We start from the raw sequence: 56,813 nt of genomic DNA, 5'->3' as shown, positions 1-56,813 counted from the left end.
ATCGGTGCGGCCCGCGTCGGCGAAGGCGGTGGCCGCCTCCCGGCGCTTCTTCGCCTCCTTGGTCAGCACCGCCAGCACCTCGTCGTCGGAGAGCTCACGGGCCTCTTTGCCGGCGACCTCGGCGGTCCGCACGGCGGCCAGGGCCATCCGTAGCGTCGACGTGATCAGCTCGTCCCGGGACTTCATCGCGGCGTGCAGGTCATCGTTAAGGCGGTCTTTCAGCGTTCCCATGGATGGAGAAACTACCCTTGCCATCATGCGTAAGCGCTCCCTTATCTCGGCCACCGCCGCTCTGACCGCGCTGGGCGGCGCCACGTTCGCCTATGCCTCGCTGATCGAGCGCAACATGTTCACGCTCCGGCGCTTCGACGTCCCGGTGCTGGAACCGGACGCGGAACCGCTGCGCATCCTGCACCTGTCAGACCTGCACATGATGCCTGACCAGCGGCGCAAGCAGGACTGGGTGGCCTCGCTCGACGGCACCGACCCCGACCTGGTCGTGGTCACCGGCGACAACATGGCCTCGCCGCACGCGGTGCCCGGCGTCCTGCGCGCCCTGGCGCGCCTGCTGGACCGGCCCGGCGCGTTCGTCTTCGGCTCCAACGACTACCGCGGTCCGGTGTGGAAGAACCCGCTGCAGTACGTGTTGCCCGAGCGGGAGTACGTGCAGGGCGTCGAGCTGCCCGCGGACGACCTGCGTGCCGCCTTCGTCGACGCCGGCTGGGCCGACCTGAACAACGCCCGCTGCGTGGTGAAGGCCGGCGGCCGCTCCATCGAACTGGTCGGCGTCGACGACCCGCACGTCGACCGGGACGACTACCCCTCCGTCCAGGGCCCGATCAGCGCCGGCGCCGACCTGCACCTCGGCGTCACCCACACGCCGGCCTCCCGGGTCCTGGAGCCGATGGCCGCGGACGGCTTCGCCCTGCTGCTAGCCGGCCACACCCACGGCGGTCAGGTCTGCGTCCCCGGCTACGGCGCGCTGACCACCAACTGCGACCTGCCGCACGCCATGGCAAAGGGCCTGCACCGCTGGCCCGGCTCCGACGCCTGGCTGCACGTCTCCGCCGGACTCGGCACCCACCCGACCGCGCCGATCAGGTTCGCCTGCCGCCCGGAGGCCAGCCTGCTTACACTGATCCCGCGCTGACCTGCGGTTTCATGGTTCAGGGATACCGGTTGGCGAGGCTACTAAGGCGTCAGCTAGTATTTCTCTCGCAGCTCGGGGTGTGGCGCAGCTTGGTAGCGCGCTTCGTTCGGGACGAAGAGGCCGTGGGTTCAAATCCCGCCACCCCGACCACGTGGTTGCAGGTCAGGCCCGGTTCGCCGTTCAGGTGATCCGGGCCTGCCGCTTCTCCCCGGCCAGTTCGGGAGAAACTGGGAGAAGATCTTGCGCGATCACTTCTCCTCACCCTTCCGCAGTAGCTCGTCAGGGACCGCCACCGGCGAGCCGTCGGCGAGCTGCCGCCGGGCCTCCAGGGCGGTCTCCCACATCTCGGTCAGGCCCTCCATCAGCGTGTGCCGCATGCCCGCTGTGATGTGCGAGCAGCGCGCCTGCACCGATCCGTCGTCATGCCCCATCTGACTGTCCATCAGCTTCGACGGCGTGGTGTCCGGGCCGCGCCGTTGGCCAGGCCGTGACCCCGGAACGTGTAGGTCCGCCCGTGGCAGGCGCACGGCGTCGGCCGGGTCCGCGTGATGTGCTCGGCCAACAGCGCCGACAGGAACCCGGGTGTGTCCACCGTGCGCCGGGAGCCGTCCTTGGGCGGGCAGCGCTCGAACACGCCCGAGTCCCGAACTCGTCGTCACGGCCGGACAGCAGCCACGCCGCCGAGCCGCCGCGTTCACCGCGATCGACCGCGTCGCCGAGGATCAGATGCAGTCTGGCGTTATCGGACGATGATCAGTGACAGCTCCGGCTAGACGTCGTCAGGTGATGTAGAGGCTAGCCCGGGCGAGTCGCCTCCGAGGCTGAGATCAGGGCCCGCACTTACGAGCCAGCCGATCCAGACGGGCGGTGACCTCGACTAGGCGAGGGTGAATGCGGCGCGGAACCGTTCGAGCGCTTCTTCTGAGTCGCCGGAGGCCCAGGCCTCGAGGCCAACGACGCCGGTGTAGTCGAGCCGGTTGAGGGCGGCCGCGACCGCCGGATAGTTGATCTCGCCGGTGCCCGGCTCGCAGCGACCCGGAACGTCGGCGACCTGAATCTCGCCGATCAGCGGCAGGGCGCGCTCCACGAGCTCGATCAGGTTTCCCTCGCCGACCTGTGCGTGGTAGAGGTCCAGATTCAGCCGTAGGTGCGGGCTGCCGATGGCCTCCACAAGGGCAACGGTGTCCGCTGCGCGGGCAAACGGGGTGCCGGGATGATCGACTGCGGTGTTGAGATTCTCCAGGGTGAACACCCGCCCCGCCCGTTCACCCAGCTCGGCGAGCCGGGTCAGGGTCCGGGCGGCCTGTAACCACATCGCCGGCGTGACCACCTGCGAGGCCACCACCGGCAAGCCCCTGTTATCCAGCCCGGTGCCGTGCACGTTCAGACGCGGAGAGTCCAGCTGCTCGGCCACGCGCAGGGACTGCTCGGCGGTGCGCAACAACTCGTCGGCGCCGGCAGGGTCGGCCAGCGTGCCGCGAATGTAGCCGGTCATCGAGGAAAATCGGGCTCCAGTCTTGGCCAGGGCGTCGATGTCCTTCGTCGTCCAGTCCCAGATCTCAACCTCGAACCCGAGGTCGGCGATGCGCCGCACCCGCTCGTCGAACGGCAGGTCCAGGAACACCATCTCGGCGCACACCGCCAGCCGGAACATGCTCACTTCCCCACCTTCTCGATCCGAACCGGACCACCGGAGCGCACCGACTCGGCGGCAGCCAACGCGATCGCGAGCGCAGCGCGGGCGTCCTCACCGCCCACCGGGGCCGGGGCCTGGGCTCGGAAGGCGTCGACGAACGCCGCCAGCTCCGCCACATAGGCGTCGGCCAGCAACTCCTGGTCGCCGCGGACCGTCTCGGCCAGCCGGCCGGATGCGCCGGAGAAGACCATCCCGGTCCGGCCGGCACCGCCCATCGTGGCCATCCCACCCGAGCCGAACACCTCGCCGCGCACGTCGTAGCCATATGCCGCCTCGAAGCAGGCCTCGGCGACTCCGGTCGCCCGGTTGTCGAAGCGGACCACCACCACCGCGGTGTCCAGGAGACCCCGGTCACGCCACTCCGGCTCGACCAGCGCGTCCGCAGTCGCGTACACCTCTACCGCCTCGGCACCCGGATTGAGAAACCGGAGCGCGTCAAAATCATGGATCAGCGTCTCGTTGAAGATCGTGTCCAGGGGCACCCGAGACGGGTCGAACCCGCCCGGGTCGCGGGTCACCGACCGCAGCAACCTCGGCGTGCCCAGCCGGCCGTCGTCAAGCAACGCGCGGGCAGCGGCCCAATCCGGAGCGAACCTCCGGTTGAACCCGACCTGCAACACCACACCGCTCGCGCGGGCCGCGTCGATGGCCCGGTCGGCGTCGGCCAGGGTCAGCGCCATCGGCTTCTCGCAGAACACTGCCTTGCCCGCGCCCGCCGCCGCGACGACCAACTCGGCGTGGAACCGGGCTGGCGCCGCGATCACCACCGCGTCCACCTCAGCATCGGCGAACACCTCGCCCGCATCGGTGTACGCGCGTGGCACGCCCAGCGCCGCGCCCAGCCGCTCGGCGGCGCCCGGCGCCGGGTCCGCGACGGCCACCAACTGCGCTCCGGGCAGGCGACGACCGACCGTCTCGCCGTGGAACGAGCCCATCCGCCCAGACCCGACCAGGGCCACCCGGACAGGACGGGTTTCAACGCTAGTCATGCCCTTCACCTTGCACGGTGGTCAATCGATGCGCTACCGACAGCTGAGCCGTCTAGCGGCATGTGCCACCCATGTCCTGAGACCAATCTGTCACGGAGGTCATGGGAGAAGATCTTGCGCCCATCCCCCGGAACCACCAACGCAGACCAACGGTGACCAAGACCGCTAGCAGCGCATATAGACGATCGACCACGTCGACCAAAGAGCCGAGCCTCGTTCGGGACGAAGAGGCCGTGGGTTCAAATCCCGCCACCCCGACCACGATGTTGCAGAAAGGCCCGGCTCATCGAGCCGGGCCTTTCGCCGCATTGGTCACGGCGCGGCCTTCAGAGAGCGAGCTGCGGGCCCACCGTGCGGGGGGCCATCTGCTGGGGTACGGCGTACGGGCCGAGCATCGTCTCCACGACCGGGGCGATGGAGGGGCGATCGCCGAGCTGCATGAGCCGGGTGGCGCGGGCGAGGGAACCGGTCTCGCCGTCGCGGAAGCCCTCCCGGTAGCCGCGCTCGTAGCGTTCGCCCCGGCCGAGGGCGCGGCCGAGGGCGAAGCAGGAGGAGCCGGCAAGGGCGAGTAGGAAGAGCATCGCGAAGGGTGTCACAGAACTTTCCTTCCGGGCGCAAGCCGCTAATTACGCGAAACCTACCCCAAACAGACATACTGTGCGGTATTGAGCAGATCAAGTACGCCAACGGGTGACCGCCCGGGGCGCCGTGCCGGCTCGGTCGGCGGCCTGACAAGCTGGGACCTTGTGACTGACTCCGACCTCGCCCGCCAGGTTCGCAGTGTGAGCCGGCTGACCGGCGAATTCACCCTGCGCTCCGGCCGTACCGCGACCGAATACTTCGACAAGTACCAGTTCGAGGCCGACCCGGTTCTCCTCGACAAGCTGGCCGAGCAGCTCGCCGTCCTGATCCCGGAAGGCACCGAGGTCCTCGCCGGACTCGAGATGGGCGGCATCGCCGTGGTCACCGCCCTCGCCCGGCACGCCGGCCTGCCCACCGCCTTCGTCCGCAAGCAGGCCAAGCAGTACGGCACCGCCCGGCTGGCCGAGGGCGCCGAGGTGGCCGGCCGCCGCGTCCTGATCGTCGAGGACGTCGTCACCTCCGGTGGCCAGGTCGTCCTCTCCACGAAGGATCTGCGCAAGCTGGGCGCGCACGTGGACCACGCGGTCTGCGTGATCGACCGGCAGGAGGGCGGCGCGCAGGCCCTGGCGGCCGAGGGCATCACCCTGCGGGCGCTGCTGACCCGCGCCGACCTCGACGCCGTCGCCTGAGCGACCGCGCAGTCTGGCCGCGTGCGGAGTTCGGGTTCGGACTCCGCACGCCGGCCTTCAGGCCGCGGCGGTCTCCTCCAGCACCCAGGCAACATACGCCGGGTTCGCGGCCAGCACGGGGAGGGCGAGCACGCACGGTACGTCGTACGGGTGCTCGGCATTCGCCCGCTCGACGATCCGATCGACAAGCGCGACCCGGGTGTGCAGGGCAACCCGCGCCTCCGGGTCGTCCTGGATCGCGCCGTCCCAGCGATAGATGGAACGGATCGCCGCCACCTGCTGTCCGCACGCGGCCAGCCGGTCGGTGACCAGGCGGCGGGTGAACTCGGCCAGCCACTCCGGATCGGCGGCCGTGATCACGACCTCGCAGATGTCGGTCCCGCTCATGGCGACACCCTAACCGCCTGCGGTGGTGGGTTGGGCCCGGCCACGTGCATGGGCCCGGCGGTCGCGGTGGGGCCCGGAGCGGGCTGCCAGCCGGCGCGGGAGAGCGGGGACGGTCCGGATTGATCGGGACGGCGCTGACCCGTACCGATGAAATCGCGCCTAGCTCTCGCCGCGCTTGCTGATCTCGGCGGCGATCAGCTCGGCGATCTGCACCGTGTTCAACGCCGCGCCCTTGCGCATGTTGTCGCCGGTCACGAAGAGGGAGAGCGCGCGCGGATCGTCCATGGCCCGGCGGATGCGGCCCACCCAGGACGGGTCGGTGCCGACCGCGTCGATCGGCATCGGGAACTCGCCGGCCTCCGGGTCGTCGACCAGGATGACGCCGGGGGCGTTGCGCAGCACCTGGCGTGCGCCGTCGGCGGTGACCTCGGAGGCGAAGACGGCGTGCACGGCGACCGAGTGGCCGGTGACCACCGGAACCCGCACGCAGGTGGCGGCCACCTTGAGCGCCGGAATGCCGAGGATCTTGCGGGACTCGTTGCGGAGTTTCAGCTCCTCGGAGGACCAGCCGAGGTCGGCGAGCTGGCCGGACCAGGGCACCACGTTGAGCGCGAGCGGAGCCGGGAACGGGCCGAGGTCGTCGCCGACCGCCTGGCGTACGTTGCCCGGCCGGGAGCCGAGCAGCCGGTCACCGGCGACCTTGGTGAGCTGGTCGTGCAGGGTGTCGATGCCGTACTGCCCGGCGCCGGACGCCGACTGGTACGAGGCCAGCACCAGTTCGCGCAGCCCGTACTCGTAGTGCAGGGGCGCGACCGCCATGATCATCGCGGCGGTGGTGCAGTTGGCGCTGGAGACGATGCCGCGCGGACGATACCCGGCCACCTCGCGGTTGACCTCGGGCACCACCAGCGGGACCTCGGGGTCCATCCGGAACGCGGACGAGTTGTCCACCACGATCGCGCCGCGGGCGACGGCGACCGGCGCCCACTGGGCGGACACGTCGTCGGGCACGTCGAACATGGCCACGTCGACGCCGTCGAACGCCTCGGCCGTCAGCTCACGCACCACCAGCTGCTCGCCGCGGCAGGTCAGCATCTTGCCGGCCGACCGCGCCGTGGCGATCAGCCGGATCTCGCCCCAGACGTTGCGCCGGGAGGAGAGCAGCTCGAGCATGACCGTCCCGACGGAGCCGGTGGCTCCGACGACGGCGAGCGTGGGCGACGGCATCGGCCGGATTACCGGCCGGTGCCCGCGTAGACGACCGCCTCCTCGTTACCGCCGAGCTCGAACTGATCGTGGACGGCGCGCACCGCCGTGTCCAGGTCGGTGTCCCGGCAGACGACGGAGACCCGGATCTCGGAGGTGGAGATCATCTCGATGTTGACGCCGGCCGCGCCGATGCAGGCGAAGAAGGCCGCGGCGACACCCGGGTGCGAGCGCATGCCCGCGCCGATCAGCGAAACCTTGCCGACGTGGTCGTCGAAGAGCAGGCTCTTGAACTTGATCTGGTCCTTGATCTTGTCGAGCGCGCCCATCGCGTCCGGCCCGTCGGCCTTGGGCAGCGTGAACGAGATGTCGGTGCGCCCGGTGCCCTCGGTGGAGACGTTCTGCACGATCATGTCGATGTCGATGTTGGCCTGGGCGACGGTCTCGAAGATCCGACCGGCGGCACCGGGCTCGTCCGGCACACCCACGATCGTGATCTTGGCTTCGCTGCGGTCGTGCGCGACCCCGGTGATCAGTGCCTGCTCCACGTCGAGGTCCTCCATCGATCCGGTGACGAGCGTGCCTTCTTTGTTCGAGTACGAAGAGCGTACGTGGATCGGCACCCGGAAACGGCGCGCGTACTCCACGCATCGCAACATCAGCACCTTCGCCCCGCCGGCCGCCAGCTCCAGCATCTCTTCGTAGGTGATCTTCTTGATGTGCTTGGCGTTCGGGACGATCCGGGGGTCGGCGGTGAAGACGCCGTCCACGTCGGTGTAGATCTCGCAGACGTCGGCGTGCAACGCCGCGGCGAGCGCGACCGCGGTGGTGTCCGAACCGCCGCGACCGAGGGTGGTGATGTCCTTGGTGTCCTGTGACACGCCCTGGAAGCCGGCGACGATGGCGATCGCGCCCTCGTCCAGCGCGGTCCGCAGGCGGCCGGGAGTGACGTCGATGATCCGGGCCTTGCCGTGCGCCGAGGTGGTGATCACGCCGGCCTGCGAGCCGGTGTAGGACCGGGCCTCGTATCCCAGGTTGTGGATCGCCATGGCGAGCAGCGCCATCGAGATCCGCTCGCCGGCGGTGAGCAGCATGTCCAGCTCGCGGCCGGGCGGCAGCGGGCTCACCTGATTGGCCAGGTCGAGCAGCTCATCGGTGGTGTCACCCATCGCGGAGACGACGACCACGACGTCGTCGCCGGCCTTGCGGGCGGCCACGATGCGCTCCGCCACGCGCTTGATGCGCTCGGCGGTCCCGACCGATGAACCACCGTACTTCTGCACCACAAGAGCCACGGTGAACCAATCCTTGAGGCTAGACAGTCGCAACCACCCTAGCGGCGCCTCCGCTGCTGCTCGACAGGCGATCCCAGAATCCGGCCGCGGCGGGCGCGACACGCCGGAGTCACCAGAGCGCCGCGTCGCGCCGATGGGTGAAGAATGTCGCGGTGCGCCTTTTCGCGTTGACCGCCGCCCTCTTGATCATGGGCCTGGGCGGATGCAGCGCCGACACCCCGGAGGCGGCACCCCCGTCGGCGTCCCCGCAAGCGGAGCCGGCTGCCGACGCCCGCGACGCGCTGGCCGGCCTGGCCGCGCTCGGGCAGGACCTCAAGTACGCCGCTCTCTACACGCTGGACGTCGGCGACGGCGCACCCCGCAACGTCATCGCGACGGTGGCCAAGGACGGCAGCTGGCGGGTCGACATCCCGAACGGCGCGCTCGGCGGCACGACCGGGGTCTCGGTGGTACGCAATGCCAACGGCGTGTACCAGTGCACCCTCTCCACGCCGACCAACCCCGTCGCGTCGGTCTGCGTACGGGTCGCCGACAAGGGCGAGCGGGTGCCCCGCAAGTACGACCCCAAGGTGCAACGCCTCTTCCGGCAGTGGCTCTCGGTCTTCACCGACCGGCAGGCCGCCCTGGCGGTCTCCGCGGTGCAGCCGCTGCCCGGCGCGCAGGGCAGTTGCTACGCGGTCGACTCGGTCTCCGCCTCGCTGGACGCGCCGGTCGACGTCGGCATCTACTGCTACTCCCCGGAGGGTCTGCTGACCGCGGCCCGGGTCGAGTTCGGCGTGCTCAAGCTGGTCAATCAGGTCGACGGTCCGGACACCGTGCCGCTGCCCGGGCCGGAGGTGGCCGGCCAGCCGATGGGAATGAACAGCCCGCCGCCGGTGGTGCCGCCCAGCCTCGCCCCGCCCGCCTGAGTCCCACGATCCGGGCGATTGGTTCGCCACCCAGAAGTCGATCACGTAACGTGTTTGGCGACATGTGGCACGCGTTTCTTCTTCTTCGCTGCCGCGACGAGGCCCCATTCCAGGCCGGCACCTCGTCGCGGAGTTGATGCACGCCGCCTGCTCGTCTTCGTTTCGACAGGAGCAGTCACATGTCCACCAACCCGATTGAGACTCAGCGGCCCAGCTCGATGCCCTTTCAGCGCTACGAGCCGTACCAGAAGCAGTTCAACATCTCGCTGCCCGACCGGCAGTGGCCCACCCGCGTGGTCGAGAAAGCTCCCCGCTGGTGCGCGGTCGACCTGCGCGACGGCAATCAGGCCCTGATCGACCCGATGTCCCCGGAACGCAAGAAGCGCATGTTCATGCTGCTGGTGAAGATGGGCTACAAGGAGATCGAGGTCGGCTTCCCGGCCGCGAGCCAGACCGACTTCGATTTCGTACGCCAGCTGATCGAGCAGGACCTGATCCCGGACGACGTCACGATCCAGGTGCTGGTGCAGTGCCGCGAGCACCTGATCGACCGGACTTTCGAGTCGATCCGCGGCGCCAAGCGGGCCATCGTGCACTTCTACAACTCGACCTCGACGCTGCAGCGGCGTGTGGTGTTCGGCCTGGACAAGGACGGCATCACCGACATCGCCACCACCGGCGCCCGGCTCTGCCAGAAGTACGCCGAGATCCACACCCCGGACACCGAGATCTTCTACGAGTACTCGCCGGAGTCGTATACCGGCACCGAGCTGGAGTACGCGCTGGAGATCTGCTCCGCGGTCATCGACGTGATCGACCCGACCCCGGACCGTCCGCTGATCATCAACCTGCCGGCCACCGTCGAGATGGCCACGCCGAACGTCTACGCCGACTCCATCGAGTGGATGCACCGCAACCTGCCCCGCCGGGACAGCATCGTGCTGAGCCTGCACCCGCACAACGACCGGGGCACCGGGGTGGCCGCCGCCGAGCTGGGCGTGCTGGCCGGCGCCGACCGGATCGAGGGCTGCCTGTTCGGCAACGGCGAGCGGACCGGCAACGTCGACCTGGTCACCCTGGGGCTGAACCTGTTCTCCCAGGGCATCGACCCGCAGGTGGACTTCTCGAACATCGACGAGATCAAGCGCACCGTGGAGTACTGCAACCAGCTGCCGGTGCACGAGCGGCACCCGTACGCGGGCGACCTGGTCTACACCGCGTTCTCCGGCTCGCACCAGGACGCCATCAAGAAGGGCTTCGCCGCGCTGCAGGCCGACGCGGACGCCGCCGGGACGGATATCGACTCCTTCACCTGGGGCGTGCCCTACCTGCCGATCGACCCGAAGGACCTGGGCCGCACCTACGAGGCGGTCATCCGGGTCAACTCGCAGTCCGGCAAGGGCGGCGTGGCGTACATCATGAAGGAGGAGCACAAGCTCGACCTGCCGCGGCGGCTGCAGATCGAGTTCTCCGGCGTGGTGCAGCACCACACCGACGAGGAGGGCGGCGAGGTCAACCCGCAGCAGATGTGGGAGTACTTCGCGGCCGAGTACCTGGTCGAGCACCAGGGCTCCACCGCCTTCAAGGTGGAGAACTACAGCACGGCCACGGTCGACGGGAAGGTCGAGATCGACGTCGAGGTGTTCCACCGCGGCGTGCGGCGGCCGCTGGTCGGCGTCGGTAACGGCCCGATCGCCGCGTTCCTGCAGGCCATCGAGCCGCTGGGGATCAACGCCCGGGTGCTGGACTACTTCGAGCACGCGCTGACCTCCGGCGGCGACGCACAGGCCGCGGCGTACGTCGAGGTCGAGGTCGGCGACCGGACGGTCTGGGGCGTCGGCATCGACGCCAACATCGTGAGCGCGTCGATCAAGGCAGTGACAAGCGCGGTCAACCGCGCGCGCTGAGATTTCACCCGGCCGCGTGCCGCCCGTCACCCCGGGCGGTCACGCGGCCGTGATCTTGGGTACGAGCTGAGCATGCCTACGCTGGGAAACGTGCCCCCTCGATATCTTCCCCTTCCCCTTCTTCTCGCCGCCGCACTGCTCGCCGGCTGTGAAGTGGCCGACGCCGGCCCGGCTCCGGAGTCCACCGATTCCGCGGACGCCGTCGCCACACTGGACACGTTGACCGTGGCCAAGGCCGGCTCTATGCGGGGCTACACCCGCGAGAAGTTCCCGCACTGGCGGGACACCGGCGAGAACTGCGACGTACGGGACACCGTCCTCAAACGCGACGGCGACAAGGTCAAGTTCTCCGGTTGCAACGTGGTCGCCGGCACCTGGGACAGCCTCTACGACGGCAAGGTGCTCAACTCGCCGACCAAGGTCGACATCGACCACATGATCCCGCTCGCGAACGCCTGGCGCTCCGGCGCCTCCTCGTGGAACACCGCGAAGCGAGAGGATTTCGCCAACGACCTGGACCGGCCGCAGCTGATCGCCGTTTCGCAGACCTCCAACCGGGCAAAGGGCGACCAGGACCCGTCCACCTGGAAACCGAGCGCCCGGGCGAGCTGGTGCTCGTACGCCGCGGACTGGATCGAGGTCAAGAGCTACTGGAAGCTGACCATCACCAGTGCGGAGAAGGACGCGCTCACCGACATGCTGGAGACCTGCTGATGGCCGAGGCGAAGAAGAGCAGAACCACCGACATCACGGCGGGACCGGGTGGGGTGATGACCGATGAGGTGGGTGTGGTGACCGGTGAGCTGACGCTGCGCAGCGCGCTCTCCGGCGGCAAGGTCGTCCTGAGCGTCCAGTACAAGGACGCCGAGGAGTGGTACGCGGTGACCGGCGGCCGCGCGCTGCTGAAGGACCCGTCCGGGCTGGAAGCGGTGCACACGATCGCCGTCGCGTTGCTGAACCGCCCCGAGGGTTGACCGTCACCTTTAGACTCCCCGCACACGACGCGCACACGGGGGAGGGATTCGCATGCCCGGATTCGTTCGGCTTGCTCAGGTCGGCGTCGCGCTGCTCACCGCTGCCGGGATCGGCGCGGTCGCCGTTCCCGCGCAGGCGGCGAGCACCGGCATCGCACGCGTCAAGGGCGGTGACGAGGTCCACTACATCGCGGGAAGCAATCTCACCAACAAGGTGGTGGTGACCCGTTCCGGCCGGGTGGTGACGATCGACGACCGGGTTCCGATCCGCGCCGGGGCCGGCTGCAAAGCGGTCAAAGGCGACCGGACCAAGGTCCGGTGCACCGTGCGGAACAAGTCCGTCTCGGGCAAGACCGTCGTTGTCCAGCTCGGCAACAAGAACGACTCGTTCATCAACCGGACCCCCTTCAGCTCGATCGGGTACGGCGGCAGCGGCAGCGACTCGCTCACCGGTGGCCGCGGCGCCGACCACTTCCGCGGCGAGTCCGGCAAGGACAAGCTCGTTGGCGCGGGCGGCCGCGACCTTCTCTACGGCAACGGCGGCGACGACCGGCTCTCCGGCGGCGACGAGCGGGACAGCGTCCACGGCGGCAACGGCAACGACGTCATGACCGGCAACAACGGTCCCGACCTGCTGAACGGCGGGCCCGGCGACGACAATCAGTACGGCGGCGCGGGCGACGACGACTTCTGGACCTGGGGTTCCGGCACCGACGGCGCCGACCTCTACCTCGGTGGCTCTGGCCGGGACAAGATCCAGTACATCGCACGGACCCAGCCCATCCGGGTCGACCTGGACGGCGCCAAGGGCGATGACGGAGCCGCGGGCGAACACGACACCGTCGGCGCCGACATCGAGGACATCCGCGGCGGCTCCGGTGACGACATCCTGGTGGGCAACGGATCCGCCAACCGGCTCGACGGAGTTCTCGGCAACGACCGGATCTTCGGCGGCGACGGTCGCGACCAGCTCCTCGGCGACTCCGGCAACGACTACCTCAGCGGCGAGGACCCGACCGGTGACGTTCCCGACGTGCTGGACGGAAGTATCGGCACCGACGTGTGCCGGGTCTTTCCGGCAGACGTCGCCACCGGCTGCGAGGGCTGACCCACCCGTTTGATCTTCATGGATACGGTCTGAGAGATGCGTATCCGCCTGGTGCCCGTCCTGGCCGTGATCGTCCTGAGCCTGCCGCTCACCGTGACGACCGCTTCGGGCGGGCCCAAGCCGATCCCTCTCCCGATCTCGCTGGCCACCGTCATCCCGGCGCCGGCCGAGGCCGAGACGGAGACCGAGGGCTTCCGGCTCGGACCGGAAACGGTGATCGGTGCCGCCGGCGCGGCCCGGCCGATCGCCGAGCAGCTCGCCGCCGCCCTGCGCCCGGCCACCGGCTACGAGCTGCCGGTACGCTCCGGGGCGGCCGGGATCGATCTGCTGCTCAACAAGGGTGCCGATCAGCGCCTCGGTGACGAGGGCTACGCGCTGACGGTCCGGCCCGGTGGGGTCGAGTTGCGCGCCAACCGGCCCGCCGGGCTCTTCGCCGGGGTGCAGACGCTGCGCCAGCTACTGCCGCCGGAGATCGAGGCGGACTCGGTGCAGCAGCGGGACTGGGTGCTGCCGGGAGGACGGATCGTCGACCGGCCTCGGTACGCGTACCGGGGCGCGATGCTCGACCTGGCCCGGCACTTCCACACGCCGGCCGAGGTCAAGCGGTACATCGACCAGATCAGCCGCTTCAAGATCAACCATCTGCACCTGCACCTCGCCGACGACCAGGGCTGGCGGATCCAGATCGACAGCTGGCCCCGGCTCGCCACGGTGGGCGGGGCCGAGGGCACCGGTGTGCGCGGCATCGGCGGCGGCTACCTCACCAAGGCCGACTACCGCGATCTGGTCCGGTACGCCGCCGAGCGGTTCGTCACGATCGTCCCGGAGATCGACATGCCGGGGCACGTCAACGCGGCCCAGGTCGCGTACCCGGAACTCACCTGCGACGGGGTGGCGCCCCGGCCCCGGATCGACATCCGGGTCGGGTACAGCTCGCTCTGCGCCGGCAAGGAGATCACCTACCGGTTCGCCGAGGACGTGATCCGCGAACTCGCGGAGATGACGCCCGGGCCGTACCTGCACATCGGCGGCGACGAGGCGCACTCCACGCCGCACGCCGACTACCTCGCCTTCCAGGAGCGGGTCCTGCCGCTGGTCCGCAAGCACGGCAAGATCCCGGCCGGCTGGCAGGAGATCGCTCAGGCACCGGCCGCCCGCGACGACGCGGTGGTGCAGTACTGGAACCACGAGGGCGCGACCGCCCCGGTCGTCGCGGCCGCCGGTTCCGGCGCGAAAGTGCTGCTCTCCCCGGCGAACAAGGCCTACCTTGACATGCAGTACGACCTGCTCACTCCGGGCGGGCTGCACTGGGCCGGGACGATCGAGGTACGGACCGCCTACGACTGGGATCCCGGAACGCTGCTTTCCGGCGTACCGGAAGAATCGATCTTGGGGGTTGAGGCGCCGTTGTGGTCGGAGACCTTGCGCGATCTCGCCGACCTCGAGTTCCTGGCGTTTCCGCGCCTGGTGGCGCTCGCCGAGCTGGCGTGGTCGCCGCGGGCGACCCACGACTGGGATTCGTTCCGGATGCGGCTCGGCGCCTACGGTCCACGCTGGACCCGGCAGGGGGTGCGATTCTACAGTTCGCCACAGATCCGCTGGTCCTGACCTGCTTGCATCGTCCGTCTACGATCTGGCCGACTCCCACGTTCCGGAAGGTTGAAGAGATGTCCCGTTTCGTGCGGCTCGGCATCGTCCTACTCGCTGCGACCACCGCGGTGGCCACACTGGCCACGCCCGCCTCCGCGGCCACCACCGGCACGATCAAGGTATTCAGCGGCAGCCAGGTCAAGTTCCAGGCCGGCACCGGCAAGGCCAACAAGGTCGTCATCACCAGGTCGGGCCGGACCGTCACGGTCGACGACCGCTACCGGATCCGCGCCGGTGCGGGCTGCAAGGCGGTCAAGGGCGACACCACGAAGGTCCGCTGCACGGTCGCGGATCTCGCCACCGCCCGCGTGATCATCAACCTGTCCGACGGGAACGATCACCTGACCAACCGCAGCGACCTGCGGATCACTGCGAACGGCGCACAGGGCCGGGACACGCTGAACGGCGGCCCGGCGGGCGAGGCTCTGCTCGGCGGCGCGGGCGTCGACAAGATCTACGGTGGCGCCGGCGACGACCACCTGAACGGGACCACCGAGAACGACTACATCCGGGGCGGCCCGGGCAACGACTCGCTGGTCGGCGGCTTCGGCGAGGACGTTCTTCGCGGCGGCCCGGGCAACGACTCGCTCTCCGGCGGCCGAGGTGACGACGTCGTCTACGGCAACACCGGCAACGACTCGATCAACGGCCGGACCGGCAAGGACAAGCTTTATGGCGGCAGCGGCAACGACCTGATCCAGGGCGATGCGCACAACGATCTGGTTTATGGAAATACCGGTAATGACCGGATTTTCGGTGGCTACGGCGTCGACAAGCTCTACGGTGACGCCGGCAACGACCAGTTGGACGGTTCGATCGACGCCGTCGGCGGGACGCTCTGGGACACCGACCCGGATCGCCTGGACGGCGGCACCGAGGCTGACACCTGCCGGATCGTTCCCGCCGACGACCGCGCGATCAACTGCGAGACGGTCTCCTGACGCGAAACGGCCCCGCGAGTTCACCCGCGGGGCCGTTCTGCTTTCTCAGGCCTTGACGCCGGCCGGCCGGCGGCCGGCCACCTCCTCGTCGCTCGCCACCGGGAAGTGGCAGGCGGTCAGGTGCGAACCCGGGTCGCCGAGGCGCTGCACCAGCGGCGGCTCCTCGGTGGCGCAGATGTCCTGCGCCTTCCAGCAACGGGTCCGGAACCGGCACCCCGACGGCGGGTTGATCGGGCTCGGCACGTCTCCGGTGAGCAGCACGCGCTCGCGCTGCGCGCGATCACGGCGATTCGGGTCAGGCACCGGCACCGCGGACATCAGGGCGACGGTGTACGGGTGACGCGGGTTGCTGTACAGCTCGTCCCGCTCGGCGATCTCCACGATCTTGCCGAGGTACATGACCGCGACCCGGTCGGAGATGTGCTTCACCACGGACAGGTCGTGCGCGATGAAGACATAGGTCAGGTCGAACTCGTTCTGCAGATCCTCGAGCAGGTTCACCACCTGCGCCTGGATCGACACGTCGAGCGCGGAGACCGGCTCGTCCGCCACGATCAACTTCGGGCGCAGGGCGAGCGTACGCGCGATGCCGATGCGCTGCCGCTGACCACCGGAGAACTCGTGCGGGTACCGGTTGTAGTGCTCCGGGTTCAGGCCCACCAGCTTGAGCAGGTCCTGAACGGCCCGCTTCACGCCGTGCTCGGTCTTGACCTTCTGGATCCGGAACGGCGCACCGACGATCGAACCCACCGTGTGCCGCGGGTTCAGCGACGAGAACGGGTCCTGGAAGATCATCTGCATGTCGCGGCGCAGCGGGCGCAACTTGCCCTGGCTGAGGTGCGCGATGTCCTGGCCGGCGTACTGGATCGAACCACCGGTCGGTTCGAGCAGCCGGGTCAGCAGCCGGCCGGTGGTGGACTTGCCACAACCGGACTCGCCCACCAGGCCGAGCGTCTCGCCCTTGAAGACCTCGAAGTCCACGCCGTCGACCGCTCGCACGGCGCCGACCTGACGGCGCAGCAGACCCTTGGTGATCGGGAAGTGCTTCTCCAGTCCCTTGACGGAGAGAAGGGCTTCCTGGCTCATTGGGCCTCCAACTTAGGCTTGACCTCTTCCGCCCAGATGCGCTGCCGCTCCTCGGTGGGCAGGTGGCACCGGACCAGGTGGTTGCTGCCGCCGGCGCGGACCAGCTCGGGCGGCACGGTGGTACCCAGACCACCGGTTTGCGGCTCGTAGGCACAGCGCGGGCTGAAGGCACAACCCTGCGGCAGGTTGATCAGCGAGGGCGGCGAGCCGGGGATCGGCACCAGCCGATCCTGCGTGGGCCGGTCCATGCGCGGCATGGAGCCGAGAAGACCCCAGGTGTACGGGTGTTCCGGGCGCTCGAAGATCGTGGAGGCCGACCCGTACTCGATGCACTTGCCGCCGTACATGACCAGCACGTCGTCGGCGAGCTCGGCCACCACACCCAGGTCGTGGGTGATCACGATCAGAGCCGAGTTGAACTCCGCCTGCAGGTCGTGCATCAGGTCCATGATCTGGGCCTGCACGGTCACGTCCAGCGCCGTGGTGGGCTCGTCCGCGATCAGCAGCTGCGGGTCGTTCACCAGCGCCATCGCGATCATCGCGCGCTGCCGCATACCCCCGGAGAACTGGTGCGGGTAGTCGTCCACCCGGCGATCCGGCTGCGGGATGCCGACCCGGCCGAGCATGTCGATCGCGTGCTTGCGGGCCACCTTCTTGGAGACGTTGTGGTGTACCTGGTACGCCTCGATGATCTGGTGCCCGACCGTGTAGTACGGGTGCATCGCCGACAGCGGGTCCTGGAAGATCATCGCCAGCTTGTTGCCGCGCAGCTTGCGCACGGTTTCCTGACCGGCCGAGACGATCTCGTCACCGTCCAGCCAGATCTCGCCGGAGATCTGCGAGTTCCGCTTGTTGTAGATGCCCATGATGCCGAGGCTGGTGACCGACTTGCCGGAGCCGGACTCGCCGACGATGCCGAGCGTGCGGCCCCGCTCCAGCTTGAAGCTCAGGCCGTCGGCGCTGCGCACCAGACCGTCGTCGGTGGGAAAATGAATCTTGAGGTCCTTGACCTCGAGGAACGCCTGCCCGTCCGGCATCAGCCCAGCCTCACTCTCGGGTCGACGACCGCATAGAGCAGGTCCACGATCAGGTTGGCGATGACCACGAAGAACGCCGCCATCATGGTCACACCCAGCACCTTCGGCAGGTCGTTGTTGGTGATCGCGTCCACCGCGTACTTGCCGAGACCGGGCAGCGAGAACACCTGCTCGGTGAGGACAGCGCCGCCGAGCAGCAGGCCGAAGTCCAGGCCGAAAATGGTCAGGATCGGGGTCAGCGCGGCCCGCAGACCGTGCTTGACGGTCACGTCGCGCTCGGGCAGGCCCTTGGCCCGCGCCGTACGAATGTAGTCCTCACCCATCGTCTCCAGCATGCCGGCGCGGGTCAGTCGCGCGTACTGGGCGGAGAACTGGAGTGCCAGCACGATCCAGGGCAACAACAGGGCGTAGGCCCACGCGCTCGGACTCTCGGTGAAGTCGGTATAGCTACCGCCTGGTGCGGTCCAGCCCAACTTGTAGCTGAACACGAGCAGGCCGATCATGCCGGTGAAGAAGATCGGCAGCGAGACGCCGGCCAGCGAGAAGGTCATCGCGGCGCGATCCAGGAACGAGCCCCGGCGCAGCGCGGAAAGCGTACCGATGGAGAGGCCGAAAATCAGCCAGAGGATCGCAGCACCGATCGCCAGCGACAGGGTCACCGGGATTCGGTCGACCAGGTCCGGCCAGACCGGCGTCTTGGTGATGAAGGAGTAGCCGAAGCAGGGGGCCGGGCAGTGCTCGACGGTCGCGCCGAGGTCATAGTCGGCGCCGAAGAAGATGCCCTTCACCCAGCGGCCGTACTGCAACCAGATCGGGTCGTAGAAGCCCAGCTTTTCCGCGATGAGGTGGACCGTCTCGGGCGTCGCGGCCCGGCCCACGTATCGGGTGGCCAGCGTCTCCGGGGTGGACCCGACCAGGCGCGGAACCAGGTAGAAGATCGAGAAAGTGGCGGCGCTGATGATGAAGAGCAGCACGACGGCCGCGAAGAGACGCCTGATGATGTATGTGATCACAGAGTCCGGCTGGGGCGGCCGGCCCGGGTTGCTCCGGACCGGCCGCCTGCTGCCTTCACCTACCTATCGAAGGTGTCGTGATGGTGGGGATGGTTACGCGACGCCCAGCGAGAGGTAGTCGTACATGTTGTACGCCTCGCTGACGAAGACGTTGGAGAGCGTCTTCGGCCGGATGATCAGGCTCTTCGCGACGATGCCCGGGAGGATCACAGCTTCCTCCATGACCCGCTTGTCGATCGGGGACCACTGGGCGTCACGCTTCGCCTGGTCGGTCTCGGCGATCGCGGTGTCCAGCATCTTGTCGACCTCGGGGATCCGGACACTGGTGTTGGACGAGCCACCAGTCTCCCGGATGACCCGGCTGTCGACGATCTGCGACAGGAAGCCGAAGCCGTCGTTCCAGTCCGCGCCCCAGCCGTTGAGGGCCAGGCCGAGCTTGTTGCTCTTCACGAACGGCGGGTTGCCGGCGTACTGGGAGAAGTAGTCACCCTGAGGGAACGGCTTCAGCGTCAGCTTGATGCCGACCCGGGCCAGCGACTGCTGCAGAGCCTCAGCAGTCGCCTTCTCCTTCGGACGCTCGGCGCGGTACGAGATGTTGGTCTCGAAGCCGTTCGGCTGACCACAGGCGGTCAGGTGCTCCTTGGCCTTCGCCACGTCACCGGTGCCGTCCGCGGACGGGTACAGGTCGAACTTCTGGTAGCCCGGGATCATCGGGGGCAGGATCGTGGTGGCGATGTCACCACCGGCGAGCGGGCCGCCATACGCGGTCTGGTAGCCGACCTTGTCCGCGGCGTACTGAACGGCCTTGCGGCAGTCGATGTTGTCCAGCGGCGCCACGGTCGGGTTGACCGACGTGTACCAGAGGCGCGGCAGGAGCGGGTTGTCGGTCTGCGCCTTCAGGTTCGGGTCGCCGACGACGCGGCCCAGGGCGGCCGGCTGCACACCGGTGCCCGTGATGTCGACGTCCAGGTCGCCCGAGAGCAACCGGTTGTCGATGTCGTCCGCGTTGACGTTGAGCTGCACGTCGTACGCGTCCGGCAGCGCCTTGCGGTTGGGGTCGGTCGCCGGGTCCCACTGCTCGTTACGGACCAGCTTGAAGTTCTTGCCCAGGTTGTTGGTCTCGAACTTGTACGGGCCCGTGGCGATCACGTGCTCCTTGTACTTCGCACCGGTGTCCTTGGCCTCCGGAACCGGAACCGTCTGCGGCAGCGCCGCCAGGTAGTCGAAACCACCGAACGCCGTCTTCAGGTGGAAGACGATCGTCTGGTCGTCCGGCGTGCTGATCGCCTGGTCGGTGTTGACGCCCTTGGACTTGTACGGGCCCTTGTAGCCCTCCGGCAGGTCGAGGAAGCCCTCGAAGTACGCCGGACCGTTCGGGAACGTCTGCTTGTCGGTGGAGCGGAGCACCGCGTACTTCACGTCCTTCGACGTGACCGGGGTGCCGTCCTCGAACTTGACGCCCTGACGGATCTTGTACGTCCAGGTCTTACCGCCGTCGCTCGGCGTACCCATGCCCTCGGCCAGGTCCGGCGTGAGGGTGTTGCCCTCGGCGCCCGGGGTCGGCTTGAACATCAGCAGGCTGCGGCCGTAGGTGCGGAGGAAGTTCCACGAGTAGCCGTAGTAGGTCTCGCCCGGGTCGAGCGAGTCCCAGTCACCGGCGTTGGCCAACCGGATGGTGCCACCCTTCTTGTCCGAGGGGTTGAACACCTTGGACAGAGCGGCGTTGAATTCCGGCTTGGCGCCGGAGCTGTTGGAGTCGGCATCGTCGCTTCCACCGCACGCGGCGGCGGAGAACAACAGCGCGAGAGCGGCCGTACCGGCCACCAGCGCTCTTGACTTGCGAATCACTTGTAGCAACCTCCCTGGTGGAACGGTCCGGGTCCGAACCGCACGGCTGGTGGGAAAGCATCCGGCGCCATGTCAGCGCCGCCCCTTGGGATCGAGCGCGTCACGCAGACCGTCGCCGAAGAGGTTGAACGCGAGCACGGTGATGAAGATCGCCATGCCCGGGAAGAACATGAAGTGCCAGATCGTGTAGAAGCGCGACGCGTCCGAGAGCATGCCACCCCAGCTCGCCGTGGGCGGCCGGATACCGACGCCGAGGAACGACAGCGCGGCCTCGAACAGGATGTTCGTCGGGATCAGCAGGGTGGCGTAGATCAGGATCGGCGCCACCAGGTTGGGCAGCATCTCCTTGAAGATCACGTACGGCCCGCGGGCTCCGAGGCTCCGCGCGGCGTCGATGAACTCCCGCTCCCGCAGCGACAGCGTCTGGCCGCGGACGATACGCCCGATGTACGGCCAGCTGAAGAAGCCGATGATGAAGATCAGCAACCCGATCCGCAGGGAGTCGCCAGAGAGCCCGAACGCCGTGTCCGGGATGACGCCGGCCAGCGCGATCGAGAAGACCAGCAGCGGGAACGCCAGAAAGACGTCCATCGCCCGGCTGATCAGCGAGTCGACCCAGCCGCCGAAGTAGCCGGCGATCACGCCCAGCGTGGCACCGATGGACACGGAGAGCAGGGTCGCCAGGAAGGCGATCAGCAGGGAGATCCGGGCGCCGTAGACGACGCGACTGAAGATGTCCCGGCCGTTCTGCGGCTCGACACCGAACAGGTGATCACCGCTGATGCCGGTGCCGCCCTTGGGCGCCAGCGTGCTCGTGTCGATCAGGTTCTGGTGGAACTGGTTCGGCGGCGCCCCGAACGCACCGACGATCACCGGCGCGAAGATCGCGACGAGGATCAGGAAGATGACGACGGCGCCGCCGGCCATCGCCACGCGGTCACGCTTGAGTCGGGTCCACGCGATACGGCCGAGGGAACGACCCTCGATCGCCTTACCGGGAACAGGGCCTTCAGCCGGATCCGGAGCTACCGGAGCTTGGTCCGAGACCGTGCCAGGTCCAACGACCATGAACTGTCCGGTCCTCTCCCGGCCGCCGCGCGACGGGAGTCAAAGCCACCGACGCGGGGTACACGGAAACCCCTAACCGGAGACGATGGCCCACGCAGCGAACGGCAACCGATCGGTTGTCGCATGCCTCGAGTGCCGACCCTCATGGCCCCGGCCGAGATCGGGCCGACGCACGAGGGACTCGACGACGGGTGTGGCCGCCATCGAGAGGAACATTCACCTAGCGCAGTGCCCCGGGTCAAGCTCACCGACCGCACACGAGGCGTTCCGTGTCTCCCTCGTGATGTCACCGTGACCTAGACGCCGAACAAACGGAAAGTACCGCGTAGACGGCCCGGAAGCAGCTATTCCGGGCCAACCAGCGTGCGTGCCGTTACGGCAGTGTTACGAGTTGTTAAATCAGATCGCCCGACGGCCCTCAAAAGCCCTACCGAGTGTGATCTCATCCGCATACTCAAGGTCACCGCCGACCGGAAGGCCGCTCGCCAGCCGGGTCACCGCGATACCCATCGGCTTCACGAGCAGCCCCAGGTAGGTGGCGGTGGCCTCACCCTCGGTGTTCGGGTCGGTGGCCAGAATCAACTCCTTGACCTCGCCGGTCCCGAGACGGATCAGCAGCTCCCGGATCCGCAGATTGTCCGGGCCGATGCCCTCCAGCGGATTGATCGCCCCGCCGAGCACGTGGTACCGCCCGCGGAACTCGCCGGTCCGCTCGATCGCGACGACGTCCTTCGGCTCCTCCACCACGCAGAGCACCTCGTTGGTGCGGCGGGTGTCCCGGCAGACCCGGCACTGCTCCGACTCGGCCACGTTGAAACAGGTCGTGCAGAAACGCACCAGCTCCTTCACCTTGCGCAGCGCGGTGGCGAGCCGGTTCACGTCCGCCGGATCGGCGGAGAGGACATGAAAAGCGATGCGCTGAGCCGACTTGGGGCCCACGCCCGGAAGCCGGCCCAGCTCATCGATCAGGTCCTGGATGGCACCTTCGTACACGGATCAGAACCCCGGCAGGGAGAAGCCGCCGGTGGCCGGACCCATCTTCGACTCGGCCAGCTCCCGCTGCGCCTCGGCGGCATTGTGGATCGCCGCGAGCACCAGGTCCTCGAGCGTCTCGACGTCATCGGCGTCGACGGCCTTCGGGTCGATCTTCACAGACTTGAACTCGCCCAGACCGGTGATCGTCACGGTGACCAGGCCGCCGCCGGCGGTGCCGGTCAGCTCGGCCTCGGCCAGCTCGGCCTGCGCCTGGGCGACCTGCTGCTGCATCTTCTGCGCCTGCTTCATGATCTGCTGCATGTTCGGCTGTGCACCGGGGCGCATGGCACCGCTCCTCAACTCATCGTTTCCATAACCACCATCGATGGCACGCGGCGGTCGAAAGTTACCGCCGCCAGCGTAGCTGTCACGCTCCCCTTGCCCACGGACACGCCGCCGGACACCCGTCCGCGCGCCGCCAGCGGCCACACGCAGGCCGGGCGGGCGCACGCCGCAGCCCGCACGCGGTCGCAGTAGCTAGCCGGCGCCGCACAGGAACCCGGCGGAGGCCGTCAAGCGCACCCCGGCCGCCTACGGGCTGCGGCCCACACAGACCGGCAGCAAACCACTGCCGCACATCAGCCAGACCGAGGCCGCGAAGCGCACACCAGCCCGCCTACACTGCAGCCCTGCACGGCCCGGCAGCCAGCCACTGCTACATCACCACGGCCTTAGGCCGTCAAGCGCATGCCCGCCCGCGCCGAAACCGTCGAGCGCATACCAGCGCGCTGCGACTGCAAGCCCACACAGCCGGCAGCAAGCCACCGCCACACCGCAGCCCAGCGCTCAGCCCCAGGCCGGGGCTGCCGGGCCGAGCAGGCGGCTAGACGAACACGGCGAGCTACCGCGCCTCCTCGCCGACCACCGGGTGCAGTGAGTCGACAAGCTGCGCGGCCGGCCGGAAAGGATCAGATTTCGCCGATCTTCTCCGCGCCGAACGCCTCGCGGAGCAGTTGCATGGCGTGTTCCTCTCCGCTCTGACGTGCGGTCTTCTCGTCGATCACGTCGTCGGTCGGCTCGTCGCCCGGGTCGAAACCTTCGTAGGCGCTCCCACCGCGGGCCGGTGGACCGTCGTACTCCGGGTCGTAGGGCGCCTCCCCGATCGGCGTCCCGTCGGACCAGGTGGAACCGCTGTCGCCGCCCGTGCCGGCGACGGCCGGTGCCGGCTTCGCTGCCGCCGGGCCTCGATTCGCCGCGCTGGCCGCTGCGGCGCGCGCGGCGGCGAGCCCAGTGCTGGGAGCCGCATTTCCGGTACGCGCGGCCGCTCGCGCTGCCTCCTGAGGTGACCGTGCCGCAGCACCGGCCGGTGCACCGCCGCTCACCGGCGACACAGAGACCGCGGCACCACCGGTCGGCGAACCACCACCGCCCGGACCAGCAGCGGCACCACCGGCCGAGCCAGCCGGGCCAGCAGGGCGGGCACCGGTCGAGCCGGCCGGGCCAGCCGGACCGCCACCGACCGAACCGGCCGGACCAGCCGAACCCGATCCGGCCGCCGGTCGCGGAGCCGGAGACCCGGCGCCGCTCTCGAACGGCCGACCGGCCGGCTCCGCCGCGGCAGCCACACCACCAGGCCGCGCTGGCTCGGGCCAGCCCGATCCGTCATCCGGAACCGAGCTCTCCGAATCGCGCCGCCCACCCGGACGGGCAGGCTCAGGCCAGTCATACTCCGAACTCGTCTCCGAGTCGTCGGATCGCCGCGCCTCAGACCCACCAGAGTCCGCCCCAGACCGCGAAGCCTCGGGCCGGCCAGAGCCGGCACTCTCCCCCGACCCGCCGAGCCGCGAAGCGGCAGGCCCACCAGAGCCGGCACTCTCCCCCGCGCCACCGGGCCGCGAAGCCGCAGACCCACCAGGAACGGCGCCAGACCGCGAAGCCTCAGGCCGGCCAGAGCCGGCACTCTCCGCCGAGCCGCCGAGCCGCGAAGCCGCAGACCCGCCAGAGCCGGCACCTTCCTTCGGGCCGGGCTGCAAAGCTGCAGGCTGGCTCGAGCCGGCACTCGCCTCGGAAGGACCGCGGCCGCCCGGGCGAGCAGGCTCGGGCCACGACTCGCCAACCTCAGCGCGCGCGGCACCGCCCCGGTCGCCGGGCGGAGCCGGCTCACGCCGATCACCGGCGGAGGCCGGGCCGCCGGGCCGGACGGGCTCCGGCCATTCCGTGTCGCCGTCAGCCGAAGCCTCGTGCTTTCCCGTGGCCGGGCTGGGGACATCGCCACCAGCCGGCTGGTCTGCGGGCCGGGCCGGCTCCGGCCAGTCGTCGTCGGAGTCGGCGGCCTGGGCACGCTGGGGCCGTGAGGGGCGTGACTCGGTCCGTCCCGTGTTCCGCTCCGGTGCCGAGGCCGAGGTGACCGGCGGGACCGTGCGGGCGGAGGGAGCGCGCCGACCGGACGGCTCGTCGCGGCCGCCGGTGGGGGACGCGCCACGCGGTCCGGCGCTGCGGGCCGGAGCAGCGGCCGGGGCCTCGCCGACCTCGCACCGGATCCGCCACTCCCCGCCGAGTGTCCGGCCGAACTCCGCGGCGATCGCCTTCGTGTACGTCAGGAACCGCTCGGCGTAGGTCGGCGTCGGAGCGGCGAACACGACGACGTCGCCGTCGACCTCGCGCACGCCGATGCCGGCGGTCTGCATCGCCCGGACCTTGTCCTGTCGCTGGCCGAGTGCCTGCCATGCCGCGCGGACCTGCTCCAGACGCTCGTCCACCCGCGGCTGAGCCGTTTCGGCCGCCTCCGGCGGCTCCTCGTCCCAGGGTGGCGGCTCGTCGTCGTAGTAGCCGGTGTCGGCAGCCTCGGCCGGGGGCGGTGACTGCCGGGAGCCGTCAGCGACCTGATTCCAGTCGGGCTCACCCTGCGTGTCGGGCGAGGAAGAAGCCTCGCCCGGCACGGCCGGGGAGGCAGCAGCCCCTGCGGCAGACGAAGTCGCCGAAGGAGCGCCAGCCACAACGGGCGCGGCCGGCGACGGGGCGGCAGGCTCAGGAGCAGCCACAACTGGCGAGGCCGGCGAGGAAGCGCCAGCCTCGGACGCAGCCGGTACCGAAGCGACAGCCTCCGGACCGGGAGCAGCCGGCGACACCGGCGCAGCTGACCGAGCAGGAGCACCGGACGCCCGGCGGGCTGCCGCAGCCGCAGCACGTGCGGCGGCAAGGCCGGCACCACCGGCGGCCATCGACCCGCTCCCGCCCGTGGCCATCAGCGCATCGTCACCACCCGCGGCCGACGCCGGCACACCGCTGGACGCCTCCACCTCCGGAGCGGCGGCGGGCGCGTACTCAACACCAGCCGGAGGGGTGACCCCGCGCTCCAAGCGCTCCAGGCGCTGGAGCAGCGCCCCGGTCGAATCCTCGGCCCCGGGCAGCAACATGCGCGCGGTGATCAGCTCCAGCAGGAGCCGGGGCGCGGTCGTGCCGCGCATCTCGACCAGGCCGTTGTGCACGATGTCCGCGCAGCGCGAGAGGGTCGCCGGGCCGAGCCGGGCGGCCTGGCCGGCCATCGCCTCCAGCTGGTCGGCGGGGCCGTCGATCAGGCCTTTCGACACCGCGTCCGGCACCTGCTGAAGGATGATCAGGTCGCGCAGGCGTTCCAGCAGGTCGGAGGCGAAGCGGCGGGCGTCGTGGCCGGCCTCGGCGACGCGGTCGATCGTCGCGTACGCCGCAGCGCCGTCGCCGTCGGCCAGGGCGCCACACATCTCGTCGATCAGCGCCACGTCGGTGACGCCGAGCAGGGCCACCGCGCGGGAGTAGCTGACCCCGTCCGGACCGGCGCCGGCGATCAACTGGTCGAGGACCGAGAGGGTGTCCCGGGCGCTGCCGCCGCCGGCCCGCACCACCAGCGGGAAGACCGCCGGGTCGACCTGGACGCCCTCCGCCTCGGTGAGCGTCTGAAGGTACGGCCGGAGAGTCGCCGGCGGGATGAGCCGGAACGGGTAGTGGTGGGTCCGCGAGCGGATGGTGCCGAGGACCTTGTCCGGCTCGGTGGTGGCGAAGATGAACTTGACGAAGTCCGGCGGCTCCTCGACGAGCTTGAGCAGCGCGTTGAAGCCGGCCGACGAGACCATGTGCGCCTCGTCGATCACATAGATCTTGTAGCGGCTGTTGGCCGGCGCGAAGAACGCCTTCTCCCGGAGCTCACGGGCGTCGTCGACGCCACCGTGGCTGGCCGCGTCGATCTCGATGACGTCGATCGAGCCGGCGCCGTCGTTGGCCAGCGACTTGCAGGAGCCACAGACGCCGCACGGGTCCGGTGTGGGCCCCTGCTCACAGTTGAGCGAGCGGGCCAGGATGCGGGCGCTGGAGGTCTTGCCACAGCCCCGTGGGCCGGAGAAGAGGTACGCATGGTTCAACCGCCCGCTGCGCAGCGCCTGCGACAGCGGCTCGGTGACATGCTCCTGACCGATGACCTCTGCGAAGGTTCGAGGCCGGTACTTCCGATAGAGGGCGAGCGCCACTCCTGCCACCTCCTGACGACCGCGCCATTCTCCGTCGAGGGTCTGACAAGAACAAAACGACGTGCCCCGGAAGTGCTGTGCCACAGAACGCAAGGACCCCCCGTGCACCCGCCAGAGCCCGCTTATCCTTGCTGCCTTCCGGCCCTGGGGAGGTTCACGAGATACACGCCGCACGAGGGGCTGCCCTGAAGCCTACCCAATGGGTCATCAGCCACGCGGCACCCCCCTTGCGTACGACGTTCCACGCACCTGTCGTATCCTGGCGCACGGAGGATTCGCCTAGAGGCCTAGGGCGCACGCTTGGAAAGCGTGTTGGGTTAACACCCTCACGAGTTCGAATCTCGTATCCTCCGCCAGCCTGAGCAGGGCAGACGTGGAAGGCCGGACCAGATGGTCCGGCCTTCGCTCGTCCGGCGTCTCAGTTCTCGTCTCGCTTGTTCGACGGTCGGCCCGGCTCCGTCCGACTGTGCCGGCGCTCGCTCCGGCGCGACCTGTGGCGTGCGCAGCGTTGATGATCGCAGCAAGGTTCCGCGAGCGTGGCCTTCCAGCCGTCGCCGCGCGCTCCTGAACGCCCAGGACCACGAGCACGGTCCCGCCGTACGCTTCGGTTGAGCGGGCAGCCGGTCGGCGAGGTGAAGACCGAACAGACTAAGGACGCACGCATGAGAGCAGAGCCTTAGTTGCTCGCTAACTTTCCCGACCGCCGTCGTTCTGCTTCTTCTTGCGCAGGCGATCCTCCCGCTCCGCGTCCTCTTTCATGGCACGGAGCAGAGACGCACGTTGCTGGTGCCTGTACGTCGTCGATATCAGGCTGAACGAGCGGCGCCTCGACGCAGAGGATGGGGTCCCGCCTCGGGCACCCCGCGCCGGGTCTCGTATTCTCGGCCTTGAAAACAGTGCAGACGAGGGTCGGCGCCCGATCGGTGCCGGCCCTCGTCGTCTGTCCGCTCACAGCTGTGCGGCGGCTATCGCGTCGTCCACCTCCGGGAAGATCGCGAAGTAGCGCCCCAGCCCCACCGTCTCCATCAGCTGGGCGAGGAACGGATTCGCGCCGGCGAAGCTCAGCCACCCGCCCCGGGCCGCGATCACCTGCTTGCTGGTGATGAACGCGCTCAACCCCACCGAGTCGCAGAACTTGAGCTCGGTGAGGTCCACGACGATCCGCGGCACCGGGCGCTCCATCAGGTCGGCGAGCGTGGCGTGCAGCTGACTCGCGGTGTCGGCGTCGAGTTCGCCGCACAGTTGGAGGACTGCGACGTCGGATCGGTGATCGGTAACTCTGGCCTGCATGGTGATCGCTTCCTGCCCGTCCGCTGGGCGTTCAGGCTAGATCAGCATCGCCCTCGCACATCGGACAGAGCGTGCGTCGCAAAACGGATGCACAGCACGAACGAGCCGGATCCCTGGTGGGATCCGGCTCGTTGTAAGGCTGGCCGAGACAGCCAAGCATTTGCGGCGCAGCCTGGGGGGAAGGCTCCTGGCGCGATCTACAGTTCGCGCCACCGCCAGCGTGGACCACGCCACGCGTCGGCCAGGATCATTGCGGAAGCCCGGCCGGGGCACTGCTGCACTTTCGACTTCCCCTCGGGGCCGCCCATCTGGGCCTCGACCTCCCAGGTTTCGCCGTCAGTGCGGACGTAGACGTCACGTCGCTGAAGTCGGACGTCCCCATTCCACCAGTGTCGCTCAACTCTCACGTGTCAAATCTAGGACAGACATCGAAGAATCTGGGTGGGGCGATTCTGTGAAAGTTTCTCGCCGCCCGGTCGGAACCGCATTGTCTGATCCGGTGTATTTGGCCCGCGTGACTTGCGCTACACCCCATGTCTTTGGGCGGTCCATGATTCACTACATTCCGTAGCCACGTGCTCTGACGTGCGAAGAAACACGGCTGTTACAAGATGCACGCTGATCATGGAGAACAACCGAACGGACGAGCCGCCGATCCGACACGCGGCCCCCCTCATCCGAGGGCACACAGCGTGACGCATGAGGCTGGAGAACACAAGGGGGAAAACGGGAGTGCGGCCGGTCGCGAGGGCGGACACAAAACAGCCCGGCGGCTCGCAGCGAGCCACCGGGCGTTTGCCCTGCTTATTGGCGGTGGCGGCGGGATTTGAACCCGCGGAGGGCTTGCACCCTCACACGCTTTCGAGGCGTGCTCCTTAGGCCACTCGGACACACCACCGGGAAGTACGTTACCGGACTCCTCCAAGCCTGCTCCGCCGGGTCACCCATAACCTCGCGGGAGGCTCCTGACCTGGCAAGATCTGCGACATGAACGAGCGAGACGGAGAGCTGGCATGAGCGTGCACATCGGCGGCAAGCCGGGCGACATCGCCGAGCGGGTGCTGCTGCCCGGCGACCCGATGCGGGCGAAGTGGATCGCCGAGACGTTCCTGGAGGACGCGGTCTGCTACACCCAGGTCCGCGGGATGCTGGGCTTCACCGGCACCTGGAAGGGCGAGCGGGTCTCGGTGCAGGGCTCCGGCATGGGTATGCCGTCGGCCTCGATCTACACCCACGAACTGATCAACGAGTACGGCGTGCAGTCGGTCATCCGGATCGGCTCCTGCGGTGCCCTGGCGATGGACCTGAACCTGGGCGACGTGATCGCCGCGATCGGCTCGGCCACCGACTCCAACATGAACCGGACCCGCTTCGACGGCCTGGTCGACTACGCCCCGGTCGCCGACTTCGGCCTGCTGCGCACCGCGGTCGAGACCGCTGAGGCGCAGGGCGTACCGATGCGGGTCGGCCCGATCCTGGCGGCCGACGCCTTCTACACCGACCGCCCGGACCTCTACGACGCGCTGGCCGACTACGGCGTCCTGGCGGTCGAGATGGAGTCCGCCGCGATCTACACGATCGCCGCCCGCTACCGCGCCAAGGCGCTGACCATCCTCACCGTCAGCGATCACATCAAGCGCGGCGAGGCGATGGATTCGGCGCAACGTGAGCAGGGCTTCAGCAACATGGTGCGGATCGGCCTGGACACGGCGATCGCTTAGACCGTTTCCGGGGTACGCGTGACGAAAGTCCCCGCACCACCCGGCGACCGGGTGCCACGCCAGGCCGTGGCGCCCGCGCCGGGCTGATGCGCCGGTCAGGCAAGACCTTCAGCGGAAGAAGTCACGCATGAGGGCGGCGCATTCGGGTTCCAGGACGCCGCCGTACACCTCGGGCCGGTGGTTGAGCCGCCGGTCCCGGACCACGTCCCAGAGCGAGCCCACCGCCCCGGTCTTCGGCTCCCAGGCACCGAAGACCACGGTCGCGATCCGCGCGAGCACCAGGGCGCCGGCACACATGGTGCACGGCTCCAGCGTCACCACCAGGGTGCAGCCGTCCAGGCGCCAGGTGCCGAGCTTGGCCGCGGCTTTGCGGAGCGCGAGCACCTCGGCGTGGGCCGTCGGATCGCCGAGCAGTTCCCGCTCGTTGCCGGCGGCCGCCAGTTCGGCGCCGTCCGGACCGAGCAGGACCGCGCCGACCGGTACGTCCTCCGGCGAGGCGGATGCGACGGCGATCGCCCGCCGCATCCATTCCTCATGCCGCTGGCGACGGTTCACGCCTCGCGCAACTCCTCCATCTCGTCACCGCAGCCGATCCGCTGGCAGATCTCGGCGGTGACGTCGGAGGGCAGCATGCCCTCCATGCCGCAGAGCGTGAGCAGCCGCTGCGAGGGCACGCCCAGGTCGTTGAGGAGCTCCGCGTCGCCGATCGGGTCCGCGTCCGGCTCCGGCGCCGGTGAGTCCTCGTCGTCCGGGGCGGCCAGGTCGTCCAGCCCGAGAGCCGGGGTCTCCACCTCGCCGAGCAGTACCGACCCGATCCGCGACTCCTCCGCGAACGCCGAGTCCGATGCGAAGACCCGCAGGTCCTCGCCCTCGTCGAGGCGCAGGATCGCGAGGTACTCGTCGTCACTCTCGACGAACAGCAGCGCGAGGTCGCTGTCCGGCTCCGCATCCCGGAGCGCGTCCACCACCTCGTCGATGTCGGCCAGGCCCGAAAGGTCAAGCTCCGACGCCGTCCATCCGTTCTTACCCCGGGCGACAGCGGCAGCGAAAATCGACACGATTCCCCCAACGCGACTTTTATCTCTCAGCGCCTGACGGTAGCGGGTACAGCGGCGGGCGCGCTGCGCCACGCCTTTAACAACGCCGTTGCTTCGGTTTTCCGCCGTGGAGCCGGCCGGCCGGGTCAGTTGACCGGACGGCGCCGGGTGGCGATCAGCTCACGCAGCCGTATGCCGCGGAGTCGCTGCGTCGGGTCGGACTCGCGCGCCGATTTCGCATGGGCGAGAGCCGCCAGCAACTCCAGACGACGACGGCAGCGATCCGGATCGAGCCGTTGTGGCGAGGGGGCCATGGTGCCGAGAGTGCCGAGCCGTACGACGTTCGTCAAGGGTCGATGGCCACTTCGGCAGACCCACTGCCGAGGGCGACGGAAACGGCACGCCAAGTGTCCGCTCAGGCTGGTCAAAGTCGGACAAGTACGGCTCGCTCCGCAGGCCTGTTCACCACAGCGGGAAGTCGTAGGTACCGATCCACCGGGCGGCCACGAAGCCCATCGCGATCGACAGCCCCACACCGCTCGCCACCGCGACGCCGACCGCCACGCCCCGGTCGCCGAGCACGGCGAGCAGCAGTGCCACCAGCCAGGCGCTGACCGCGGCGACGATCGTCCACCACGTGTACGACACCAGGTCCCGGCCCAGGCCGCCGAAGAGGGCGAACCAGACGGTGGTGGCGGCCAGGCCGCTGACCACCGGGAGCGCCGACACCGGATGCGGTTCCCGGTAGACCGGGCGTGGCGGGAAGGGCGAGGACAGCGGCGGCTGCTCGGCCCGCTGCGGCGGAAGGTATCCGGGCGGCGGCGGTGCGGCCGCCGGCCACGGGGCCGGCCGGTCAGCCATCTCGGATCTCCCCTCCGTGGTTGCCTCTGCATGCAGCGTAGCCATTGCGCCGCCGGTGCAGGTCTGCGGTGATCTTTCGCTTCTGTCAGGATGGCGCGGTGCGCCTACTCCGTACCCTCTCGGGTTTGACGATCGCGGCGGCCTGCCTGGCCGGCTGCGGTTCCGCCGGCGGGTCGGGCTCGCCAACCGCGACACCGCAGTTCGTGCAGCCGTCGTCGCCCGCGGCCACCGAGCCCCAGGTCACCGAGTCAGCGCCACCCCCGGCCGCGGCCGCCAAGGCCGCGACACCCCCGCCCGCTGCGAAGAAGAGCAGCGTGCCGAAACAGACCGTGGTGAAGTACGTCTTCCCGGTCGACGCCTCGAACGTGGACTTCCACACCACCCACGGCAAGTACCCGGCGACCGACCTCTTCGCCGACTGCGGTGAGCGGTTCGTCGCCACCACCAGCGGCGTGGTGCTCGAGGTCAGCCTCAAGGACGCGTATGTGAAGGGCCGCCCGGACGGGCCGCTCAACGGCGGCCTGTCGGTGTCGCTGCTCGGCGACGACGGCGTGCGCTACTACGGCTCGCACCTGAGCGAGGTGCGGGCCGGCATCGAGGCCGGCGTCCGCGTCGAAGCCGGTCAGCTGCTCGGCGAGGTGGGCAAGACGGGCAACGCGAACAACGTCTGTCATCTGCACTACGGCATATCCCCGCTGTGCGCGGAGACCGGCGACTGGAAGGTGCGGCGCGGCGTGATCTGGCCGGCCAAGTACCTGAAGTCGTGGCGTGACGGCGGGCAGAAGAGCCCGGTGTCCGAGGTGGCCGCCTGGGAGAAGGAGAACGACTGCAACCCATGAAGACAGCGGTCATCGGATTAGGGCTGATCGGCGGGTCCCTGCTGCGCGCGCTCGCGGCGGAGGGACACGACCTCACCGGGTTCGACGCCGACCCGGCGACCCGGGAACTGGCACGGGCCGGCGGGTACCGGGTCGCCGACTCGGTGGCCGAGGCGATCCAGGACGTGGAGGTGACGGCTTTGGCCGTACCCCTCCCGGTTTTGCCGAAAGTGCTTGCCGAGCTGGCCGGACATGACGGCCTGGTGACCGATGTGACCTCGGTGAAGGGTCCCGTCAGGGACCTGATGGTGGCGCACGGAGTGCGGCGGTTCGTCGGCGGCCATCCGATGGCCGGCAAGGAGATCTCCGGGTTCGCGGCGGCCGACCCGGACCTCTTCGCCGGATGCGCGTGGGTCCTCTGCCTGGAGCCGCACGACACCGACCTCGATGACTGGATGACGCTGGCCCGGCTGTTCACCGCGATGGGCTCCCGGGTGGTGCCGGTGACCGCTTCCGAGCACGACACCGCGGTCGCGCGGATCAGCCACGTCCCGCATCTGTTCGCCGCCACCCTGGCCCGCCAGCTCGCCGGAGATCCGCTGGCCGGAGCCCTCGCGGCGGGCTCGTTCCGGGATGGCACCCGGGTGGCCGGCACCCGCGCCGAGATGATCGCGGCGATGTGCGGCGGCAACGCGGAAGCGGTGCGCACCGAGCTGCGTTCGCTGATCGGCTTCCTCGGTGAGCTGGACGCCCTGCTGGCCTCGGACGACCCGGTGGGCGCGGTGATTCCGCCGCTGCACGCCGCCGGTGAGCTGCGGCGATCCTGGCCGCCGGCACCCGGCGAGCCGGAGAAGATGCGGGTTTCGATCCCGGCGCTGCTGGAGCTGGGCCGGGCCGGTGGATGGGTGACATCGGTGGATCACGACGAAGTTGTCGTATTGCGGCCACAAGGTGACCGCAAGCCCGCCTAACGTGGACGGTGACGGAGAAAGCCCACCGAAGGAGCCCCCGATGCCCGGTCAGGTCGGTCCGATCGCCAACGAGCAGGACGGTCTGCTCGCCTACCTCGCCCAGATGCGGTACGTGCTCAGGCTGACCGCCTACGGGCTCACCGACGAGCAGGTGCGGGCCACGCCGAGCGCCAGTTCGCTGAGCGTCGGCGGGCTGATCAAGCACGTCGCCGCGACCGAGGAGAGCTGGATGACGATCGTCCGGGGCGAGTCGCAGCCGATCGACTACCAGGCGTACGAGAACAACTTCCGGCTGGTCGACGGGGAGACCATCGACGACGTGTTCAAGCGGTACGACCGGATCGCCGAGGCGACCGAGCGGACCGTCGTGGACATCGCGGATCTCGACCATCCGGTGCCGATCGACCACTCGGTGCCGTGGAACCCGGCCGACCGGGACTTCTGGTCGCTGCGGTGGGTGTTGCTGCACCTGATCCAGGAGACCGCCCGGCATTCCGGGCACGCCGACATCGTCCGGGAGTCGGTGGACGGTGCCACGGCGTACCCGTTGATGGCCGCTGCCGAGGGCTGGCCCGAAACCGGCTGGCTCAAGCCCTGGAAGCCTGCGGTTTAAGGGCGCTCGCCCTGGTCGACGCGGATCACGCGGCGGTCGGTGACGATCGCGGTGACCAGGTCGTGCGGGGTGATGTCGAAGGCCGGGTTCACCGCGTCGCTCCAGGCGGTGACCTCGGCCGCGCCCCGGTCCTCGATCTCCACGTGCGCGCCTGACGGGGTGTCGACGTCGACTGTGGACTCGGGTGCGACTACCACGAACGGGATGCCGGCCCGGTGCGCGCCGAGGGCGTGCGAGTAGCTGCCCACCTTGTTGATCACGTCGCCGTTGGCGCAGATCCGGTCGGCGCCCAGGATCACCGCGTCCACCTCGCCCCGGGCCATCAGGAACGGCCCGGCCGAGTCGACCGCCACCCGATGCTCGATGCCCCAGCGGGTCAGTTCCCAGGAGGTGAGCCGGGCGCCCTGCAACAGCGGCCGGGTCTCACTCGCGATCACCCCGGCCAGCCGCTCCCGGCGGTGCAGCTCGCCGACCACGCCCAGCGCGGTACCGACGGTCACCGCGGCCAGGCCACCGGTGTTGCAGTGGGTGAGCAGCCGGGGCCGGGCGCCGCACAGTTCCGTGATCAGGTCGGCGCCGCGGAACGCCATCGCCTTCGACGCCGCGATCTCCTCGTCCCGGATCGCGTACGCCTCCGACAGCACCGCCTCCGGGCCGAGCGGAAGCCGCGCCGCGGCACGCCGCGCGCCGCGGGCCAGGTTGACCGCCGTCGGGCGAGCCTCCTCGATCTTGCGGATCGCCACCCCGAGCGCCGCCGGATCGTCGGCGTGCACCCGGGCCGCGAGAGCCACCCCGAAGGCACCCGCCACACCGAGCGCCGGAGCGCCGCGCACCGCCAGCGACTGAATCGCCGCGATCAGCTCCCCCACCGTGTGCAGCCGCAGAACCCGCAGCTCACCCGGGAGCGCCGTCTGATCGATGATCTCGACGGCGCCGTCCACCCAGTCGATCGTGCGCATTTATCGTGTCGCCCGTTCATTGATCTGCTTGAGGATCGACTCCAACGTATCCCGGCTCTTGCCGATGCTGTCGCTGGACCAGCGCTCCTTGAGCGTCACCTGGGATCCGTCGTGCAGGCGCAGCTCCGCGTTGATCGGCACCGCCTTGAGGATCCGGGCGGTGGCCACCTCCTCGTACGGCACGAAGCGGTAGTGGTGCGCCAGCGTCGCCGGGTCGTTCGCGGAGAGCAGCTCACCGATCCGCTTCTCGCCCTTGTCGGTGTCCTTCGGCGCCGGCACGAAGACCAGACCGCGGTCCAGCAGGATCACGTCGTTCTCCTGGTCGTCGACGCGGACGTTGGGCAGCGCCCCGATCACGTCCGAACCGCTCGCGCCGGCCTTGGCCTCGACCACCTTCGCCGCCTGGACATGGATGCCGAGGTGGGCCAGCCAGGCCCGAGCCTGGTCCAGGGTCTCCGGTGCGACCGCCAGCTTGGCGATCTCGGTGTAGTCGACCGGCTCGCCGTACGCGTCGACGAGGCGGGCCGGCTCCGACCAGGAGTGTCGCCAGAAGGCCACACCGGAGCGCACCGCGGCGAGGCTGATCAAGTCGCCCATCGGGTCGGCGAACGCCTGCGCGGCCTCGTACCGGTTGGCGTCCGGGTAGAACTCGGCGGCCAGCTCGCCCAGCCGGCCCGCGGCGACCAGCTGGAAGATCTCGGCCAGGCCGGCCTCCTCGACACCGAGACGCCGGGCCGCCGAACGGAAGATCCGATCGGCCTTGCGCTGCTGCACCGCGATGAGCGAGGCGGCGGTGAAGTCCGCCCACGGCAGCACGGTACGAGACCCGAAGTTCACCACCTGCCGTTGCAGCTCCAGGCCCGCGCCGTCGAGCTGGGGCAGCAGCATCGAGGCCGGCCGCCAGTCCGCCGGGTGCGGCACCGGGGGCAGGGCGCGCATCGCCGCGATCCGGTCACCGGTCGCCGGGTGGGTGTCCCAGCGCGAGGTCTCCTCGTCCGGCTCCTCCTGGCGCAGCGCGGCCAGTTCGGCGGTACGGGCGGTGTAGAGCTCACGGAAGCCACCGAAGACGTCGTCCGGCGCGTAGCCGATCTCCCAGCCGTACGAGATGTAGCGTCCGAAGTAGAAGTTCCAGGCGGCGTCGACGACCGGGAGCTCGCGCATCGCGCTGACCGCCGCCTCAACGCCGGCCACGCGTACCGAGACCTGGTCGGCCTCGAACTCCTGCCGCCGGGTGACGGCGTTGCTGACCAGCAGGTAGAGATAGCCGTAGCCCTTGAAGACCCAGCCGAACACGTTCCACTTGCCGACCCGGCTGAGCGTCTCGTGCATGGCCACCCGTCCCCGGTACGCGACCGCGGAGAGCCGGGTGTGCGAACCCGAGTAGTGACCCAGCTCGTGCGCGATCACCGAGCGCATCTGGTCGATGGTGAAGGTCTGCAGCAGCGGCATCCCGAGGTACAGCCGGCGGGTGCCGCCGACCAGGCCGAGGAGCTTGGTGTCCTCGCTCACCGCGGCGTTGACCTCGGGAACCAGACGGATCTCGTCGGGGGCGCGGGTGCCGGCGGCGACGGCCATCTCGCGTACTGTCTGCCAGAGGTGTGGCGCCTGCGCCGGCGCCAGGAGCAGGCCTTCCGGCTCGCTCGGCCGGGCCCGGATGGCCCGCCACAGTCCGGCGACGACCGCGCCGACGGCGACGATCAGCACCCAGCTCAGCTTGGCCGCACCGGCACCGTTCATATGGGTCCAGATCTCGAAGATCAGCCAGCCGACAACCGCCAGCTGAAGCAGACCGAGAACGTAGAAGCCGACCAGCATGGCGACCGATATCGCCGCGCGAAGGGCGGTTGACATGAGGGTTTCCTCCCCGTGATCCGCCCATCCTCCTGGGCGACCGCCGGAAGATACCGACTTCGATATGGGCGCGGCAAGAACGTTCGCAGGTCCTAGGCTGATCGCATGTCATCCCGTGACCCGGTCGCCGACCTGCGACGTATCGCGTTTCTGCTGGAGCGGGCGAACGAGGCGACGTACCGGGTACGGGCGTTCCGGTCGGCGGCGTCGACCGTCGCGAAGACACCGCACGACGAACTGGTCGCCCGGGCCGAGGCCGGCACGCTGGCGAAGCTTCCCGGGGTCGGCGACGTGACCGCGCGGTGTGTCACCGAGTCGCTGGCCGGCGAGGAGCCGGTCTACCTGCGCCGGCTGGGCACCACCGAGGGCACCGACCTGCCGGCCGCGGCCGCCGCTCTCCGGGCCGCCCTGCGCGGCGACTGTCACGTGCACTCCGACTGGTCGGACGGCGGCTCACCGATCGAGGAGATGGCTCTGGCCGCGGCCGACCTGGGCCACGAGTACTTCGCGCTGACCGATCACTCGCCCCGCCTCACGGTGGCCCGGGGGCTCACCGCGGCCCGGCTGCGCAAACAACTCGATCATGTCGCCAAGCTGAACGAGGCGCTGCCGGACGGCTTCCGCATCCTCACCGGCATCGAGGTGGACATCCTGGACGACGGCTCGCTCGACCAGGAGGACGAGCTGCTGGCCCGGCTCGACGTGGTGGTCGGCTCGGTGCACAGCAAGCTGCGTGACGAGTCGGCACGGATGACCCGGCGGATGGTGACCGCGCTGGCCAACCCGCACCTGGACATCCTCGGGCACATGACCGGGCGGAAGGTCTCCGCGGCCGGTGAGGGGGACGCGGCGCACTCCCGGGCGCGTACCCGCCCGCCCAGCACGTTCGACCTGGACAAGGTGCTGGAGGCGTGCCTGGAGCACGGCAAGGCCATCGAGATCAACTCGCGGCCGGACCGGCTCGACCCGCCGAAGCGGATGCTCACCGTCGCGGTGGAGGCCGGGTGCCTGTTCAGCATCGACACCGACGCGCACGCGCCGGGTCAGCTGGACTGGCTCGACTTCGGGTGCGGGCGGGCGGCGCTCTGCGGCGTACCGGCGGATCGGGTGGTCAACACCTGGCCGGTCGATCGCCTGGTCGAGTGGACCCGCTCGCACGCCGCCGTCACGTAGGGTCGGCGAGGTGGGACAAATTGACGAACTCGCCAACCGATACGTCGACGAGTGGGCCGAGCTCAACCCGACCGGTGCGACCGCCGTCGGCATCTCCGGCTACGACGACAAGACCGACGACCTCTCGCCGGAGGGCTTCGCGGCCCAGGCCGAGCTGCTTCGCCGCACCATCAACGACCTCGATGTGATCGATCCCGAGCACGGGTCCGAGCAGGTCGCCAAGGAGGCCATGCTGGAGCGGCTCGGCCTGGAGCTGGCCCGGTACGACGCGGGCTACGCCGCCACCGACGTCAGCGTGATCTCCAGTGGTCTGCACGGGCTGCGCATGGTCTTCGACGTCATGCCCACCGAAGGCGACGAGGCGGTCGCCAACATCGCGGCCCGGCTGAACGCCTTCCCGGCCGCCCTGGAGCAGTACCGCCGGACCCTGCTGGAGGGCGCCGGCTCAGGCCTGATCAGCGCCCGCACGCAGCTGCTGGCCGTGGCCGAGCAGTGTGACGCCTGGACCGACCCCAGCCGCGACAACTTCTTCGGGTCTCTCGCCGAGCGGCTGGACGCCTCCGGTGCGCTCGCCGCCGACCTGCGCCGGGGCGCGGCCGCGGCGACCGAGGCCACCCGGGACTTCGGCACCTTCCTCCGCGCGGAGCTGGCCCCGCGCGGCCGGGAGAAGGAGGCCGCCGGTCTGGAGCGGTACACCCTCGCCTCGCAGTACTTCCTCGGCGCGAAGGTGGACCTGACGGAGACGTACCTCTGGGGTTTCGAGGAGCTGGACCGGCTGGAGCGCGAGATGCGCGCGGTCTCCGCCGTCATCGCCGGCCCGGGCGCGACCGTGGACCAGGCCGTGGCGGCTCTGGACGCCGACCCGGCCCGCAACATCGGTGGCAAGGAGGCGTTCCGGGACTGGATGCAGGCGCTCTCCGACCGGGCGATCAGCGAGCTGAACGGCACCCACTTCGACATCGAGCCGCCCGCGCAGAAGCTCGAGTGCTGCCTCACCCCGACCAGCGACGGCGGTATCTACTACACCGGCCCGAGCGAGGACTTTTCCCGGCCCGGCCGGATGTGGTGGGCGGTTCCGGAGGGGCAGGACACCTTCTCCACCTGGCGCGAGGTCACGACCGTCTACCACGAGGGTGTTCCCGGACATCACCTCCAGGTCAGCCAGACCCTGCTGCGAGCCGACTCGCTCAACCGGTGGCAGCGGCTGCTCTGCTGGTGCTCCGGGCACGGCGAGGGCTGGGCGCTGTACGCGGAACGCCTGATGGACGAGCTCGGCTATCTGACCGACCCCGGTGACCGGCTCGGCATGCTGGACGGCCAGGCACTCCGTGCGGCCCGGGTGATCGTCGACATCGGCATGCACCTGGAGCTGGAGATCCCGCGGGACAACCCGTTCGGTTTCCACCCGGGTGCCCGGTGGACACCGGAACTGGGCTGGGAGTTCCTGCGGGCGCACACCCGGATGGCGGAGGAGGTGCTCCGGTTCGAGTGGAAGCGGTACCTGGGATGGCCGGGGCAGGCTCCGTCGTACAAGGTCGGGGAGCGGATCTGGCTGCAGGCCCGCGACGAGGCAAAGCAGCGTAAAGGCAGTGATTTCGACCTCAAGTCTTTCCACCGGGACGCCCTCAACCTGGGCTCCCTGGGGCTCGATCCGCTCCGAAAAGCACTGGCCAGGATTTAAGTCATTAGGCCTCTCCGTACCGAAAACGGGACGGAGAGGCCTTTCTTTTTGTGTTCGCACGGCCACCCTACGTGAAGTCGTCTCACTATGCAGCCACAACATCACATTGCGTAATGGCGAGCCCGGCCAGATGTAACAAATCCGAAGTAGAACTCATATTCACGTGTCGCCTGCGGTGCGGATACGATCCACGCGGCGCTCGTCACTTAGTTCCGACCCCCCGCGTGGACTGGGCCTTCATCGCACCGGACCCAGTTCACACGGCAGTACAGCCGAGTCGGCAGTGCCGCGTATCCCCCGATCAGCCGAGACAACTCTGACCCTTGGAAAGGGGTTTTCTGAGGATTTCTCGGATAGATTGACCCGGATCGGTGCGCCCGCACGGCTACTGTGCGTAGCCCCCCAAATGGCCCATCGCGTGTGCATGGCGGAGGACGAAAGCAATGTCAGTCTCGGTGAACAGCCGGCGAACCCGTTTACGTTCTGCCCTCGCGGTGGTGCTGACGGTGCTCGTCGTGCTGCCGACCGCAGCCCTGTTCCTGCGTGTCCTGGATGACACCTCGGAACAGCGGAACGACACGAACCTCGAGAAGCAGGGCGTCGAGTACCTCTCTGCACTCGGCGGACTGATCACCTCGCTGGCCGAGTCCCAGTCGTCCGCTCTGCAGGGCGTCTTCGCGGAGCCGGCCGCACTGACCGCCGCCGTCGCGCGCGTGCAGGGTGTCGACGAGCGCCTGGGCGAGGACCTCGAGACCAGCGAGCGCTGGTCCGGGTTGAAGGAGAAGATCGGCCGCCTGCCAGGCGTCACCGGTGACTCCTCGACCATCTACGAGGCGCACGTCGAGGTCTCGGACCTGGCCCTCGAGCTCTACGGGGCGGTCCGGGAGAACTCCACGCTGAACCGTGACGCGGAGAGCGACATCTGGTTCCTCCAGGAGGCCGTCGCGGTCAACATGCCGGAAGCGGTGACCCGGGTGAGCCGGATGGGCGACATGGCGAACATGGTCGCCGGCGCCAAGGCCAAGCAGAGGCCGCCGCTGCTGATCCAGTTCGGCCACGAGGTCCTCGCTGTTCAGGAGGCCGCCAGCGAGCTCACCGACAACCTGCAGGAAGCCGCTAACGACACCACCAGCGGGACCCTGAGCGGCAACCTGGTGAGCAACCTGGACCGGTTCCGCCGAGGTATCGAGGCTGCCAACCGTGGCGCCAACTTCGGCGGCGCGCCGGACGTCTCGGCCATGGTGACCGCCCAGAGCACCTTGACGACCGCGCTGAACGCGCTGTCCGGCGTCGTGCTCCAGGAGATGAACACTCTGCTCGACGACCGGATCGACTCGCTCAACTACCGCCGGATCGAGGCGTGGGGGCTGCTCGGTGTGGCGGTCGCCCTGATCCTGGTGGCGACGTGGTGGACCCGGACCCGAGCCCGCGAGGCGCGCGAATCACTCGGCGACAGCGGCGACTCCGCTCGCGAGGTGTCGGTCCGTGGCGACAGCACCGGTCCAGGCTCCGGCGGCGCCTACGGCGGCAGCCCGTACGACCCGGTTCCGAACTACGGCGGCGCGCCGAACTACGGCGACAGCGCTACGCGGCGGGAGCGTTCCGGTGCTCTTCGGTAAGTTCCGCATCCTGGGCAAGCTCGCCCTGCTGGTGCTCGTGCCACTGCTCGGCGTCGTGGGCCTGAGCGTGCCGGTCATCTTCGAGCGCATCGACGCGGCCCGCGTCGCCCAGGACACCTCCGACACCGTTCAGATGGCCACCCAGGTCAGCTCGGCCCTGATCGAACTTCAGGAGGAACGGCTGCTCTCGGTCGGCTTCCTCCTGGGTCTGGTGGAGCGGCCCGACCTGGTCGTGCAGAGCGCCGAGGCCGCCGACGCGGTGGCGAACCTGGCCGACCCGGACAACGACGTGCCCGACGAACTGCGGCGAGCCATCGCCCGGTCCGCCACCCTGAACAGCACCCGGCAGAACGTCCTGAACGGGACGATCCAGCCGGTCCAGGTGGTCACCGAGTTCACCAACGTGGTCACGCCGCTGATCGACGGTCTCGGCCTCTCGGTGAGCGCCGACCTGACCACCGGTGTCGGCCGCCAGGTGTACGCACTCGACCGCGCCATGCGCTCCGACGACCTGATCAGCCAGGCCACCTGTTACCTGGCCACCGCGGTGGTCGCCCGGTCCCAGCCGGCGAACGCGGCGCTGCTGCTGAGCCTGTTCAACGCGACGTTCAGCCAGATCCAGTCGATCATTACGACGTCCGAGGTGTACTTCACCGACGACCAGTACCGGCTCTACATCAACACCCAGGACGCGTTCGTGTTCCGGGTGGGCCCGAACTTCCAGACCGCGCTGGCGTCGAACCCGATCGCGGCGCTGAACGACCTCAACATCAGGACGCTCTTCCCGTCCCTGGAGTCGGTGACGATCCTCGGTAGCTTCGTCGAGAAGCGCGTGGCCAAGGACGTGGACAACACGGTCGCCGACAACCGGGAGAGCGCGCTGCGCCAGGCGTTCCTCATCGGTGGCGGCTCGTTCCTGCTGCTGATCCTGGTGATCACGCTCAGCATCTTCATGGCCCGCGCGGTCGCCCGGCCGCTGCGCCGTCTGACCGTCTCGGCCGACCGCATCGCCCGTGCCGCCGAGGCCGAGCTCGAGCGCGTGGCCGACGACGAGCAGGAAGCGGCGGTACGCCCGATCCGGCTCGACCCGGTCGACGTCGAGGCCCAGGACGAGATCGGTGACCTGGCCCGCGCGTTCGACCGCGTGCAGACCACCGCCGCCCGGCTGGTGGAACGGCAGGTGCTCGGCCGCCGTAACGTCGCCCAGATGTTCGGCCACGTCGGCCGGCGTACGCAGAACCTGGTCGGCCGCCAGCTGTCCCTGATCGACAGCCTGGAGCGCCGGGAGACCGACAGCGACCGCCTCCGCGAGCTCTACCGTCTGGACCACATGTCCAGCCGTCTGCGCCGGAACGCGTCCGCGCTGGTCGTGCTCTCCGGTGGCGCCGGTGCGAACGAGCACATGGCACCGCTGCCGCTCTCCGACGTCGTACGTCTCGCCCTGGGTGAGATCGAGGACTACACCCGTGTCGAGGTCGACGTGCCGGAGGACATCGTCGTGGTGCCGGCCGTCCTGGCCGACCTGACGCTGCTCCTCGCCGAGCTGCTGGAGAACGCCACGTCGTTCTCCCCGCCGCACACGAACGTCACCGTCAGCGCCGACGAACTGCGCGGCGGCGCCCGCCTGGCGATCATCGACCACGGCCTGGGTCTCGCACCCGAGCGGCTGGCCGAGGAGAACGCCCGGCTGACCCGCCGTGAGCGTCTGGACCTGGCCCCCACCGAGGTGCTCGGTCTCTTCGTGGTCGGCCGGCTCGCACGCCGGCACGGCATCGAGGTGACCCTCACCGACACCCCGGATGGCGGTCTGACGGCCTGGATCGACCTGAACCCGTCGCACCTCATCGCCCGGGTGGAGAACCTGGCGGTGGCACCTGCGCCGGGCTTCCCCCCGGCCATGCCGGCCGCCGCCGTCCCGGCGCCGTCCGCCCCGCCGCAGATCCAGGCTCCGGAGCACGCCTACTCCGGCGCGCTGCGCAGCAACACCACCGAGGTCGCGATCGCCAGTGCGGCGATCCGCTCGGTGCCGGGCAGCCAGCAGCCGTTCGACCCGAACGTGCTGAACCGGGCCACCCAGACGCTGGAGTCCAGCCACTCCTGGAACGCGTTCGGCGGATCGGGCGCTCCGGTGCCCGGTGAGGCGCCGGCCGCGGACCCGTACGCCGGTCAGCCGGTCTACGACGCCGAGCCGGTCTACTCGCCGGGACCGGCGTACCAGGAGCCGGCCGCGCCGATCTACCCGCAGGAGCCGGTGGTCGCCTACGACATGGGCACCCCGGTCGCCGGCCGGGTTCCGGCCGCGCTGCCGGAGCTGCCGTCCGCCCCGTCGGCCGGCTCGAGCTGGAACAACGAGCCGGTCCAGGCCGCCTGGAACACCCCGGCGTCAGCCGTTGCGCCGGAGGCGGCGCAGATCCCGCAGCAGCGCACCGGCGACAACTACGGCGGCTATTCGCCGGAGGCGGCCGCCCCCGCGGCGCCGCAGCGTGGCAACGCGGCTCCGTTGCGCCGCCGGGTGCCGGGCAGCCAGCTGCCGGCCGAGAGCGGCAAGCAGCAGCACGCCGCCGCGCCCTCGCAGGATGACGCGCTCGCCGCTCGGGCCGCTTTCGACGCCTTCGAGGCCGGCGTCAGCCGCGCCCAGTGGGACGCCTCGGACACCAGCGTGTCCATGCCCGCCCCGGTCACCCCGCCGGACTGGAGCACCCCGGCGCAGCCGCCGGCTCCGGCTCCGGCTCCGGCACAAGCGGAGTGGAACACTCCCGCCCCGGTGCAGGCCGAGTGGAACACTCCCGCACCGGTGCAGGCCGAGTGGAGCACTCCCGCACCGGCACAGGCGGAGTGGAACGCCACCCCGCAGTGGAGCACCCCGGCCCCGGAAGCGGCACCGCCCGCTCCTCCGGCGTCGTCCGGCGGCTCCCCGCTGACTCGTCGCGTACCCGGAGCGACCCTCCCGCGCGACGAACCGCACCGCCCGACTCCACCGCCGGCCCCGGCCCAGCTGGACCCGGAAGCCGCACGAGCCCTGATGGATCAGTTCGAGTACGGAGTCGCACTCGCCCTGAATGAAAGTCAGCCACAACACGAGGGACAACCGCGATGACTTCCCCATACCCCACCGCGCAAAGTCAGCTCAGCGCCGAAGCCAAGACCTTCAACTGGCTGCTGGACTCGTTCACCTCCGGTACAGCGGGCGTGATCGAAGCCATTGCGGTGTCCTCCGACGGTCTCCTGATGGCCATGTCGGCGATCAAGGACAGGCCGAACGCCGAGCGCCTCGCGGCAGTCGTGTCCGGTCTGACCAGCCTCTCCGGCGGCGCCGCCAGCTGGTACCGGCTGGGCGCGCTGAACCGGGTCATCATCGACATGGCTGACGGTTACCTGCTGGTGACCGCCATCAGCGCCGGCTCGGTCCTCGGCGTCATCGCCGACCGGTCCGCCAACCTCGGCACCCTGGCGTACGAGATGACGCTCTTCGCCACCCGCGCCGGCGGCGCCCTGAGCCCGCGCCTGATCGCCGAGTTGAAGAACGCCGTCCAGCAATGACCTACCCGGACCCCGACGAACCGGTGCCTCCGGCGCGCCCCGGAGTCCGGCCCTTCCTGCAATCCGGTCCGCAGCACTCGACCGGCGGCTACACCCCCACCGGGGAACACCCGCCGGTCGAGCAGTCGACCAACAGTCTGCGCCCGTTCGTCATCACGTCCGGGCGAACCGATGGAGGAGACCCCGACATCGGTATGGAAACTCAGGTGACGGTGGTGCCTGGCGCACCACCGTCGCGGTTGTCTCCGGAAACCAGGGCGATCGTGTCTCTCTGCGAGGAGAGCCCGATCTCGGTGGCTGAGATCTCCGCTCGGTTGCGCCTTCATCTGGGCGTCTGCCGAATCCTCGTCGGTGACCTTCGGGCCGCCGGCCAACTGGACGTCCACGTGCTGGACAACGACACACCTGACCCCGAGACCATCATGCGAGTGATCCGTGGACTTCGATCCATCAGCTAACCGCGTCGTCGGCACCGCGCGGGTATCGGGCAGCGCGCCCAAGAAGGCGCCGGTCCCGGTAAAGATCATCGTGGCCGGCGGCTTCGGCGTCGGTAAGACCACGACGGTCGGCGCCATCTCCGAGATCGCGCCGCTGACCACCGAGGCCGAGATGACGTCGGAGTCCGTGGGCATCGACGATCCCGGTCAGGCGACCATGAAGACCGGCACGACCGTGGCGATGGACTTCGGTGTTCTGACCATCGACCAGACGCTGAAGCTCTACATCTTCGGCACGCCGGGCCAGACCCGGTTCGCCTTCATGTGGGACGACCTGGTCAAGGGCGCTCTGGGTGCACTCGTCGTGGTGGACACCAACCGGATCGACGACTGTTACCCGGCGGTCGACTACTTCGAGCGGGCCGGTCTCCCGTTCGTCGTCGGCATCAACACCTTCAACGGGCAGCTGAGCTACAGCCTCGACGAGGTGCGCTGGGCGCTCGCGGTCCGGGAGGACGTTCCGGTCATCTCCTTCGACGCCCGTTTCCGCGGGTCCGTACGGGACGCGTTGCTCGTGGTGCTGGACCAGGCACTCGACAAGGCGATCCGAATGAAGTCGTCGTAGGTGTCGGGCGGTTCACCCGGTCACAGTTCCCAAACCGGCCCGGCTGAGGGCACAGTGGGAGTACCGGGCGACCGCGTGAGAAGAGGACGGTGACGTGCGAGGCGGATTGGACGACGCGCTCGACAAGCTCGCCCGACGGGACGAGCTGAGGCGCCGCGCCGCCGGCGATTCCCCCGGCACCCCGCCGGCGGTGACGGAACTGGTCGAGGCGATCGCGGGAGTGATCTCCCGCCACCCGAACCTGAACGTCACGGTCGGCGTCGAAGGCGCCGGCGATCCCACGTTGCTTCATTTCGTTTTCGCCGACGGCGTGGTGCAGGTGAGCGCCGACCACACGGTCGCGGCGCGTGCCGCCGAGGCGCCGAAGCACGCCGACTTCGAGATCGAGGTCGAGGAGGAGCCGCCGCCGGCTCCGGCCTACCCGTCCGGGAGCCACGACGACCAGGACCGGTTCGGTCCCACCGACTTCGGGTACGCGGAGCCGCCGACCGCCGAGCGCCCGTTCGTCTCGTCCGCCCCACCGGTCTCCCCGGCGTACGCTCCGGCCGGTCACGGCTATCCGGAGGCGCCTTACGGCCGTCAACCGGGCGAGACCACCAGAGACGATCTCGCGGCCCGGATGCGCCAGGCCAACGGCGCGACCCAGGAGCAACCCGGCGTCGATCCCGCGCGTCCCGCACCGCATCCCTTCGCGGCGACGCCGCCGCCTTCAGTGCCACCCCACAATCCGCATCCGTACGCGGCCGCGCCGCCACCGCAGTCGCCGCATCCGTACGCCGCCCCACCACCACCGGTGCCGCCGGCACACACCGCGCCCGGGCCGTTCGCCGTACCGCAGCCGGGTCCGGCGCCGCAGTCCCCGCCACCGGCCCAGCCCGCCGAGCCGCAGTCCGGCTTTCCCGAGCCGTTCGCGCAGCCGATCCCGCTCCAGGTGGAACGCCCGGAGGAGACCGAGATGGCCGCTCGCCGCCTGGCCGCGCTGCTCCGCGACGATCCGACGCTGCTCGACGATCCGCCCGCATAGCGGAGCCGGATCACCATCGCTGGAAAGGCCGCCCGCCTGCCGGGCGGCCTTTTTGCGTCACTGACCGACTACAGAGCGTATACATCCCCATGTCGCCGGTTTCATGGTGCGATAATCACTCTACGCAATCGGTCAACCTCAGAGAGATATCTCCGCCGATCATCCCCAATCGGGCAAAACGCGCCCGGTTTCGCCAGCTCAGCGAAGTCTGAGATGTCTGGGTTCGACCGATCGGCCAGGATCCTTCATCATTCCGCTCACGGCTCTTGAGTCACCCTCGGTAGTTCCTTAATGTCCTATTACGTCCGAGCAAGGCCCACCTCGCTCGACGGATATCACGAACAGTTACTAGGGCTAGGGAGGACTTCGGGTGACGGCATCGGAAAGCTGGTTCTTCGCGATCGCCGGATACGCGGTCCTGCTGGCCTGGCCGATCTCCACGCTCCTCCTGGTGTGGTTCGCGGTCCGCTACGTCGGCACGCACCGCGCCTCGGTCGTCAACAAGGCGGTGGCCGGCGGCGACGCCCGTCCCCAGCACTTCTGGATCATCGTTCCGGCCCTCAACGAAGAGGCCGTCGTCGCCAACACGGTGAACGCGGCGCTGCGGCTCCGCGGACCGGCCGGCACGCTCGCCCGGGTCATCGTGGTGGACGACGGCTCCGACGACCGCACCCCCGAGGTGCTCGCCGCGATCGACCACCCCCGGCTGCACGTGATGCGCCGGGAGCTGCCGGAGGCACGGCAGGGCAAGGGCGAGGCCCTGAACGCCGCCTACCGCTACATCGCCGAGCGGAGCGCCGAGGCCGGGAGCAGCCCGGAGCGGGTGGTGCTCGGCATCATCGACGGCGATGGGCAGGGCAGCGAGAACATCCTCACCGAAGTCTCCCGCCTGATGCGCAACTCCAAGGTCGGCGCGGTCCAGGTGCAGGTCCGGATCCGTAACCGCAACAAGCTCCTCGGCGCGGTGCAGGACCTGGAGTTCGGTGCCATCGTGGACGCCTGCCAGAACATGCGGGACGCCCTGGACACCGTCGGGCTCGGCGGGAACGGCCAGTTCAGCCGCCTCTCCACGCTGCTGGCACTCGGTACGGCACCGTGGTCCAGCTGCCTGGTCGAGGACCTGGAACTGGGCCTGCGGATGCACCTCGGCGGCGTCGCCATCCGGTACACCTCCCGCGCCTCGGTCACCCAGCAGGCGGTGGTCGACATCCGCCGGCTCACCCGGCAGCGGACCCGGTGGGCGCAGGGCAACATGCAGTGCGCCCGGTACCTCGGCCGGCTCTTCTCCTCCCCGCGGATCGCCCGGACCGCCCTGGTGGAGATGCTGCACTACCTGCTCTCGCCGTGGGCGAACGCGATGGTCACCGTTCTGGTGGTCGCGATGGCGGCGGCCGGGGCGACCGGCCTCCTGGTCGGACATCCGGTGCCGTTCCTGCCGACCTGGGCCGCCCTGGCCGAGAGCAGCGTCGTCTGGATCGTGGTCACCACGTTCCCCGGCCTGCTCTGGGCGCTGGTGCACAAACACAAGCGCGGCGACGAAGGCATGCCCCGCATGTTGATCGCGGCTCTCGCGTACCCCGCATTTTTGATCTTGGGTTTGACCGCCACCTTCCGCGCGCTGGGCCGCCAGGCCAGCGGACGCCAAGCCTGGGCCAAGACCGAGCGGCTCGTCGAAGAACCGCTGGCCATCGCCGCCTGATCCCGCAGGCGAATCCCCACCCTCCCCCCGAACAGAATGCTCCCCCGTGTCTGTGCGCGAAGTTCACCTGATCGGCGGCACCCGCCCCGAAGCCGTCAAGCTCGCCCCGGTCGCCCTCGCCATGCGCGAGGCCGGCCTGGTCAAGCCGATCCTGCTGGCCAGCGGCCAGCACCCGGCCATGGTCACCCAGGCGCTCGCCGCCTTCGACCTCGAGCCGGACATCACTCTCCAGGTCGAGCGGAGTTCCGGCAGCCAGGCCGAGCTGCTCACCGCGATGATCCGTGAGCTGGACGAGCTGTGGTCGGTACGCACCCCGGCCGCCGTGATCGTGCAGGGCGACACCACCACCAGCCTGGCCGGCGCGCTCGCCGCTTTCTGGCGCCGCATCCCGGTCGTCCACCTGGAGGCCGGGCTGCGCTCCGGTGACCTGGAGTCGCCGTTCCCGGAGGAGGGCAACCGCCGCCTGGTCGCCCAGATCGCCTCGCTGCACCTGGCGCCGACGCCGCTGGCCGCGATGAACCTGCTGGACGAGAAGATCAACCCCGCCGACGTGCTGATCACCGGCAACACCGTGGTCGACGCGACCCTGGCGGTGGCCGGCCGGAAGCTGCCGTTCGAGAACACTCTCCTTGCCGCTCGGGACGAACACAAAAACAGCACCGGCCGGCTGGTCCTGGTCACCGCCCATCGGCGGGAATCGTGGGGCGAGCCGCTGGACCGGATTCTCGCCGCGGTCAAGGACCTGATCGCGCGTTACCCGGACATCGAGGTGGTGCTGCCGAGTCACCCCAACCCGGCGGTCCGTGCGCAGGTCGACGCCGCGCTGGCCGGGGTCGAGCGGGTGACCGTCACCGAGCCGCTGCCCTACCCGGACCTGGCCCGGCTGCTCTCCGAGGCGTACCTGGTGCTCACCGACTCGGGCGGCATCCAGGAGGAGGCGCCGTCGTTCAAGGTGCCGGCCCTGGTGCTGCGCGACGTCACCGAACGGGTCGAGTCGCTGCACGCCGGCTGCGCCAAGCTGGTCGGCTCGGACACCGAGACGATCGTCATGGAGGCCTCGGCACTGCTGGACAGCCGGGTCCGCCGGGACGCGATGACCGCCGGCGGTAACCCGTACGGCGACGGTCTCGCCGCCCGCCGGACCGCCCAGGCCACCGCCGCACTGCTCGGCCTCGCCCGGTTCCCCGACGCCATGCCCGTCAGCCAGAACACCGCCCTCACGTCTGGAGCCGTTGCCTGATGCGTACCGCGAAGATCTCCCGCCGCGCCCTGCTCGCCGCCGGCGCCTCGGCCGCCGCGGTGACGGCCGTGGGCCTGACCACCGTCGAGGCGGACGCCGCGAGCAACACCAGGCCGAAGGTGAAGACCGGCAAGGCCGCGCCCGGCGGCGGCACCGCGAAGACCCTCGTCCTGTACGACACCACCAGCGAGTACGGCTGGCTGGGCGAGGTCTACGCCGCGCAGACCGCCAACCTGGCCTCGCACTTCGGCTCGTGGACCGCCGCGCCGGTCGCCGGCTACAAGGCCGGTGACCTGAACGCGTACACCGCGGTCATCTACCTCGGCTCCACCTACGACGAGCCGCTGCCGGCCGCGTTCCTGACCGACGTGCTGGCCACCACCAAGCCGGTGACCTGGGTCTACAACAACATCTGGCAGCTGGCCGCAAAGCCGGGATTCGCGGCGAAGTACGGGTTCGCCAGCGGCACCTTCGACCTGGCCGAGGTGGCCGAGGTGGGTTACAAGGGCCGCAAGCTGACCCGCAGCGCCGACAACAAGGCCGGCATCATGAACCTGCCGATCAGCGACACCGCCAAGGTCCGCACGCTGGCCACCGCGGTACGCGCGGACGGCACCACATTCGGTTGGGCGGTGAAGTCCGGCAACCTCACCTACGTCGGCGAGATCCCGTTCTCCTACGTCGGCCACGACGACCGCTACCTGGTATTCGCCGACCTGCTCTTCGACTCCCTCGGCAGCAAGGCGCCGGAGCGGCACCGCGCCCTGATCCGTCTCGAGGACGTCGGACCGGACGCCGACCCGGCCGACCTCCGTGCCATCGCCGACTACCTGTACTCGCAGAAGGTGCCGTTCAGCGTCGCCGTCTACCCGCGCTTCCGTAACCCGAAGGGCGGCGAGGACTACACCCTCGCCAAGCGGCCCGAGGTGGTGGCCGCGCTGAAGTACATGAAGTCCAAGGGCGGCACGCTGATCATGCACGGCTACACCCACCAGTACGGCACGGTGGCCAACCCCTACGACGGGGTGAGCGCGAACGACTTCGAGTTCTACGCCGCGCACGTCAACGAGAAGGACTACGTGATCTACGACGGTCCGGTCGCCGGCGACTCGGTCGCCTGGGCCACCGGCCGGATGATCGCCTCGGGCGCGGTCTTCGTGGCCACCGGCCTGGGCGCCCCGAAGATCTTCGAGTTCCCGCACTACGCGGCGAGCCCCGCGGACTACCAGGCGGCGCACACCCTGTTCGGCAAGCGATACGACCGTGGCCTCTACTTCCCGGGCGTGCTGACCGGCGCCAAGTACGACTACTCCCGCCAGTTCGGGCAGTTCTTCCCGTACACGGTGCGGGACGTGTACGGCTCGGTGGTGGTCCCGGAGAACATCGGCAACGTCGAGCCGGAGGCGTTCAACAACCACCCGGTCCGGCTCCCCGCCGACCTGATCGCCTCGGCCGAGCGGAACCTGGTGGTCCGCGACGGCGTGGCCAGCTGCTTCTACCACCCGTACCTCGGTACGGAGCACCTGAAGGAGCTCGTCACCGGGATCAAGAAGGTCGGCTACACATTCGTGAGCGCCGACTCGATGCTCAACGGCTGACGGGATCAATCGTGGATGTAGTGGATTTCTGGGTCCGATCCTGGACCACGGACGACCTGCCCGCGGCCCGGCGGCTGCTCACCCCGGACGTCGAGACGGAGTGGAATTTCGACGCTCCGGTCGACGACGAAGAGCTGCTGCAGGTGCTGCACCGGGTCGCCGCCTTCGCGGACGGCGTCAGCGTGGTGTCGCGTACGGATGCGGTCGACGGGGCCGCGCTGATCTACGACCTGGACGGCCCGTTCGGCACGGCCCGCCTGGTCGAGTTCCTCGGCGTCGAGGATCACAAGATCACCGAGGTACGGCACGTGTACGACGTGACCGCGATCGACCGCTACTTTCCCGGCCTTTACGCGAATTAAGGCCTGTCGCTGTCCGCAATCCTGGGTAGCGTGCCGGACATGGCCTATGGATTCCAGATCGCTGTCGATGCCACCGAACCGCACACGCTCGCCGACTGGTGGGCGGAGACCCTCGGCTGGCGGGTGGAGCCGCAGGACGAGGGCTTCATCAAGGAGATGATCGCCAAGGGGTTCGCGACCGAGGCGGAGACCATCCGGCACAATGGCGCGCTGGTGTGGAAAGCCGGTGCGGCGATCCGCCACCCGGACGATCTACCCGGTGCACCGCGGGTCTTGTTCCAGCAGGTACCCGAGGCGAAGACGGTGAAGAACCGGATGCACCTGGACGTCCGGGTCGGCGACGAGGACCAGGGCGCCGTGCGCGATCGGTTGATCGCGCGCGGCGCCACCTTCCTGTGGGACGGCCGTCAGGGCCCGCACACCTGGCTGACCATGGCCGACCCGGAGAACAACGAGTTCTGCATCAGCTGACCGGCGCCGGCAGTGCCCGGTCCAGCAGGGCGAAGAGCGCCTCCCAGTGCCGCTGCTCGCCGGCCGGGTGGTACATGGCCGTGTCCGACATGGTGAAACCGTGCGGGGCGCCCTCGTACAACTCCGAGGTGTAGGTGACGCCGGCCGCGTCGAGAGCCGCCTCCAGGGCCTTGATCTGGTCCGGCGTCATCGAGCCGTCGTTGTCGGCATGTCCGAAGTAGACCTCGCCGGTGAGCGCGCCGACGCGCAGGTGCGGGCTGTCCGGCGCGTCGGTGACCACCCCACCGGCGTGGAAACTGGCGAGCAGGGCGATCCGTTCCGGCTGCGCGGTCGCCGCGATCAGCGCGTTTCGCCCGCCCATGCAGTATCCGAACAGACCGGCCCGCCCCGGGGCGACCCCCTCCTGGGCGTCGAGGAAGTCCAGGTACGCGGCGGTGTCAGCGGCGACACCGGCGGCCAGTGCCGGCATCATCGCCGCCAGCCGCCGGAACGCCGCGGAGCGCCGCTCGGCGTCCTGCAACTCGGCCGGGTCGACCAGCGGACTGCGGGCATCGCGGTAGAACAGGTTCGGTACCAGGACGGCGTATCCGCGCTCGGCAATCCGGTCGGCCATCTCACGGATTCTCGGCCGCAGACCGAAGACATCCATGAACATCAGCAGGCCGGGGAACGTTCCGGGTCCGTCCGGCTTGACGAAGTACGCGTCCGCGTCGCCGTCCGCAGCCGGGACGTCGATCTCGATCCGCTGCATTCCCGCACCTCCTGTGCCCTGGGGAAAGATCGAGGGGACCGTAACATCAGGGGATTGGATCTCCGCCGGAAAGTCGTATCCTGTGGCGCATGGCCACCCGGCTGCGCGCAGATGCCCGCCGAAACCGAGCCGCCCTGCTCGACGCCGCTCGCGAAGTCTTCGCGGAGCAGGGGCTGGACGCGTCGCTGGACGAGATCGCCCGCCGGGCCGGGGTCGGCAATGCCACCCTCTACCGCCGCTTCCCCAGCCGGCGGCACCTGATCGCCGAGGTCTTCGCCAGTCACATGACCTCCGCGGTACGCCTCGCCGAGCAGGCCCTGGAGCATCCGGACCCGTGGGCGGCCTTCGTCGGCTACCTGACCCGGGTCTGCGAGTTGCAGGCGACCGACCGGGGACTCGCCGAGTTGCTGGTGACCACCGCCTTCGACGACGACGAACGGCTGGCGGCGTTGCGTACCACCGCGCAGCAGCGGGCCGTGGACGTGCTCGCCCGGGCGCAGCGGGCCGGCCGGCTCCGCTCCGACTTCACCCGGCACGACCTGGCGCTGCTGATGATGGCGAACGCCGGGGTGGCACAGCACTCGGCCGACCCGCGGGCGTGGCGCCGGCAGCTGGTCCTCGTGCTGGGCGGCCTGGCCACCCGCTGACCGCGCGCGTTCTCGCGAGGCCCGATCAGGAGAAGCCGCGGCCCGCTTCGGCGAGCGCGTCGCGCACCAGGTCGCGGTAGGTCGTCTCGGTGTGGTGCTCGAGCCAGACGTTCAACGCGACGCGCAGGGTACTCAGGAACACCGCGGCGATCAGCTGGGTGCGTACGCCCAAGGGGTCGGCGCGACCCACGCGGACCGCGACCTCCGCGGCCAGCTCACGCTCCATCGCGGCGAAGGTCTGCGCCTGCGCCGCCGCCAGCGAGGGATGGCGGCGCACCAGCCGGCTCTGCGCCGCCCACTCCGCGTCCAGATCGCCGAGCTCGCCGTAGAACTCCTCGGCGGCCGCGCTGAGCGCGGCCCAGGCCGGCTCTTCGGCCGGCCGCGCCCGGACCTTGTCGAGCAGCAGCCGGGTACGGACGAGGTGGCCGTGGAAGAGCGCCTCCTCCTTGTTCGCGAAGTAGTTCGAGAAGGTACGCCGGGAGACGCCCGCCTCGTCCGCGATGGCCTCGACCGTGATCCGGTCCGGGCCGTGCTCGAGCGCGAGCCGCAGAGCCGCCTCGTGCAGGGCCTGCCGGGTGGCCGCCTTCTTCCGCTCGCGGAGGCCCGGCTCGGTGGTCGGCACGCTCATGGCCTGAGCCTACCGGCGTGTGACTCAGTTCCCAATGCGCAAACTTGCGCAGTGGGCAAGTTGCGCGGATAGTTGTATGCGTCAAGCATTTCGGGGAGGCGGGTCATGCGCGACGACACTCTGGTGCAGGCCATGCACGAGGTCCTCAAAGCGGTTCGCATGCTCAAGCAGCGGCACATGACGACCGTTCCGGTCGGTGCCCTCGGCGTCCTGGCCGCCATCCGCAATCACGAGCGGGCCGGCCCCTGCCACATGAAGGACCTGGCCGCCGAGCACGCGCTCGACCCGTCCACGATCAGCCGGGCCGTCGCCGCCCTGGGCCGCGCGGGCCTGGTCGCTCGCACCGCGGACCCGTCCGACGGACGAGCCAGCACCCTGCACCTCACCGACCACGGTCACGCGGTGCTCGAAGGTGCCCAGGAGCAGTACGAACAGCGGCTGACCACCGCGCTACGGGACTGGAGTCCGCAGGAGATCGCCGACCTCACCGCGGCCCTGCGCCGCTTCGCCCACGACTTGATCAACTCTTCCACTCTGGAGGCCGCGCAATGAGCGCAGCAACCGTCACACGCGCCGAGCACGGCCAGATGACGCACCGCGAGATCCTGGAGGCCCTCTCCGGACTCCTGCTCGTGCTCTTCGTCGCCATGGCGAGCTCCACCATCGTCTCCACCGCCCTGCCGAAGATCATCGGCGATCTGCACGGCAGCCAGACGCAGTACACCTGGGTGGTCACGGCGACCCTGCTCACGGCCACCGCCACCACCCCGATCTGGGGCAAGCTCTCCGACCTTTACAGCAAGAAACTGCTGGTCCAGCTCTCCATCGTGCTCTTCGTGATCGGTTCGCTGGCGGCCGGCTTCACGCAGACCACCGAGCAGCTGATCGCCGCTCGCGCGTTCCAGGGCATCGGCATGGGCGGGGTGCAGGCGCTGGTCCAGGTGGCCATCGCCGCGATGATCCCGCCGCGGGAGCGCGGCCGGTACAACGGCTACCTGGGTGGCGTGCTCGCCCTCTCCACCGTCGCCGGACCCCTGCTCGGCGGCCTGATCGTCGACACGTCCTGGCTGGGCTGGCGCTGGTGCTTCTTCATCGGCGCTCCGTTCGCGGTGATCGCCCTGGCGGTGCTCCAGAAGACGCTGCACCTGCCGGTGATCCGCCGTGACAACGTGAAGGTCGACTACGTCGGTGCCACGCTGATCGCGGCCGGTGTCAGCGTGATCCTGATCTGGATCTCCTTCGTCGACGACGCGTTCGCCTGGCTCTCCTGGCAGACCTTCGCCATGGTCGGCGGCGGCGTGCTCCTGCTGGCGCTGGCCACCTGGGTGGAGTCGCGGGTCGCCGAGCCGGTGGTGCCACTGCCGATCATCCGCGAGCGCACCACCGCCCTGGCGATCATCGGCAGCCTCGCGGTCGGCATGGCGATGTTCGGCGGCGCGGTCTTCCTGGGGCAGTACTTCCAGATCGGTCGCGGCTACAGCCCGACCGAGGCCGGCCTGCTGATGATCCCGATGATGTTCGGCATCCTGATCTCCTCCACGATCGCCGGCAGGATGATCACCAAGAGCGGACGGATCAAGCCGTACGTGGTGACCGGCACGATCGTCCTGGTCGCCGGCTTCGCCGGGCTCTCGGTCCTGGACCACGACACCCCGCTCTGGTACATCGGCACGGCGATGGCCGTGGTCGGCGTCGGCGTCGGCCTCTCCATGCAGAACCTGGTGCTCGCGGTGCAGAACACCGTGGCACTCAAGGACATCGGCGCGGCCAGCTCGACGGTGGCCTTCTTCCGGTCGCTCGGTGGCACCATCGGCGTCTCGATCCTCGGCGCGGTCCTCGCCCGGCGGGTCTCCGACTCGATCACTTCGCAGCTCACCGCGATGGGAGTGCCGGCGGGCAGCGGCAGCAGTGGCAGCACGCTGGACCTGAGCGGCATGCCGGAGGCGATCCAGCACGTCGTCCGGGCGGCGTACGGCGACGCCACCGGCCACATCTTCCTGATCTCCATGGGCGTCGCGGTGATCGGCGTGATCGCCGCGATCGCGATGAAGCCGAGCAAGCTGCGGACCACCGTCGACCTGCCCGCGGAGAAGGAACCAGCGTTCGCCGACTAGAGCCTTGCCCCTCCTCCACGCGGCGCCCCGGGCCGGGGGGGTGCCGGGCCGCCCCCCAATGGGCGGTCGACCACA

Annotated in this window: 55 protein-coding genes, 3 tRNA genes and 1 other RNA gene (1 of these 59 cut by a window edge); 31 read left to right on the top strand and 28 right to left on the bottom strand. The window is 69.5% G+C overall.

What is annotated here, in order from left to right; translation table 11 throughout:
• A protein-coding gene (locus tag I4J89_RS05565) for a GatB/YqeY domain-containing protein (RefSeq protein ID WP_196412705.1) crosses the window boundary here: on the bottom strand, nt 1-231 show its 5' portion. Its footprint begins 222 nt before the window's first position; 231 of the gene's 453 nt are visible here — the first part of the coding sequence; the start codon lies at nt 229-231; its stop codon lies off the left edge, out of view.
• 25 nt (nt 232-256) lie between these two features.
• Between I4J89_RS05565 and I4J89_RS05560 the strand changes: the two genes are divergently transcribed.
• Both I4J89_RS05560 and I4J89_RS05555 read left to right on the top strand, forming a co-directional pair.
• The gene (locus I4J89_RS05560) at nt 257-1,150 is read left to right on the top strand and encodes a metallophosphoesterase (protein WP_196412704.1); all 894 of its coding nucleotides are present in this window, start codon (nt 257-259) and stop codon (nt 1,148-1,150) included.
• 73 nt (nt 1,151-1,223) lie between these two features.
• Nucleotides 1,224-1,300 (top strand) — tRNA-Pro (locus tag I4J89_RS05555).
• Between the two features lie 98 nt (nt 1,301-1,398).
• Here I4J89_RS05555 and I4J89_RS05550 read toward each other — a convergent pair.
• The 5 genes from I4J89_RS05550 to I4J89_RS05530 all read right to left on the bottom strand — a co-directional run bounded on the left by I4J89_RS05550 (nt 1,399) and on the right by I4J89_RS05530 (nt 4,431).
• Nucleotides 1,399-1,581 (bottom strand): hypothetical protein, encoded by a 183-nt coding sequence (locus I4J89_RS05550; RefSeq protein WP_196412703.1) that lies wholly within the window; start codon nt 1,579-1,581, stop codon nt 1,399-1,401.
• Nucleotides 1,582-1,592: 11 nt separating this feature from the next.
• Nucleotides 1,593-1,784 carry a hypothetical protein gene (locus tag I4J89_RS05545; RefSeq protein WP_196412702.1) on the bottom strand — a complete coding sequence of 64 codons (192 nt, stop codon included), beginning with the start codon at nt 1,782-1,784 and terminating at the stop codon, nt 1,593-1,595.
• A 243-nt stretch (nt 1,785-2,027) separates the two neighbouring features.
• Nucleotides 2,028-2,804 (bottom strand): TIM barrel protein, encoded by a 777-nt coding sequence (locus I4J89_RS05540; RefSeq protein ID WP_230858453.1) that lies wholly within the window; start codon nt 2,802-2,804, stop codon nt 2,028-2,030.
• Nucleotides 2,805-2,806: 2 nt separating this feature from the next.
• The gene (locus I4J89_RS05535) at nt 2,807-3,835 is read right to left on the bottom strand and encodes a Gfo/Idh/MocA family oxidoreductase (RefSeq protein ID WP_196412700.1); all 1,029 of its coding nucleotides are present in this window, start codon (nt 3,833-3,835) and stop codon (nt 2,807-2,809) included.
• A gap of 326 nt (nt 3,836-4,161) precedes the next feature.
• Nucleotides 4,162-4,431, bottom strand: coding sequence for a hypothetical protein (locus I4J89_RS05530; RefSeq protein WP_196412699.1), 270 nt, complete (start codon nt 4,429-4,431; stop codon nt 4,162-4,164).
• A 150-nt stretch (nt 4,432-4,581) separates the two neighbouring features.
• On the opposite strand from I4J89_RS05530, the gene pyrE reads away from it, so the two are divergent.
• Nucleotides 4,582-5,106, top strand: a complete 525-nt coding sequence (pyrE, locus tag I4J89_RS05525; RefSeq protein ID WP_196412698.1) for an orotate phosphoribosyltransferase — start codon at nt 4,582-4,584, stop codon at nt 5,104-5,106.
• 57 nt (nt 5,107-5,163) lie between these two features.
• On the opposite strand, the gene cutA is transcribed toward pyrE, so the two are convergent.
• The 3 genes from cutA to I4J89_RS05510 all read right to left on the bottom strand — a co-directional run bounded on the left by cutA (nt 5,164) and on the right by I4J89_RS05510 (nt 7,994).
• On the bottom strand, nt 5,164-5,493 hold the full coding sequence (gene cutA, locus I4J89_RS05520) for a divalent-cation tolerance protein CutA (RefSeq protein ID WP_196412697.1): 330 nt from the start codon (nt 5,491-5,493) through the stop codon (nt 5,164-5,166).
• A gap of 159 nt (nt 5,494-5,652) precedes the next feature.
• Nucleotides 5,653-6,720: an aspartate-semialdehyde dehydrogenase gene (locus I4J89_RS05515; RefSeq protein WP_196412696.1), complete on the bottom strand. Its 1,068-nt coding sequence runs from the start codon at nt 6,718-6,720 to the stop codon at nt 5,653-5,655.
• A gap of 8 nt (nt 6,721-6,728) precedes the next feature.
• A complete protein-coding gene (locus tag I4J89_RS05510; RefSeq protein ID WP_196412695.1) occupies nt 6,729-7,994 on the bottom strand; it encodes an aspartate kinase in 1,266 nt (421 codons plus the stop codon).
• Nucleotides 7,995-8,146: 152 nt separating this feature from the next.
• On the opposite strand from I4J89_RS05510, the gene I4J89_RS05505 reads away from it, so the two are divergent.
• From I4J89_RS05505 to I4J89_RS05475, 7 genes are all read left to right on the top strand, one after another.
• Nucleotides 8,147-8,902, top strand: coding sequence for a hypothetical protein (locus I4J89_RS05505; protein WP_309238198.1), 756 nt, complete (start codon nt 8,147-8,149; stop codon nt 8,900-8,902).
• A 179-nt stretch (nt 8,903-9,081) separates the two neighbouring features.
• On the top strand, nt 9,082-10,809 hold the full coding sequence (gene leuA, locus I4J89_RS05500) for a 2-isopropylmalate synthase (protein ID WP_196412694.1): 1,728 nt from the start codon (nt 9,082-9,084) through the stop codon (nt 10,807-10,809).
• A 72-nt stretch (nt 10,810-10,881) separates the two neighbouring features.
• Nucleotides 10,882-11,523, top strand: coding sequence for an HNH endonuclease family protein (locus tag I4J89_RS05495; RefSeq protein ID WP_196412693.1), 642 nt, complete (start codon nt 10,882-10,884; stop codon nt 11,521-11,523).
• Nucleotides 11,418-11,783 (top strand): hypothetical protein, encoded by a 366-nt coding sequence (locus I4J89_RS05490; protein ID WP_230858448.1) that lies wholly within the window; start codon nt 11,418-11,420, stop codon nt 11,781-11,783. Before I4J89_RS05495 ends, I4J89_RS05490 begins: the two co-directional genes overlap by 106 nt.
• A gap of 52 nt (nt 11,784-11,835) precedes the next feature.
• On the top strand, nt 11,836-12,891 hold the full coding sequence (locus tag I4J89_RS05485; RefSeq protein ID WP_196412691.1) for a calcium-binding protein: 1,056 nt from the start codon (nt 11,836-11,838) through the stop codon (nt 12,889-12,891).
• Nucleotides 12,892-12,927: 36 nt separating this feature from the next.
• Nucleotides 12,928-14,499 (top strand): beta-N-acetylhexosaminidase, encoded by a 1,572-nt coding sequence (locus tag I4J89_RS05480; protein WP_196412690.1) that lies wholly within the window; start codon nt 12,928-12,930, stop codon nt 14,497-14,499.
• A 59-nt stretch (nt 14,500-14,558) separates the two neighbouring features.
• Nucleotides 14,559-15,482, top strand: coding sequence for a calcium-binding protein (locus tag I4J89_RS05475; protein ID WP_196412689.1), 924 nt, complete (start codon nt 14,559-14,561; stop codon nt 15,480-15,482).
• A gap of 45 nt (nt 15,483-15,527) precedes the next feature.
• Here the strand turns inward: I4J89_RS05475 and I4J89_RS05470 are convergent, their stop codons facing one another.
• From I4J89_RS05470 to ffs, 9 genes are all read right to left on the bottom strand, one after another.
• A complete protein-coding gene (locus I4J89_RS05470) occupies nt 15,528-16,568 on the bottom strand; it encodes an ABC transporter ATP-binding protein (RefSeq protein WP_196412688.1) in 1,041 nt (346 codons plus the stop codon).
• A complete protein-coding gene (locus I4J89_RS05465) occupies nt 16,565-17,605 on the bottom strand; it encodes an ABC transporter ATP-binding protein (protein ID WP_196412687.1) in 1,041 nt (346 codons plus the stop codon). Before I4J89_RS05465 ends, I4J89_RS05470 begins: the two co-directional genes overlap by 4 nt.
• Entirely contained in the window at nt 17,605-18,618 is a 1,014-nt protein-coding gene (locus tag I4J89_RS05460) for an ABC transporter permease (RefSeq protein ID WP_196412686.1), read from the bottom strand. Before I4J89_RS05460 ends, I4J89_RS05465 begins: the two co-directional genes overlap by 1 nt.
• A gap of 93 nt (nt 18,619-18,711) precedes the next feature.
• Nucleotides 18,712-20,466, bottom strand: a complete 1,755-nt coding sequence (locus tag I4J89_RS05455; protein ID WP_309238195.1) for an ABC transporter substrate-binding protein — start codon at nt 20,464-20,466, stop codon at nt 18,712-18,714.
• A gap of 72 nt (nt 20,467-20,538) precedes the next feature.
• On the bottom strand, nt 20,539-21,534 hold the full coding sequence (locus I4J89_RS05450) for an ABC transporter permease (protein WP_196412685.1): 996 nt from the start codon (nt 21,532-21,534) through the stop codon (nt 20,539-20,541).
• A 399-nt stretch (nt 21,535-21,933) separates the two neighbouring features.
• Nucleotides 21,934-22,527 carry a recombination mediator RecR gene (gene recR / locus I4J89_RS05445; RefSeq protein ID WP_196412684.1) on the bottom strand — a complete coding sequence of 198 codons (594 nt, stop codon included), beginning with the start codon at nt 22,525-22,527 and terminating at the stop codon, nt 21,934-21,936.
• A 3-nt stretch (nt 22,528-22,530) separates the two neighbouring features.
• The gene (locus tag I4J89_RS05440; protein WP_196412683.1) at nt 22,531-22,854 is read right to left on the bottom strand and encodes a YbaB/EbfC family nucleoid-associated protein; all 324 of its coding nucleotides are present in this window, start codon (nt 22,852-22,854) and stop codon (nt 22,531-22,533) included.
• A 623-nt stretch (nt 22,855-23,477) separates the two neighbouring features.
• Nucleotides 23,478-27,008 carry a DNA polymerase III subunit gamma and tau gene (locus tag I4J89_RS05435; RefSeq protein WP_196412682.1) on the bottom strand — a complete coding sequence of 1,177 codons (3,531 nt, stop codon included), beginning with the start codon at nt 27,006-27,008 and terminating at the stop codon, nt 23,478-23,480.
• A gap of 88 nt (nt 27,009-27,096) precedes the next feature.
• An RNA gene (gene ffs, locus I4J89_RS05430) (signal recognition particle sRNA small type) lies at nt 27,097-27,193 on the bottom strand.
• 83 nt (nt 27,194-27,276) lie between these two features.
• On the opposite strand from ffs, the gene I4J89_RS05425 reads away from it, so the two are divergent.
• Nucleotides 27,277-27,364: transfer RNA gene (locus I4J89_RS05425), tRNA-Ser, on the top strand.
• 592 nt (nt 27,365-27,956) lie between these two features.
• On the opposite strand, the gene I4J89_RS05420 is transcribed toward I4J89_RS05425, so the two are convergent.
• Together I4J89_RS05420 and I4J89_RS05415 are read right to left on the bottom strand one after the other, a co-directional pair.
• On the bottom strand, nt 27,957-28,298 hold the full coding sequence (locus tag I4J89_RS05420; RefSeq protein WP_196412681.1) for an STAS domain-containing protein: 342 nt from the start codon (nt 28,296-28,298) through the stop codon (nt 27,957-27,959).
• Nucleotides 28,299-29,106: 808 nt separating this feature from the next.
• Nucleotides 29,107-29,196, bottom strand: a tRNA-Ser gene (locus I4J89_RS05415).
• 115 nt (nt 29,197-29,311) lie between these two features.
• Here I4J89_RS05415 and deoD point away from each other — a divergent pair.
• The gene (gene deoD, locus I4J89_RS05410) at nt 29,312-30,019 is read left to right on the top strand and encodes a purine-nucleoside phosphorylase (protein WP_196412680.1); all 708 of its coding nucleotides are present in this window, start codon (nt 29,312-29,314) and stop codon (nt 30,017-30,019) included.
• 108 nt (nt 30,020-30,127) lie between these two features.
• Here the strand turns inward: deoD and I4J89_RS05405 are convergent, their stop codons facing one another.
• From I4J89_RS05405 to I4J89_RS05390, 4 genes are all read right to left on the bottom strand, one after another.
• Nucleotides 30,128-30,574 (bottom strand): nucleoside deaminase, encoded by a 447-nt coding sequence (locus I4J89_RS05405; protein ID WP_373688097.1) that lies wholly within the window; start codon nt 30,572-30,574, stop codon nt 30,128-30,130.
• Nucleotides 30,571-31,077 carry a tRNA adenosine deaminase-associated protein gene (locus I4J89_RS05400; protein ID WP_196412679.1) on the bottom strand — a complete coding sequence of 169 codons (507 nt, stop codon included), beginning with the start codon at nt 31,075-31,077 and terminating at the stop codon, nt 30,571-30,573. The genes I4J89_RS05405 and I4J89_RS05400 overlap by 4 nt, the downstream gene beginning before the upstream one ends.
• A 125-nt stretch (nt 31,078-31,202) precedes the next feature.
• Nucleotides 31,203-31,406 carry a hypothetical protein gene (locus I4J89_RS05395; protein WP_196412818.1) on the bottom strand — a complete coding sequence of 68 codons (204 nt, stop codon included), beginning with the start codon at nt 31,404-31,406 and terminating at the stop codon, nt 31,203-31,205.
• A gap of 112 nt (nt 31,407-31,518) precedes the next feature.
• A complete protein-coding gene (locus tag I4J89_RS05390) occupies nt 31,519-31,917 on the bottom strand; it encodes a hypothetical protein (protein ID WP_230858331.1) in 399 nt (132 codons plus the stop codon).
• A 125-nt stretch (nt 31,918-32,042) separates the two neighbouring features.
• Here I4J89_RS05390 and I4J89_RS05385 point away from each other — a divergent pair, with 125 nt between their 5' ends.
• From I4J89_RS05385 to I4J89_RS05375, 3 genes are read left to right on the top strand one after another with little or no spacing between them, the layout of a single operon-like run.
• Complete coding sequence (locus I4J89_RS05385) at nt 32,043-32,756, top strand: M23 family metallopeptidase (RefSeq protein WP_230858330.1); 714 nt, start codon at nt 32,043-32,045, stop codon at nt 32,754-32,756.
• Nucleotides 32,753-33,706: a prephenate dehydrogenase gene (locus I4J89_RS05380; protein WP_196412677.1), complete on the top strand. Its 954-nt coding sequence runs from the start codon at nt 32,753-32,755 to the stop codon at nt 33,704-33,706. Before I4J89_RS05385 ends, I4J89_RS05380 begins: the two co-directional genes overlap by 4 nt.
• A gap of 40 nt (nt 33,707-33,746) precedes the next feature.
• A complete protein-coding gene (locus I4J89_RS05375) occupies nt 33,747-34,319 on the top strand; it encodes a DinB family protein (protein WP_196412676.1) in 573 nt (190 codons plus the stop codon).
• Here the strand turns inward: I4J89_RS05375 and mtnA are convergent.
• Both mtnA and I4J89_RS05365 read right to left on the bottom strand, forming a co-directional pair.
• Nucleotides 34,316-35,278, bottom strand: coding sequence for an S-methyl-5-thioribose-1-phosphate isomerase (gene mtnA, locus I4J89_RS05370; RefSeq protein WP_196412675.1), 963 nt, complete (start codon nt 35,276-35,278; stop codon nt 34,316-34,318). The two genes, I4J89_RS05375 and mtnA, sit on opposite strands and share 4 nt — an antisense overlap.
• Nucleotides 35,279-37,129: a M48 family metallopeptidase gene (locus I4J89_RS05365; protein ID WP_196412674.1), complete on the bottom strand. Its 1,851-nt coding sequence runs from the start codon at nt 37,127-37,129 to the stop codon at nt 35,279-35,281.
• A gap of 105 nt (nt 37,130-37,234) precedes the next feature.
• Here I4J89_RS05365 and I4J89_RS05360 point away from each other — a divergent pair, with 105 nt between their 5' ends.
• From I4J89_RS05360 to I4J89_RS05300, 13 genes are all read left to right on the top strand, one after another.
• A complete protein-coding gene (locus I4J89_RS05360) occupies nt 37,235-38,302 on the top strand; it encodes a PHP domain-containing protein (RefSeq protein WP_196412673.1) in 1,068 nt (355 codons plus the stop codon).
• Nucleotides 38,303-38,312: 10 nt separating this feature from the next.
• Nucleotides 38,313-39,983: a DUF885 domain-containing protein gene (locus I4J89_RS05355; RefSeq protein ID WP_196412672.1), complete on the top strand. Its 1,671-nt coding sequence runs from the start codon at nt 38,313-38,315 to the stop codon at nt 39,981-39,983.
• A 497-nt stretch (nt 39,984-40,480) separates the two neighbouring features.
• Entirely contained in the window at nt 40,481-41,602 is a 1,122-nt protein-coding gene (locus I4J89_RS05350; RefSeq protein WP_309238194.1) for a hypothetical protein, read from the top strand.
• The gene (locus I4J89_RS05345) at nt 41,589-44,699 is read left to right on the top strand and encodes a sensor histidine kinase (protein WP_196412670.1); all 3,111 of its coding nucleotides are present in this window, start codon (nt 41,589-41,591) and stop codon (nt 44,697-44,699) included. Before I4J89_RS05350 ends, I4J89_RS05345 begins: the two co-directional genes overlap by 14 nt.
• The gene (locus tag I4J89_RS05340; protein WP_189332222.1) at nt 44,696-45,142 is read left to right on the top strand and encodes a roadblock/LC7 domain-containing protein; all 447 of its coding nucleotides are present in this window, start codon (nt 44,696-44,698) and stop codon (nt 45,140-45,142) included. The genes I4J89_RS05345 and I4J89_RS05340 overlap by 4 nt, the downstream gene beginning before the upstream one ends.
• Complete coding sequence (locus tag I4J89_RS05335) at nt 45,139-45,600, top strand: DUF742 domain-containing protein (RefSeq protein WP_196412669.1); 462 nt, start codon at nt 45,139-45,141, stop codon at nt 45,598-45,600. Before I4J89_RS05340 ends, I4J89_RS05335 begins: the two co-directional genes overlap by 4 nt.
• On the top strand, nt 45,578-46,204 hold the full coding sequence (locus I4J89_RS05330) for a GTP-binding protein (protein ID WP_196412668.1): 627 nt from the start codon (nt 45,578-45,580) through the stop codon (nt 46,202-46,204). Before I4J89_RS05335 ends, I4J89_RS05330 begins: the two co-directional genes overlap by 23 nt.
• Before the next feature lie 94 nt (nt 46,205-46,298).
• The gene (locus I4J89_RS05325) at nt 46,299-47,228 is read left to right on the top strand and encodes a hypothetical protein (protein ID WP_196412667.1); all 930 of its coding nucleotides are present in this window, start codon (nt 46,299-46,301) and stop codon (nt 47,226-47,228) included.
• A 370-nt stretch (nt 47,229-47,598) separates the two neighbouring features.
• Nucleotides 47,599-48,927 carry a glycosyltransferase gene (locus I4J89_RS05320; protein ID WP_196412666.1) on the top strand — a complete coding sequence of 443 codons (1,329 nt, stop codon included), beginning with the start codon at nt 47,599-47,601 and terminating at the stop codon, nt 48,925-48,927.
• A gap of 46 nt (nt 48,928-48,973) precedes the next feature.
• Complete coding sequence (gene wecB / locus I4J89_RS05315; RefSeq protein WP_196412665.1) at nt 48,974-50,167, top strand: non-hydrolyzing UDP-N-acetylglucosamine 2-epimerase; 1,194 nt, start codon at nt 48,974-48,976, stop codon at nt 50,165-50,167.
• On the top strand, nt 50,167-51,765 hold the full coding sequence (locus tag I4J89_RS05310; protein ID WP_196412664.1) for a DUF2334 domain-containing protein: 1,599 nt from the start codon (nt 50,167-50,169) through the stop codon (nt 51,763-51,765). The genes wecB and I4J89_RS05310 overlap by 1 nt, the downstream gene beginning before the upstream one ends.
• Nucleotides 51,766-51,776: 11 nt before the next feature.
• The gene (locus tag I4J89_RS05305) at nt 51,777-52,127 is read left to right on the top strand and encodes a hypothetical protein (RefSeq protein WP_196412663.1); all 351 of its coding nucleotides are present in this window, start codon (nt 51,777-51,779) and stop codon (nt 52,125-52,127) included.
• A 39-nt stretch (nt 52,128-52,166) separates the two neighbouring features.
• Complete coding sequence (locus I4J89_RS05300) at nt 52,167-52,598, top strand: VOC family protein (protein WP_196412662.1); 432 nt, start codon at nt 52,167-52,169, stop codon at nt 52,596-52,598.
• On the opposite strand, the gene I4J89_RS05295 is transcribed toward I4J89_RS05300, so the two are convergent.
• Entirely contained in the window at nt 52,591-53,349 is a 759-nt protein-coding gene (locus tag I4J89_RS05295; RefSeq protein WP_196412661.1) for a dienelactone hydrolase family protein, read from the bottom strand. The two genes, I4J89_RS05300 and I4J89_RS05295, sit on opposite strands and share 8 nt — an antisense overlap.
• A gap of 89 nt (nt 53,350-53,438) precedes the next feature.
• Between I4J89_RS05295 and I4J89_RS05290 the strand changes: the two genes are divergently transcribed.
• Entirely contained in the window at nt 53,439-53,996 is a 558-nt protein-coding gene (locus tag I4J89_RS05290; protein ID WP_196412660.1) for a TetR/AcrR family transcriptional regulator, read from the top strand.
• Nucleotides 53,997-54,021: 25 nt separating this feature from the next.
• Here the strand turns inward: I4J89_RS05290 and I4J89_RS05285 are convergent, their stop codons facing one another.
• On the bottom strand, nt 54,022-54,624 hold the full coding sequence (locus tag I4J89_RS05285) for a TetR/AcrR family transcriptional regulator (protein ID WP_196412659.1): 603 nt from the start codon (nt 54,622-54,624) through the stop codon (nt 54,022-54,024).
• A gap of 105 nt (nt 54,625-54,729) precedes the next feature.
• Between I4J89_RS05285 and I4J89_RS05280 the strand changes: the two genes are divergently transcribed.
• Both I4J89_RS05280 and I4J89_RS05275 read left to right on the top strand, forming a co-directional pair.
• On the top strand, nt 54,730-55,176 hold the full coding sequence (locus I4J89_RS05280) for a MarR family winged helix-turn-helix transcriptional regulator (protein ID WP_196412658.1): 447 nt from the start codon (nt 54,730-54,732) through the stop codon (nt 55,174-55,176).
• Complete coding sequence (locus I4J89_RS05275) at nt 55,173-56,738, top strand: MDR family MFS transporter (RefSeq protein WP_196412657.1); 1,566 nt, start codon at nt 55,173-55,175, stop codon at nt 56,736-56,738. The genes I4J89_RS05280 and I4J89_RS05275 overlap by 4 nt, the downstream gene beginning before the upstream one ends.
• Nucleotides 56,739-56,813 lie beyond the last annotated feature (75 nt).

Source organism: Actinoplanes aureus (assembly GCF_015704865.1).
In the GTDB taxonomy this organism is placed as follows: Bacteria; Actinomycetota; Actinomycetes; order Mycobacteriales; family Micromonosporaceae; genus Actinoplanes; species Actinoplanes aureus.
This window is presented reverse-complemented; position numbering and strand designations above follow the sequence as displayed.

Coding starts and splice junctions, on each gene's coding strand:
- I4J89_RS05560 (WP_196412704.1), top strand. CDS start 257: ATGCGTAAGCGCTCCCTTATCTCGGCCACCGCCGCTCTGACCGCGCTG.
- I4J89_RS05550 (WP_196412703.1), bottom strand. CDS start 1,581: ATGGGGCATGACGACGGATCGGTGCAGGCGCGCTGCTCGCACATCACA.
- I4J89_RS05540 (WP_230858453.1), bottom strand. CDS start 2,804: ATGTTCCGGCTGGCGGTGTGCGCCGAGATGGTGTTCCTGGACCTGCCG.
- I4J89_RS05535 (WP_196412700.1), bottom strand. CDS start 3,835: ATGACTAGCGTTGAAACCCGTCCTGTCCGGGTGGCCCTGGTCGGGTCT.
- cutA (WP_196412697.1), bottom strand. CDS start 5,493: ATGAGCGGGACCGACATCTGCGAGGTCGTGATCACGGCCGCCGATCCG.
- I4J89_RS05515 (WP_196412696.1), bottom strand. CDS start 6,720: ATGCCGTCGCCCACGCTCGCCGTCGTCGGAGCCACCGGCTCCGTCGGG.
- leuA (WP_196412694.1), top strand. CDS start 9,082: ATGTCCACCAACCCGATTGAGACTCAGCGGCCCAGCTCGATGCCCTTT.
- I4J89_RS05495 (WP_196412693.1), top strand. CDS start 10,882: ATGCCTACGCTGGGAAACGTGCCCCCTCGATATCTTCCCCTTCCCCTT.
- I4J89_RS05485 (WP_196412691.1), top strand. CDS start 11,836: ATGCCCGGATTCGTTCGGCTTGCTCAGGTCGGCGTCGCGCTGCTCACC.
- I4J89_RS05480 (WP_196412690.1), top strand. CDS start 12,928: ATGCGTATCCGCCTGGTGCCCGTCCTGGCCGTGATCGTCCTGAGCCTG.
- I4J89_RS05475 (WP_196412689.1), top strand. CDS start 14,559: ATGTCCCGTTTCGTGCGGCTCGGCATCGTCCTACTCGCTGCGACCACC.
- I4J89_RS05470 (WP_196412688.1), bottom strand. CDS start 16,568: ATGAGCCAGGAAGCCCTTCTCTCCGTCAAGGGACTGGAGAAGCACTTC.
- I4J89_RS05465 (WP_196412687.1), bottom strand. CDS start 17,605: ATGCCGGACGGGCAGGCGTTCCTCGAGGTCAAGGACCTCAAGATTCAT.
- I4J89_RS05450 (WP_196412685.1), bottom strand. CDS start 21,534: ATGGTCGTTGGACCTGGCACGGTCTCGGACCAAGCTCCGGTAGCTCCG.
- I4J89_RS05440 (WP_196412683.1), bottom strand. CDS start 22,854: ATGCGCCCCGGTGCACAGCCGAACATGCAGCAGATCATGAAGCAGGCG.
- I4J89_RS05420 (WP_196412681.1), bottom strand. CDS start 28,298: ATGCAGGCCAGAGTTACCGATCACCGATCCGACGTCGCAGTCCTCCAA.
- deoD (WP_196412680.1), top strand. CDS start 29,312: ATGAGCGTGCACATCGGCGGCAAGCCGGGCGACATCGCCGAGCGGGTG.
- I4J89_RS05390 (WP_230858331.1), bottom strand. CDS start 31,917: ATGGCTGACCGGCCGGCCCCGTGGCCGGCGGCCGCACCGCCGCCGCCC.
- I4J89_RS05380 (WP_196412677.1), top strand. CDS start 32,753: ATGAAGACAGCGGTCATCGGATTAGGGCTGATCGGCGGGTCCCTGCTG.
- I4J89_RS05375 (WP_196412676.1), top strand. CDS start 33,747: ATGCCCGGTCAGGTCGGTCCGATCGCCAACGAGCAGGACGGTCTGCTC.
- mtnA (WP_196412675.1), bottom strand. CDS start 35,278: ATGCGCACGATCGACTGGGTGGACGGCGCCGTCGAGATCATCGATCAG.
- I4J89_RS05365 (WP_196412674.1), bottom strand. CDS start 37,129: ATGTCAACCGCCCTTCGCGCGGCGATATCGGTCGCCATGCTGGTCGGC.
- I4J89_RS05360 (WP_196412673.1), top strand. CDS start 37,235: ATGTCATCCCGTGACCCGGTCGCCGACCTGCGACGTATCGCGTTTCTG.
- I4J89_RS05340 (WP_189332222.1), top strand. CDS start 44,696: ATGACTTCCCCATACCCCACCGCGCAAAGTCAGCTCAGCGCCGAAGCC.
- I4J89_RS05335 (WP_196412669.1), top strand. CDS start 45,139: ATGACCTACCCGGACCCCGACGAACCGGTGCCTCCGGCGCGCCCCGGA.
- I4J89_RS05310 (WP_196412664.1), top strand. CDS start 50,167: ATGCGTACCGCGAAGATCTCCCGCCGCGCCCTGCTCGCCGCCGGCGCC.
- I4J89_RS05300 (WP_196412662.1), top strand. CDS start 52,167: ATGGCCTATGGATTCCAGATCGCTGTCGATGCCACCGAACCGCACACG.
- I4J89_RS05295 (WP_196412661.1), bottom strand. CDS start 53,349: ATGCAGCGGATCGAGATCGACGTCCCGGCTGCGGACGGCGACGCGGAC.
- I4J89_RS05290 (WP_196412660.1), top strand. CDS start 53,439: ATGGCCACCCGGCTGCGCGCAGATGCCCGCCGAAACCGAGCCGCCCTG.
- I4J89_RS05285 (WP_196412659.1), bottom strand. CDS start 54,624: ATGAGCGTGCCGACCACCGAGCCGGGCCTCCGCGAGCGGAAGAAGGCG.
- I4J89_RS05280 (WP_196412658.1), top strand. CDS start 54,730: ATGCGCGACGACACTCTGGTGCAGGCCATGCACGAGGTCCTCAAAGCG.
- I4J89_RS05275 (WP_196412657.1), top strand. CDS start 55,173: ATGAGCGCAGCAACCGTCACACGCGCCGAGCACGGCCAGATGACGCAC.